Consider the following 57,215-nt stretch of genomic DNA (forward strand, 5'->3'; position numbering starts at 1 on the left):
GCCCCAAAGCCGGCCACCGCCCGCAGATCATCAGCCCTTTCCGGCACGGCGCGTGTGCCGGGCGACAAGTCAATCTCGCACCGCTCCTTCATGTTCGGTGGCCTCGCCTCCGGCGAGACCCGCATCACCGGCCTGCTGGAGGGCGAGGACGTGATGCGCACGGGCGCGGCCATGAAGGCGATGGGCGCGCATATCGAAAAGCGCGGTGCCGAATGGGTGATCCGCGGCACCGGCAACGGCGCGCTGCTGCAGCCGGAAGGCCCGCTCGATTTCGGCAATGCCGGCACCGGCTCGCGGCTCACCATGGGCCTGGTCGGCACCTATGACATGGAAACGACCTTCATCGGCGACGCCTCGCTGTCGGGCAGACCGATGGGCCGCGTGCTGGAACCCTTGCGCCAGATGGGCGTGCAGGTGCTGAAGGCGACGCCCGGCGACCGCATGCCGATCACGCTGCATGGGCCCAAGCACGCCGCGCCGATCACCTACCGGGTGCCGATGGCCTCGGCGCAGGTGAAATCGGCGGTGCTGCTGGCCGGCCTCAACACGCCGGGCATCACCACCGTCATCGAACCGGTGATGACGCGCGACCACACCGAAAAGATGCTGAAGGGATTTGGCGCCAATTTGTCGGTCGAAACCGACGAGCGCGGCGTGCGCCACATCTTCATCGAGGGCCAGGGCAAGCTCACCGGCCAGACCATCGCGGTGCCGGGCGACCCGTCCTCGGCCGGCTTCCCGCTGGTTGCGGCGCTGATCGTGCCGGGCTCGGACATTGTCATCGAGAACGTGCTGATGAACCCGACCCGCACCGGACTGCTTCTGACGCTGCAGGAAATGGGCGGCAAGATCGACATCCTCAACCCGCGCAATGCCGGCGGCGAGGATGTCGCCGACCTGCGCGTGCGCTACTCCGAACTGAAAGGCGTCGCCGTGCCGCCCGAGCGGGCGCCGTCGATGATCGACGAGTATCCGGTGCTCGCCGTCGCCGCCAGCTTCGCCGAGGGCGAAACGCTGATGCAAGGACTGGAAGAGTTGCGGGTCAAGGAATCCGACCGGCTGTCGGCCGTCGCCAGCGGGCTGAAACTCAACGGCGTCGACTGCACCGAGGGCGAAGCAACGCTCGCGGTGCGCGGCAGACCGGGCGGCAAGGGGCTGGGCGGCCATCCGAACGGCCAGGACACGACCGTGCAGACCCATCTCGACCACCGCATCGCCATGAGTTTTCTGGTCATGGGACTGGCAACGGAGAAGCCGGTGACCATCGACGACCAGGCGATGATCGCGACGAGTTTTCCGGAGTTCATGGGGCTGATGAAGGGGCTTGGGGCGGAGATCGGGTGACAGTCGTGGCTATCACAGACCGTGGAGATTGGGCGCCAGCGTACCTCCCTTCGTCATCCTGGGGTCTCCGCGACGGAGCTTCGCTCCTGCTACGCCTTGGGATGACGACGGGGCGAAGGCCGGTTCCCTGCCAATGACACACGTCTTCACCATCGCCATCGACGGACCCGCCGGCGCAGGCAAGGGCACCCTTGCCCGGCGTCTGGCCGACCATTACCGGCTGAACCTGCTCGACACCGGCCTCACCTATCGCGCCGTCGCCCATGCGCTGATCCAGCACGCGCTGCCGCTCGACAATGTCTCGGCGGCGGAAACCGCGGCCCGCCAGGTCGATCTGGCAAGGCTCGACCGGGCGGTCTTGTCGGCACATGCCATCGGCGAGGCCGCCTCGAAGGTCGCCGTTTTCCCGACGGTGCGGCGCATCCTCGTCGAAAAGCAGCGCGAGTTCGCCAAGACACCGCCGGGCGCGGTGCTCGACGGTCGCGACATCGGCACTGTCGTCTGCCCCGACGCCGACATAAAGCTCTATGTGACGGCGAGCGCCGAGGTGCGGGCAAGGCGGCGGCTGGCCGAGATCGAAAGCATCGGCGGGACCGCCAATTTTGACGAAATCCTCGCCGATATCGTGCGCCGCGACGAGCGCGACATGGGCCGCGCGGACTCGCCGTTGAAGCCCGCGGCCGACGCGCACTTGCTTGATACCAGCGAAATGGCTATAGAAGCCGCGTTTCTCGCAGCCAGAGCTGTTATCGACGACGTGCTGGCCAAGAGAGACAAGGCCTGAGTTGGGTTTTCCTGCTGTTTCCGATTGCCGGAGGCGAAGAAAATACCCATATCGGGCACGAACCAGCCTGCCAGCATTCTTCATGCGCCGGAATTGCCGCTTAAAGAGCGGCCCAGGGCTTTTGTAGCCCGGAACGCCGGCAGGCCCACGCAACGCTAACCCACGGCGCCCGTCCCGCTTGAGATGCGGGACATTCCAGGAGAAACAATGTCAGCTGCAAATCCCACTCGCGATGATTTCGCGAGCCTGCTCGAAGAATCATTTACCGCCGGCCATTCCGGCGAAGGCCAGGTCGTCAAGGGCATCATCACCGCCATTGAAAAAGACATGGCGATCATCGATGTCGGCCTCAAGGTCGAAGGCCGCGTGCCGCTGAAGGAATTCGGCGTCAAGGGCAAGGACACGACGCTGAAGGTCGGCGACACGGTCGAGGTCTATGTCGAGCGCATCGAGAACGCGCTTGGCGAAGCGATGCTTTCGCGTGAGAAGGCCCGCCGCGAAGAGAGCTGGGTCCGTCTCGAAGAGAAGTTCACCAAGGGTGAGCGCGTCGAAGGCGTCATCTTCAACCAGGTCAAGGGCGGCTTCACCGTCGACCTCGACGGCGCCGTGGCCTTCCTGCCGCGCAGCCAGGTCGATATCCGCCCGATCCGCGACGTCTCGCCGCTGATGCACAACCCGCAGCCCTTCGAGATCCTCAAGATGGATCGCCGCCGCGGCAACATCGTGGTGTCGCGCCGCACCGTGCTCGAGGAGAGCCGCGCCGAACAGCGTTCGGAAATCGTGCAGAACCTCGAAGAAGGCCAGGTGGTCGAAGGCGTCGTCAAGAACATCACCGACTACGGTGCGTTCGTCGACCTCGGCGGCATCGACGGTCTGCTGCATGTCACCGACATGGCATGGCGCCGCGTCAACCATCCGACCGAAATCCTCAACATCGGTCAGACGGTCAAGGTGCAGATCATCCGCATCAACCAGGAAACCCACCGCATCTCGCTCGGCATGAAGCAGCTCGAGAGCGATCCGTGGTCCGAGATCGGCACCAAGTTCCCGATCGGCAAGAAGATCAAGGGCACCGTCACCAACATCACCGACTACGGCGCGTTCGTCGAGCTGGAGCCGGGCATCGAAGGCCTTATCCACGTTTCGGAAATGTCGTGGACGAAGAAGAACGTGCATCCCGGCAAGATCCTGTCGACGACGCAGGAAGTCGACGTGGTGGTGCTCGAGGTCGATCCGGCCAAGCGCCGCATCTCGCTCGGCCTCAAGCAGACGCTGGAAAACCCATGGGAAGCCTTCGCGCGTACCCATCCGGTCGGCAGCCAGGTCGAGGGCGAGGTCAAGAACAAGACCGAGTTCGGCCTGTTCATCGGCCTCGAAGGCGACGTGGACGGCATGGTGCACCTCTCCGACCTCGACTGGACCCGTCCGGGCGAGCAGGTCATCGAAGAGTACAATCGCGGCGACATGGTCAAGGCGCAGGTGCTCGACGTCGACATCGAGAAGGAGCGCATCTCGCTCGGCATCAAGCAGTTGGCCAAGGATACGGTCGGCGAAGCAGCGACTTCGGGCGAACTGCGCAAGAACGCGGTGGTCACCTGCGAAGTCATCGGCGTCAAGGATGGCGGTCTGGAAGTGCGGCTGGTCGACAGCGGCATCGAGACCTTCATCAAGCGCTCCGATCTGAGCCGCGACCGCGACGAGCAGCGCCCCGAGCGCTTCACCGTCGGCCAGAAGGTCGATGCCCGCGTCATCGCCTTCGACAAGAAGACCCGCAAGCTGCAGGTCTCGATCAAGGCGCTGGAAATCGCCGAAGAGAAGGAAGCGGTCGCCCAGTACGGCTCGACCGACTCCGGCGCTTCGCTGGGCGATATCCTGGGCGCCGCGCTGAAGAAGCAGGGCAGCTAAGCATCGGCTGCCGCCGCGCACGCGCGGCCATCAACAAAAACCCCGCCGGATCGCTCCGGCGGGGTTTTTCTTTACGGTAAGATAAACTTCCTCGCGTATTTGCCTGTGGTCCGCGAGGGAGGCTTTTCATGCGCAATGGTGACGATCGCTCCGCCAAGGGATCGTCGTGGTTGATGCGTCTTTACATCAGGTCGCCGGCCTTTTTCTGCTATTGCGCAATGGCGATCTTGATGACCGTTCTGTGGTCCCTGGACTTCCGGCTCAATGGCGACGCGGACGACCTCCTGAAACTGCATGAAGTCCGTACCTTGCTTGAAACGGGCAACATCTTCGACCGGACGCTGCCCGGCATTGTCCAGCCAGAGCCCTATATCTCGCATTGGCCATGGATCGTGGACCTGCCCTATGCCGCCTTCGCGCGTCTGCTCGCGCCGTTTGCCGGCGTCGAGCCGGCGCTGATGCTGGCGAGCTTCGCGGTTCCGCTGTTGCTGCTCGCGCCGGCGCTGTATTTCTACAATCGACTGGTGATCGCCACCGGCTTTGCCTACCCGGCCGTCGCATTGCCGCTGGCCTTGATCTTTGCCGTGCGCACCTTTTTCGAATACGCCCCGGGACGGATCGACTATCACAATCTGCAAATATTGCTGCTGCTTGCGGCCCTGGTGTTGATGATGTCGCCGAACCGCTTTTCAGCCTTCGTCAACGGGCTGCTGGCGGCCCTGGCAATTGCCGTCAGCGCCGAGTTCGCGCCGTTCTATGCTCTTGTGATGGGAGTCTACGCCTTTGACTGGATCTTTGGCCGCGAAGGCGGTGAAGACAGGATCGTCGGTTTCGGGCTGGCCTTGGCCATGGGCGCGATCGGTCTGTTCGCCGCGATCGTGCCGCCTTCAGCCTATGCCGCGGTCAGATGCGACACCTATTCGGCGCCGCATGTGACGGCACTGGCGGCGGCCGGGCTTTCATTTGCCATCGTGCCTTTGCTTGTCGGCCAGCGCGGCGGATGGGCAACGCGCGCGGCAATTCTGCTGGTGTTCGCGGCCGCCAGCCTGGCGGCGCTGGTGATGTTGTTCCCGCAATGCCTGGCCGGCCCTTATGGCTCGCTCGACGCCTATGTTCGCGACAACATGCTCAACAGAATTCTCCAGGAATTGAGCCTGTTTCGGCGCCCTGATTTCGTTCTGTCGGCAAGCTTTCCGAGCATGGCGCTGCTCTTTGTCGGCGCACTTGCCCCGGCTGTCATCTGCCTCGATCCGCATGGCCGAAGCCGGCCCAACGTCATACTGGCGCTGTTCTCGCTGCTCGCGCTGGTGCTGGCGATCGACTATCTCCGCTACTTCCGCTATCTGCCGGTTTTTTCCGGCATCGGCCTGGTCTTCGTGCTGGCGAGTTTCCTGCCACGTGACGGCAGACTGGCCCGCTACCTGGAATCTCCCGCGCCGGTGGCATCGCGCAGATACGCGTTGATCATCCCCGGACTCGTCTTGTCTGGAGCAATGGTTCTATACCACCTGTCGGTGAGACCATCCCAGGCAGCGGTTCCCGCCGCAGAGTTCGCCGACAGTTGCTATTTCAGTCATTTCGACCCGCAACGGGGTTGGCCGGCAGGCGCCGTCGTTCTTGCGCCACCATTGATCGGATCGCATTTCGTCGCTCTTGCCGAAGGTCCCAAGGTCGTGACGATCCCCAACCACCCTTCGGCTAAGGGCATCGAACGGAGCTATCGTTTCCTCGACCCTTCGACCGCCGACCCGCGCGCGATCCTCGATGCCTCCAAGGCGACGCATGTTGCGATTTGCGCGTGGCGAGGCCCGCCATCCCCAGATCTCGAAACCGCCTACCCATTCGCGGCGGCGCTGATGGAGGGCCACCCGCCGGCATGGCTGAGGGAATGCCCTACGGATGCTTCATCGTCACTGCGAATCTACAGTTACCGCAATCCCGATGGATCGGCCGCCGGCTGCCCCGCTTCGACGCTCTCTGCTCAGGCCCTGCCGTAAAGCGGTACCAGCGTGCCGCTCATCGCCTGATTGGCCGGCGAGGCGAGATAGGCGATGGCTTCGGCCGCCGCCTCGAGGCTGACCCATTTGGTGACATCGGCGTCCGGCATGTCGGCGCGGTTCGCCGGCGTGTCGAGCGTCGACGGCGCCACGGCATTGACCAGGATGCCCTTGCCCTTGAGTTCCTCGGCCATTGCCACGGTCATTGCAGCCACCGCCGCCTTGCTGGCGGCGTAGGCAACCATGCCGCTACCGCGCCGTGGGTCGAGCCCGGCGCGCGCCGTGACGTTGACGATACGGCCCGCGGTGCCCGACACCAGCATCGAGCGCACCGCCGCGCGGCAGCACAGGAACGCGGTGCGCGCATTGGTGTCCATCATCTCGGCGAAGGATGCCGACTCGATCTTTTCCACCGGCGCCGCGGCAAAGCCGCCGGCCAGGTGGATCGAGCCCCACAGGCCTGGAACCTGGCTGTAGAACGCCTCGACCTTGGCGGAGTCCGAGAGATCGACATTGTGCACCAGCCTGACACGATCATGCGCGGTAAAGGGAAAATGCGCGGGCGCGGCGGCATGGGCATTGGGTACATGGCAGATCGCGCCCTCACCCAGCAATTTGCCGACAACCGCACCGCCGAGCGCGCCGGTGCCGCCGGTCACGACGATATGCCTGCCTTCAAGTGTTTCCGTCATCCTGGACCGCTCCTGTCATTTTCTTCTTATGTTTACGCCGCGCCGGCGCAGAAAATCGCGCCTTTCGAGCAATCACTCAACTGAAATCTCGTCATGGCAGTCGTCGCGTCTTTGCATGCATCCACCCGCCGGCCGGCAGGGTCCATGCAAGGCCGAGGCATGAGGTAAGTTGCGCCGCCAATGCTCAATCGACTGTGATTTCGATGACGCGCGGCAGTCCGGTTGCCCGCGCGCGTTTCAGCGCGCCCGCCAGGGCGTCGATGTCGGCAATGCGTTCGGCGCTGATGCCATAGGCTTCCGCCAGCTTGCAGAAATCCGGCGGCGCCGGCGACACACCGACGGGCTCGACACCGACGTCGAGCATCGAGGTTTCGATCTCGCGGTAGCCGCGATTGTTCCAGACGACGAAGATGACCGGCGCCCGGGCATCGAGTGCCGCGCCCAGTTCCGGCAAGGTGAACTGGAAACCACCGTCGCCGGTCAGGCAGACGACCGGCGCATCAGGCACGGCAAGGACGGCACCGATCGCCGCCGGCGGGCCATAGCCAAGTGCGCCGAAGCCGGTCGCGGCATTGAACCAGCCGCCCGGCCGGTCATGATCGTAGTAAAGGTTGGCGGCATAGATCGGTTGCGTGGAATCGCCGACGATGATCGCGCCCGGCAGTGCATCGCGGATCGTCTCGACGGCGCGCACCTGTGCCTGCAACGTCGGATTGATCTCGGCAAAGGCCGCTTCCCGCGCAGCGGCGGCGCGCGCCGGGCCGGCTTCGTTTGCACGGACATGGCTGGTTTCCAGGAGCAGCGCTTCGAGCGCCTCGGCGCAATCGGCCTGGATTGCAACCGTCACCGGGCGGCGGGCAAGCTGGTCGGCGCCGATATCGATGCGGATCAGGTTGGCGGGCAGGACAAAACCGCCGTCGCTGTAGCCGTCATAGTCGGTCGGACCGAATTCGGTGCCGGCGGCGATAACCAGGTCGGCTTCGGCCATCAGCGCCCGCACCGCCTTCAGGCTGGGACTGGCCGGCACGCAAAGCGGATGGCCGTGCAAGAGGCCGCGCGCATTGGCGGTCTGCACGGCCGGCGCTCCGAGCCGCTCGGCAAGATGCCGCAATGGCGCTTCGGCGTGCTTGGCGCCGCCGCCGGCAAGGATCAGCGGACGGCGTGCGGCGGCGATGAGTTTGGCCGCGCTGGCAATTGCCGCGCGATCCGGCACGGGCGGCGCGGCGTTGCTCAGGACGGCAGCGATGCCGTCCGCCGGCTTGACCATGACGTCGGTCGGGATCTCGATATGCACCGGGCCTGGCCGCGACGATGAAAACAGGGCGAAGGCACGGGCGAGCGCGCCGGGCAGTTCGCCGGCTTCGGTAACGCGCTCAGAAAACAGCGCCACCTTTTCCATCATGCCGCGCTGGTCGGGCAGTTCATGCAGATAGCCAAGCCCCTTGCCGAGCGTCGGCGTGGCGTTGACGCCGGAGATCACCAGCATCGGCACCGAGTCGGCGCGCGCCTGACCCATGGCCGTGATGGTGTTGGTCAGCCCAGGTCCGGTGATGACGAAGGCGACGCCCGGCCTGCCGCTGGCGCGTGCATAGCCGTCGGCCATGAAGCCGGCACCCTGTTCGTGGCGCGGCGTGACATGGCGAATCTTCGAGCGGGCAAGTCCCCGATAAAGCTCGACGGTGTGCACGCCGGGAATGCCGAAGACCGTATCGACGCCATGGGCTTCGAGCAGCGAAATGAGCGCCTCGCCGACAGTCGTCCCAATGGCCGTCATTGACGCAGCACCGGCCGTGTCAGGCAGGTCGGGCCGCCCTCGCACGCGATGCAGAGCGCATCCGCCTCGAAGGTGGAAACCGCGCAGCCGGCCGCCTGCATGGCAGCCGCAGTCCTTGGAAAGCCGGCGACAGCGATCACCTGGCGCGGCGCCGTCGGCAGCACGTTGAGGCTGAGCCCGTTGGACGCGAAGAATTCATCGGCATCGCCCTCGACCAGCTTGATGCCGCGCGCGCGCAGCAACTGGTAGAAGGCGGCCGGCAGCAAAGGGGCGTAGACCAGCGCCAGGTCGTCGGCAAGCGGACTTATCACCGACATCAGGTGCAGGCAGGCCTCCTCGCCGTGCCAGAGCGGCAGGTCGAAGCCAAAAACCGAAATGCCCTTGGGCGAGAGCAGGTTTGACAGCTGCTGGATACCGTCCTGGTTGGTGCGCACGCCACGGCCGACGGCCAGCGTGTTTGCATCCACCCAGACGCAGTCGCCGCCTTCCACCTGGCCCGGACCTTCGATGTGGCCGAGAAGGGGGATGCCCATGCGCCTGTAGGCTGTCTCATGCAGACCGGGCTCGGGCTGGCGCAGCGCCTTGCCCATCGAGAGAATGATCGCGCCATGATCGGTCATCAGCGACGGATCATGGGTGAAGACGGAATCAGCCAGCCCGTCATCGGCGTCCGTCAGCCATTCAATCTCGGCGCCGGAGGCGGCGACCATGCTGGTCAGTTGCTCGTGCTGGGCAGCGGCTTTTTGCGCATCGAAGCCGGGGCCGTAGTGCCATTCCTGCGCCTTGGCATGACGCATGGCGCTCCCGGCGGAGCGCATCAGCACGCGCTTCAGCGGCCCGGCCATCGACTGCGACCCGTATGTTTTGCCCACTCAATTCTCCCGAAGCGTCCGTTGCCGCCACTAACCACTACAGCAAGCCGTGATCAATAGTCCAAAAACCATGGTTGACGGAGGCAAGCGGAACGGTCCATCTTGAGAATGGGAACTCTGTCAGTGACGGGTAATGGGTAAAAGAATCCAGCAGCGACGAGCTCGACCGCTCCGCGGAGCGTCGAAGGGATGATGGCTCAAGGCGCCGCACCCGTACTGAAATACACGGCGCAGGACGGCGCCGCCGAAGCCATCCATGTCGAGAACCTGCACAAGAAGTTCGGTGAGCTGCATGTGCTGAAGGGCGTCTCACTGTCGGCGCGCGACGGCGAGGTCATCGCCATCATCGGCGGCAGCGGCTCGGGCAAATCGACGCTGCTGCGCTGCATCAACTGCCTGGAAAACCCGACCAGCGGCATCATCCGCGTCAATGGCGAGGAGATCAAGCTGAAGGCCGACAGCCACGGCCATACGGTTCCGGCCGACCGCAGGCAGATCGAGCGCATCCGCTCCAAGCTCGGCATGGTGTTCCAGAACTTCAACCTGTGGAGCCACATGACGCTGATCGAAAACGTCATCGAGGTTCCGGTGCATGTGCTTGGCGTCAAGCGCGAGGTGGCCATCGCCGAGGCCGAAAAGCTGCTTGCCCGCGTCGGCCTGGCCGAAAAGCGCGACGTCTATCCGGCCTATCTGTCGGGCGGCCAGCAGCAGCGCGCCGCGATCGCTCGCGCCTTGGCCATCAATCCACGCGTCATGCTGTTCGACGAGCCGACCTCGGCGCTCGACCCGGAACTGGTCGGCGAGGTGCTGAGGGTCATCGGCGACCTGGCGCGCGAAGGCCGCACCATGGTGCTGGTCACACACGAGATGAAGTTCGCCCGCGAGGTCGCGACATACGTCGTCTATCTCTACAACGGGCTGGTCGAGGAAGAAGGACCGCCGGAGCAGATCTTCGGCGCGCCCAGATCCGAGAGGCTCAAGCAGTTCATCCGCAACATCGGCTAGGAACAGGCCGCGACGGAAGAAAACCGGGAACCAACAACAAACTGGGAGTCGTTTACATGAAGACTATTCTGAAGACATTCGCCGCAGCGCTGCTGCTGGGCGTCGCGGCCATGGGCGTGGCCAAGGCCGATCCGGTCAAGATCGGCGTCGCCGCCGAACCCTATCCGCCCTTCACTTCGCCGGACGCGTCCGGCAAATGGGTCGGCTGGGAGATCGATTTCATCGACGCCGTCTGTGCCGAAGAAAAACTCGACTGCGTTATCACCCCCGTCGCCTGGGACGGCATCATTCCGGCGCTGACAACCAAGAAAATCGACGTCATCGCCAGTTCGATGTCGATCACCGAGGAGCGCAAGAAGACGATCGACTTCTCCGACAAGTACTACAACACCCCGACGGCGATCATCGGACCAAAGGACCAGAAGTTCGGCTCCGCTCCGGACGACCTCAAGGGCAAAGTCATCGGGGTCCAGGTGTCGACGGTGCATGCCGTGTACGCCAAGAAGCACTTCACCGGGGCGCAGGAAATCAAGGAATACCAGACCCAGGACGAGGCCAACCAGGATCTCGCCGCCGGCCGTCTCGACGCGGTGCAGGCTGATTCCATCGCGCTTGGCGAGTTCCTCAAGTCGGATCAGGGCAAGGCCTGCTGCGATCTGAAGGGCATGGTGGCTCCTGACGATGAAGTGCTCGGACCGGGCGTCGGCGCGGGCGTGCGCAAGGAAGACACCGACCTGAAGGAAAAGATCAACGCCGGCATCAAGGCCATTCGCGCCAACGGCAAATATGACGAGATCTCGAAGAAGTACTTCGATTTCGACATCTATGGCGGCGGCGGCGCGCAGTCGAACTGATCGGCAAGCCTGGGCTTGTGACCGCGCGGCGCGTTGAGCGCCGTGCGGTTCGCCTGAACCTCTCCACGCACGCTTTCGCTGACGAAAATGTCCAGCGGCTAACGCCAGCAATCCGGGGGCGAAGCTGATCGACGCATTTCTTTCGGCCTCGGCGGCCGGCATCATAGAACTTCTCTCGCCCTACCCACCGGGCTGGGGCGGAACTCTTTGGTCGGACTGCTCCATTCGATCGAAATCGCGGTCGGTGCCACATGCCTCGGCCTGCTGATCGGCACCGGCGGGGCCTATGGCAAGCTCTATGGCGGTCCGGTGGTGCGCGACCTGCTGGGTGTCTACACGACCATCGTGCGCGCGGTGCCCGAACTGGTGCTGATCCTGCTGCTCTATTACGCCGGCACCGACCTGATCAACCAGGCACTGACGGCAATGGGCTATCAGCGCATCGATATCAGCGGCCTTGCCGCAGGTATCGCCGTGCTCGGCTTTGTCCAGGGCGCCTATTCGACCGAGGTGATCCGCGGCGCGATCCTGGCCATTCCGCAAGGCCAGATCGAAGCCGCCCGCGCCTATGGAATGTCTCCCGGCCTTCTGCTGCGGCGCATCACCTTGCCGGCAATGCTGCCCTTCGCCATACCGGGCCTTGCCAATCTCTGGCTCATCGCCACGAAGGACACCGCGCTGCTGGCCGTCGTCGGTTTCTACGAACTGGCGCTGGCAACGCGGCAGGCCGCCGGCGTGACCAAGGCCTATTTCACCTTCTTTTTTGCCGCGGCCGTGCTCTACCTGCTGCTCTCGCTGATTTCCAATTTCCTTATCGGCCGCGTCGAGGCATGGTCTCGGCGCGGTATGCCTTCGGTGAAGGAAGCACGCTGATGGCGAACGAAGCGGCCATCATCAACGTTGTCGCGCGGGCCTCGCTGTGGCTGCAGCCGCATCGCATCGTGCTGATCCTGATCGCGCTGGGGCTGGTTCTGGCGGCTGCCTTTTTCATGCGCTGGGACTGGCTGCCTCAATACTGGGAAATGGGGCTGGCCGGCATCTGGCGGGCACTGTGGATCCTGGCCGTCACCTGCATATTGGGCTTCCTGTTCGCCGTGCCGCTCGGGCTGGCGCAGGCCGCCGGTCCGTTCTGGTTCGCCGCGCCCGCCAAGGCCTTCTGCACGGTCATCCGGGGAACTCCCCTGCTGATCCAGCTGTGGCTGCTCTATTACGGCCTGGGTTCGCTGTTTCCGCAGTACCCGTGGGTCCGCGAATCCTGGATGTGGCCGTATCTGCGGCAGGCATGGCCTTACGGCGTGCTGGCGCTGACCTTGTCCTTCGCCGGCTATGAAGGCGAGGTGATGCGCGGTGCGTTTGCCGGCGTTCCCAAGGGGCAATTGGAAGCCGCGCGCGCCTTCGGCATGAGCCGCTGGAAGATCTTCCGTCGCATCTGGCTGCCGCAGGCGTTCTACCGGGCGCTGCCGACGCTGACTGGCGAGACCGTGCTGCAGTTGAAATCGACGCCGCTGGTGGCGACGATCAGCGTCATCGACATCTTCGCCGTTTCGTCGAAGGTACGGCAGGACACCTACCTCACCTACGAACCCTTGCTGCTGCTGGCGCTGATCTACATGACGATCACCGGCATTCTGGTCTTCGCCTTCGGCAGGATCGAGGCGCGGATTCCCAACAAAATTGGGTAGAAGCGAATAGCCAATAGCGAGTAGTAGTCGGGGACAGTGAACGCGCGATAGCCGACAGCTTGCCATTCCCCTATTCGCTATTCCCTATTCGCTACTCAGTCAGGAATTCATCGTGATGCAACTCAGTCTCGACCAGGCCAAAGGACTGTGCCGGATGGCGGCGCTGGGCGCCGGTGCCAACGAAGAAGCGGCGGAATCGCTCACCGCCTCGATCATATCAGCCGAGGCGGAAGGGCTTTCGACCGTCGGGCTGTCGCATTTCATCGATTACCTCGAAGCGCTGGAAGCCGGACGCATCGACGGCAATGCCGATCCGGTGATCACCCGGCCGGCACTGGCGATCTATCTCTCCGACGCGCGCGGCGGTCTGGCGCATACCGGTTTCGACCGCACCATCGACGACCTCGCCAAGGCCGCGCGGTTGTTCGGAGTCGCCATCTTCTCGCAGAAGAACGCCTATACGTGCGGCGCGCTGGGCTATTTCACCGGAAGGCTGGCAGCACAAGGGCTGGTGTCGTTCGCTGCCACCAACGGCCCGGCGGTTCTCGCTGGCTCCGGCTCGGTCAAGCCGGTCTACTGCACCAACCCGATGTCGTTTGCCGCCCCTGCCGCCGACGGCGCGCCTCTGGTCATCGACCAGTCGTCGAGCGCCACCGCTTTCGTCAACATCCGCAAGGCGGCGGAAGACGGCAAGAAGATCCCCGAAGGCTGGGCGCTCGACGCCAGCGGCAACCCTACCACCGATCCGGCCGCCGCCATGAAAGGCGCCATGCTCGCCTTCGGCGGCCAGCGCGGCGCCAACATCGCCCTGATGGTCGAAGTGCTGGCGGCCGGCCTGTCTGGCGCCAACTGGTCGCTCGACGCGCCATGGTTCACCGGCGGAGCGGAGAGCCCCGGCACCGGACTGTTCGTGCTTGCGGTCGAGCCCAAGCTGCTCGACCCGGACTTCGAGCAGCGGATGAAGGACCAACTCGACCGGCTGCGCCGGCGCTATGGCGTGCATGTGCCCGGCCGCGCCCGCGCGGAGGCCGCCGAGAGAGCGCAAGCGCGCGGCATCACCGCGTCCAAGGCGGTGGTGCAGCGCATCTCCGAGTTCGCTGCCCGCTATTCTTCCTGAACGAAGTCAACGGATTTTTCCGCGCCTCGCTGAACCTTCTGGTGCGTTGCGACGACCAATAGCTGTCCGGGTTGGGTTTGCCCGGTCGGTGCCATCCGGTCGAATGTGTCCAGGGCTGGGGCGGGCGTGCTTGCTTCGCGCCCACTTGATACCGTCTCAGGTCAGGCAGCCTCGTTGGACCCTGGTTTCGTCGTGTGAGTCACCCGGAAAACCCCGCTTCGGCGGGGTTTTCTGCGTTTGAATTTGCCTGTGGGTGCGTCAATAAAACATGCGTCCTTTCGGCGCCGAGAAATCGCTTCCGTGGGCCGCGATCCTGCTCTTCCTCGTCATTCGCGGCGGCAACCGCCACTCGGTCGGCGCCCGCACCGCAAAGCATTCTGACACAGTCGAAACAAGGGCAGCAGCGACGACGCGTCGCCCTTTGCCTTTGGCGCAAAACCGACTATGAAACGGCTTCAGCCAAGCCATCTGGAACGTGCGCCGGAGCCAGCCATGACCGAAATCCTGCAGACCCCAAAGCTCGTCGTCGTCTTTGGCGGGTCAGGCTTTGTCGGCCGCCATGTCGTGCGCGCGCTGGCCAAGCGCGGCTATCGCATCCGGGTCGCCTGCCGGCGGCCCGATCTTGCCGGCCATTTGCAGCCGCTCGGCAATGTCGGCCAGATCCAGCCGGTGCAGGCCAATGTGCGCATGCGCTGGTCGGTCGACCGCGCCGTGCAGGGCGCCGACCATGTCGTCAATCTGGTCGCCATCCTGCATGAGACCGGCCGCCAGAAATTCGCCTCGGTGCACGAGTTCGGTTCCCGCGCCGTGGCCGAAGCGGCGCGCGCCGTCGGCGCCGGCCTGACCCATGTTTCCGCGCTTGGCGCCGATCTGGAGTCCAGGTCGGACTACGCGCGCACCAAGGCACTTGGCGAAAAGGCCGTCCTCGAGACGATCAAGGACGCCGTGATCTTCCGGCCATCGATCAATTTCGGGCCCGAGGACGAATTCTTCAACCGCTTCGCCAACATGGCGCGCTATTCGCCGGTGCTGCCGCTGATCGGCGGCGGCCAGACCAAGTTCCAACCAGTCTATGTCGGCGACGTTGCCGAAGCGGTGGCGCGTTCGGTCGACGGCAAGGTCGGCGGCGGCCAGATCTACGAACTTGGCGGGCCGAAGGTGCTGACCTTCAAGGAGTGCATGGAAGAGCTCCTCGAAGTGATCGAGCGCAAGCGCCTGCTGGTACCGGTGCCGTGGTGGATGGCCAACATCCAGGCCTCGATCCTCGGCCTGTTGCCCAACCCGCTGCTGACCAAGGACCAGGTGATGCAGCTGCGCGAGCACAACATCGTTTCCGACGCGGCGACCAAGGCCAACCGGACATTGACTGGGCTCGGCATCCAGCCGCAATCGATCGGCTCGATCCTGCCGAGCTACCTCTGGCGGTTCCGCGCCGCCGGTCAGTTCCAGCAGCGCAAGCCCGCGGCATAATTTCCAGAAGGGTCTTGCCCTTCAACGATGGCGAGGCGTGACCTGCATGGGCAGGCCGCCCTGCGGCTGCGTGGTCAATTTCTGCACCGGCCAGGGCTTGGTCTCGGCCGTCGTGTCGAAGCGGAAGCGCGACAGCATGATGGCGAGCGCGATGATCGCCTCCTGCATGGCGAAGCTGGCGCCTATGCAGACGCGCGGACCCGCGCCGAATGGCAGATACTGGAAGCGGTCGATCTTTTCACGATTTCCCGGGTGGAAGCGTTCCGGCAGGAAGGCGTCGGGCCTGTCCCAAAGCTTCCGGTGGCGGTGGACGACCCACGGCATCACCAGGACGGCCGCGTGCTTCGGGATATAAAGATCCTTCCACATCTCCGGCACGATCGGCTCGCGGTTGATCGATGGCGCCGGCGGATAGAGCCTGAGCGCCTCGTCGAAAGCGGCGCGGGTCAACGGCATGGCGTCCAGCCACTTCGTCGGATCGGGCTCGCGGGCCAGCACCTGGTCGATCTCACGCTCGATCCTGTCGCGCTCCCACGGTGATTCGGCGAGGCAATAGAGCGTCCAGCCGAGTGCGCGCGCCGTCGTCTCATGGCCGGCGCCGATGAAGGTGATGATGTTGTCCTCGACCTCGGCCCGCGTCAGTCCCTCCGGCCCCTCCGCCTTGAGCAGCAGCGTCAGGAAATCCTGCGGCACGCCATCGGCATCGCGCTTCAATCTGTCTTCGCGCATCTTGACCGTGTCCGTCACGATCTTGCGGAAATAGGCCATGGTCTTGCGGCCGCGGATGCGGGTCAGGCGTGGCAGCCAGTCGGGGGCACGCAACAGGTCGAGCGGATCGACGCGGCCCATGGTCTCGAACAGGCGGTCGATTTCTTTGGCAAAACTGCCCGGCTCGCCAGCGATCTCGCCGGAGAACAGCGTCTCGGCCAGGATGTCGTAGGTGAGCAGGGTCATGTCATGGGCGATGTCGGACGTGCCGCCATCTTCGTAGCGGGTGACGAACTCCTGCGTGCGCTTGAGCATCGGCTGGGCAAAGCTGAAAATATGGCGCGGCGTGAACACCGGCGCCATCGCCTTGCGCGACCGTTTCCAGACCTCGCCCTCGGCGGTCAGCAGGCCGTCGCGCAGGATCGGCCGCAGGATCTTCTGGCGCACCGTCGCCATCTTGTAGTTCTTGGCGTTGTCGACCAGCACGTGGCGGATGAGGCCGGGATCGTTGGCGACGATCAGATGCCCGCCGACGCCATTCGCCGAGATCCAGGGCTCGTTGTAGGTATGCTCGCCCCACAGTTCGAGCGGGTTGCGGTAGACGATGCGGATCATCTCCAGCGTCGAAGGCGGCGACGTGCGCGGCTTCGGTGCCGGGGGAACAAAGGGGGCGGGCTGGGTGTCCATCATGTGCTCCGCTGATACATCAATGTAGTGGCTGGCAATCCAGGCGTCCATGTGGCCGAACAGCAAGGCGCAATCCACGCGACCGGCACGTCGCGGCAGACAGCCTGTTCATCCGATCGTGACCGCCGCGCGCAAGGTCCCGCCTTGTCCACCAAGACGCTCTGCCGTAGTGACAGTTACCAACAGATACCGCCAAACGAAGGAGCCGTCCGTGAAGCACCAGTTGAACATCATCATCGGCAGCACGCGGCCCGGCCGCGCCGGACCGGTATTCGCGCATTGGCTGGAGACATTCGCGCGCGAGCACGGGAAATTCGAACCGGTGCTGACCGACATCGCCGCGTTCAACCTGCCGGTGCTGGACGAACCGCATCACCCGAAGCTCGGCAACTACCAGAACGATCATACCAAGGCCTGGTCGAAGGCGATCGATGCCGCCGACGCCTTTGTGTTCGTGGCGCCGGAATACAATTATTTCGTGGCGCCGGCGATCGTCAACGCGATCGACTACCTGGCGCGCGAGTGGAAATACAAACCCGCCGCCATTCTCAGCTATGGCGGCGTCTCCGGTGGCCTGCGCGCGGCGCAGGCCCTCAAGCCGCTGCTGACTTCGGTCGGCATCATGCCTATCCCCGAGGGCGTTTCGTTGCCGCTCTATCAGAAACTGCTCGAGAACGACGGCTCCTTCCGGCCGAGCGAACATGTGCAGAGCGGAGCCAAAGCCATGCTGGACGAGCTGTTGCGCTGGAGCGAGGCGTTGAAGCCGATGCGCGCCTCCTGAACGAGCCGGTTTCGGCCAAAAGCCCGGCTTGCTCATGGCATAAAGAGGTGGAATGTTCGCGCAAATGAAGGAGCCGGGGGCGGTTCGACTTGCGTTTGCTGTTTGCCTTGCTGCTGATCTTGTCGGCGACCGCCACCGCGATGGCGGAGCGGCGCGTGGCGCTGGTGATTGCTGCTGACGACTACCGCCTGGTTCGGCCGCTCGCCAATCCCGTCCATGACGGCGAGGCCATGGACGCGGCGCTGAAGAAGCTCGGTTTCGAGGTCGTTCTCGAAACCAACCGCGATCTCAGGCGCATGCGTCGGGCGCTCGATGATTTTCGCCAGGACGCCAAGGGCGCCGACGTGGCGCTGATCTACTTCTCCGGCCACGGCGTCGAAATCTCTGGCGACAATCGGCTGCTGCCGATCGATGCCGATGCCTCTTCGCTCGATGCGCTGGAAAAGAGCAGCCTGCCGCTGGAGGAGGTGCGCGACGCGGTCGCCGCCACCGCCAAGGTCGGGCTGATCGTGCTCGATGCCTGCCGCAGCGATCCGTTCTCGGGCACGGCGGGCGAAGGGCGTGGCGCGACATCGCTGGCCAAGGGTGTCGCCGACAAGGTCAAGCCGGGCCTCGGCCGCGTAGGCCGCGCCGAAAACATCCTGTTCGCCTTTTCAGCGGCACCCGGCGAGACGGCCGCCGACGGAACTGGCCAGAACTCGCCATTCACGACAGCGCTGGCCAAATATCTCGGCACCGATGGCCTCGAGATCCGTTCGGTGCTGACCTTGGTCCAGCAGGAGGTCTATGACCTCTCGCGTGGAAAGCAGCTGCCCTATGTCGAGAGCGGCCTGCCGAAACTGTTCTTTGCCGCCTCGGCCAGGGAGCAGTTGCCGGAGCGCGAACGCCTGCTGCTCGCCATGGCCGATGTCACACCGGAAATGCGCGGCGAAGTCGAACAGATCGCCAGCGATGCCGACATGCCGCTGGCGCCACTCTATGGCGCGTTGATCAGTTCAGATGCCAGCCATTTGTCGGCCGACAGCCTGAATGCCAAGCTGCGCGAGGCTGCCGACGCCTTCGTCAAGGTGCGCAGCGAAATGAAGACGCTTGCCTCCGACGATCCGCAGGTGACGGAACTGCGCCGGCAGGCCGAGGAACAGCTTTCGCTCGGCGCCTTCGATGGCGCGCGTGCGATCCTCGCCAGAGCGGCCGACATCGACAATGTTTCGCGCAATGCCTTGAAGGCCAATTTCGTCAGTCGCACGCTGTCCGAAGCCGCGACACGTTTTCTTTCCGGCGGTGCGGCGCGCGCCGACCTCGACTACGCCACCGCCATCAAGGACTATGAATCAGTGCTGGCCCTCTACGGCGAAGCCGGGCAAACCTCGCTGGCGCTGGACGACGCCGACCGTCAGATCCGCACGCTGGATGAGCTCGGCAAGCTCTATACCCTTGTCGGCAACACCGATGCGGCAGGCCGCGCCTTTGCGGCGCTGGTCTCCAATCTCGAGCTGCGTTCCGGCCGCGAAACCGATCCGAGCGTCAAGCGCGATTTCGCCGTCAGCCATATCAAGCTCGGCAACATCAGGCTTGCGCAAGGCGATCTGTCGGCCGCGCTGCTAGGCTACCAGGCGGCGAAGGCGATCTTGCGGGACCTGACCGCGGCCCGGCCGGACAAGCTGCCATGGTTCGGCGATCTGGCCATGGCAGACGACAAGATCGGCAATGTGCTGGTGACGCAAGGCGATCTGGCTGGTGCCGCGCAGGTCTACCAGGAAAGCCTGTCCATCAAGAAGCAGCTCGCCGACAACGAGCCGGACCGCGCCGAACTGCAGCGCGATCTGACCATCAGCTATGACGAGATCGGCGACCTTGCCCACGTCATGGGCCAGCTGGACAATGCGCAGGTGGCCTATGAGGAGAGCCTGAAGATCCGCTTGGCACTGGCCGGCAACAAACCGCAGGATGCCGAGCGGCAGCGCGATGTCTCGGTCAGCCATGAGACGATCGGCGATCTCAAGCGCGAGCGCGGCGATCCCGCAGGGGCGCTCACAGCTTACCATGCAAGCCAGGCGATCGTCGAACAGCTGGTGAGCCGCGACCCGGACAATACCGAGCTGAAGCGCGACTTGTCGGTCGGCAACGCCAAGATCGGAAATGCGCTGAGCGATCAGGAGGACTGGCCGGCGGCGCTCGCCGCCTATCAGGATGCCCTCTCGATAGCCCGCGTGCTGGCGGCCAGTGACCCGAACAACACCGACTGGCAACGCGACCTTTCCGTGAGCCTTGAAAAGGTCGCCGGGGTTCTGGCCACACAGGGCGACCAGAAAGGCGCGCTGAAAGCCTATATGGACAGTTTCGTCATCGCCGACCGGCTGGCCAAGCTCGATCCTGGAAATGCCGACTGGCAACGCGACCTGTCGATCACGCTGTCCGAAATCGGCATGCTCAAAGTCAAGCAGCGCGACATCAAGGGGGCGCGGCAGGCATTCCAGGACAGTCTCGACATCCGCCAGCAGCTTGCCCAGTCCGACCCGGATAATGCCACCTGGCAGCGCGACCTGGTGGTTGCCATGGTCGATTACGCTCAGGTCGCGAAGAACCCCAAGGCGGTGCTTTCCCAGGCGCTCGACATGACGCAGGAGCTCGACCGCAGCGGGCGGCTGGCGCCACGATACAAGTTCATGATCAAGTTTCTCAGGGACCGGTTGGCCAAGGTCAAATAGAGCCTGGCGGGAGCCAGTCATGGACAGCCGGCTCATTCCCCTGGAAATGGCTGCAAACCTTGGAAAAACCGCCTTTAGCGCCTATATCTAGGCAATAGCAGAGGCGCGATTCGGGGCCGATTTTTCGCGCTGTACAAGCGGCATCTAGACAACAGGTTTTCATGAGCGACCAGACCGAGAACGCCAACGGCGCCGAAGCCGAATACGGCGCCGATTCCATCAAGGTTTTGAAGGGGTTGGACGCTGTCCGCAAACGCCCCGGAATGTATATCGGCGACACCGACGACGGGTCGGGCCTGCATCACATGGTCTATGAGGTGGTCGACAACGCCATCGACGAGGCGCTGGCAGGCCACGCCGACCTCGTCACGGTGACGCTCAACCCCGACGGTTCGGTGACGGTTATCGACAATGGCCGTGGGATTCCGACCGATATCCACACCGGCGAAGGCATTTCCGCGGCCGAAGTGATCATGACGCAGCTGCATGCCGGCGGCAAGTTCGACCAGAATTCCTACAAGGTGTCGGGCGGTCTGCATGGCGTCGGCGTCTCGGTGGTCAACGCCCTTTCGGCATGGCTGAAGCTCAAGATCCGCCGCAACGGCCAAATCTTCGAGATGAGCTTCACGCATGGCAATGCGGATGCGCCGCTGAAGGCGACGGGCAGCTATGAGCAGAACAAGCAGCCAGGCACCTATGAGGGACGCAGCGGCAGCCAGATCACCTTCTTCCCGTCGGCCGAGACCTTCACCATGGTCGAATTCGACTTCGCCACACTGGAACACCGGCTGCGCGAGCTCGCCTTCCTGAATTCCGGCGTCCGCATCGTTTTGACCGATGCCCGCCATGCCGACATCGTGCGCCATGAGCTGCACTATGATGGCGGCCTCGAAGAGTTCGTCAAATATCTCGACCGGGTCAAGAAACCGCTGATCGACAAGCCGATCGCCATCAAGGCCGAGCGCGACGGCATCACCGTCGAAGTGGCGATGTGGTGGAACGACAGCTACCACGAGAACGTGCTGGCCTTCACCAACAACATCCCGCAGCGCGACGGCGGCACCCATCTGGCCGGTTTCCGCGGCGCGCTGACCCGCCAGGTCACCGGCTATGGCGAATCTTCTGGCCTGACCAAGAAGGAAAAGGTCTCGCTGATCGGCGACGACTGCCGCGAGGGCCTGACGGCTGTGCTGTCGGTCAAGGTTCCCGATCCGAAATTCTCCTCGCAGACCAAGGACAAGCTGGTCTCGTCGGAAGTGCGCCCGGTCGTCGAAGGGTTGGTCAACGAAGCGCTCGGCACCTGGCTGGAAGAACACCCGAGCGAGGGCAAGGTGGTCATCGAGAAGGTGATCCAGGCCGCGGCGGCGCGCGAGGCCGCGCGCAAGGCGCGTGACATCACCCGCAAGAGCTCGCTCGGCGTCACCTCGCTGCCCGGCAAGCTGGCCGACTGCCAGGAACGCGACCCGGCGAAATCCGAAATCTTCATCGTCGAGGGTGACTCGGCCGGCGGCTCGGCCAAGGGCGGCCGTTCGCGCCAGAACCAGGCGATCCTGCCTTTGCGCGGCAAGATCCTCAATGTCGAGCGGGCACGCTTCGACCGCATGCTCGGCTCCGACATGATCGGCACGCTGATCACCGCGCTCGGCACCTCGATCGGCAAGGACGAGTTCAACGCCGACAAGCTGCGCTATCACAAGATCATCCTGATGACCGACGCCGACGTCGACGGCGCCCATATCAGAACCTTGCTGCTCACCTTCTTCTTCCGGCAGATGCCGGAACTGATCGAGCGCGGCCATCTCTACATCGCCCAGCCGCCGCTCTACAAAGTGACGCGCGGCAAGAGCTCGCAATACATCAAGGACGAGAGCGCCTTCGAGGAATTCCTGATCGGTTCGGGGCTGGAAGAGGCGTCGCTTGCGCTCGGCTCGGGCGAAGTTCGCGCCGGGCAGGACCTGCGCAGCGCCATCGACGATGCGCTGGCCGTGCGCCAGCTCATCAACGGCCTGCACACGCGCTACAACAGAGGCGTGGTCGAGCAGGCGGCGATCGCCGGCGGCCTTAACCCGGACGTGTTTACCGACCTCGGCCGCGCCAACGCCATGGCCGACCGTGTCGCCAAGCGCCTCGACATCATCGCGGAAGACACCGAGCGCGGCTGGACCGGCCGCATGTCGACCTCGAATGAAGGTACTGGCGGCTATGTGTTCGAGCGCACGGTGCGCAGCGTCAAGGAATACGCGCATCTGGATCTCGCGCTGATCAATTCGGCCGATGCGCGCCAGCTCGACCGCTACGCACAGCGCCTCAGCGACGTCTACGGAACGCCACCGGTGCTGCGCCGCAAGGAAGTCTCCGAAACTATCTCGGGACCGCTGGCGCTGCTCAACGCGGTCTTTGCGACCGGTCGCAAGGGCCTGACCATGCAACGCTACAAGGGTCTCGGCGAGATGAACGCCGAACAGCTCTGGGAAACCACGCTCGACCCGAATGTGCGCTCGCTGCTGCAGGTCAAGGTCAACGACGCGACCGACGCGGACAGCCTGTTCTCGCGGCTGATGGGCGACGAGGTCGAGCCGAGGCGTGAATTCATCCAGGACAACGCGCTGTCGGTCGCCAATCTGGATATCTGATCTCTGGTGTTGGCGCGCCACGGCGCGCCAATTGTTCCGCCCGTGGCAAGCAAAATCATTTTATAACCCGCCGGAACAGAAGCCCCCTCGGGACATTGTGACAACATCGATCACAATTTCTCACAGGAGGCCTTCATGGGACGTGGCATTTTGCTCTGGTTGCTCGGAATTCCGATTCCAATCATTATTCTGATCATGCTGTTCGTACGGTAGGGGGCATTGATGCAGTCCACCCTATCGGCCGTCGACGTATCCTCATCCACCGAATCCTCCGCCACGGCCGTTAGCTGGGACCGATCATCGCCGGTGCCTTCGCGGCCTCGACCTTGACCTTCATCCTCATGCTGCTAGGCTCCGGGCTTGGGCTGACCATGGTTTCACCATGGTCGGGCTCGGGCGCTTCGGTCACCACCTTCGCGGTGTCCACCGCCATCTGGCTCGTCGTCGTGCAGTGGCTGTCCTCAGGTGTCGGCGGCTACCTTGCGGGACGCCTGCGCACCAAATGGGTCGGCATCCATACCGACGAGGTCTATTTCCGTGACACCGCCCACGGCTTCCTCGCCTGGGCATTGGCCACCTTGCTCGTCGTCGGCGTGCTCGGCTCGGCCCTGTCCGCAGCGCTGGGTTCAGGCGTGCAGGCTGTGTCCACCGTCGCGTCGGGTGCGGCCATGGGTGCATCGGCCGGGGCCTCCGCCAATGCCGGCAACGCATCGATCGACAATGCGACCTCCTACCTGGTGGATTCGCTGTTTCGTCCGGCCGATCCGAGCAAGCTCGCGGCCGCCGGTCCGGACGGCGATGCCGCCGCGGTAGGGCAGGCCTCGCGCATCCTGATCGCCAGTGCAGCCGCAGGCGAAATCTCGGCCGACGACAAGACCTACCTGTCGCAATTGGTCGCCGCCCGCACCGGTCTTTCCGAAGCCGATGCCAAGGCACGGGTCGATGCGCTGGTTGCCAAGGTGCAGGATGCCAAGGTCAAGGCGCAGCAGGCGGCCGATACCGCCAGGAAGGCAAGTGCGACCTTCGCGCTGCTCGGCGCATTGTCGCTTGTCATCGGCGCCTTCATCGCCTCCGCCGCTGCTGCCCTCGGCGGCAGGCAGCGCGATGACGAGGAAGCGCTTTTCATCACCAGCCGCTGAACCGGCTACGCCGTTGAAAACGCAAAAGCCCGGCCGCGAGGCCGGGCTTTTGTTTGGCTCAATCTCGATGTCGCTCAGTGATCCATGGCCTTGACGATCTCCTCGGTCATCTTCTTGGCGTCGCCGAGCAGCATCATGGTGCCGTCCTTGTAGAACAGCGTGTTGTCGATGCCGGCATAGCCGGAGCCGAGCGAGCGCTTGACGAACAGGCAGGTGCGGGCCTTGTCGACATCGAGGATAGGCATGCCGTAGATCGGCGACGACTTGTCGTCACGGGCCGAAGGGTTGGTGACATCGTTGGCGCCGATGACATAGGCGACGTCGGCCTGCGCGAACTCGGAGTTGATGTCCTCGAGCTCGAACACCTCGTCGTAGGGCACGTTGGCTTCAGCGAGCAGCACGTTCATGTGGCCGGGCATGCGGCCGGCGACCGGATGGATGGCGTATTTGACGTCGACGCCGTTGGCCTTGAGCTTGTCGGCCATCTCACGCAGCGCATGCTGCGCCTGGGCGACCGCCATGCCGTAGCCGGGCACGATGATGACCTTCTGCGCGTTCATCATCAGGTAGGCGGCATCGTCGGCCGAACCTTGCTTGACCGTGCGCTCGATGCCGTCATCGTTCGCCGCAGCCGTCTCGCCGCCGAAACCGCCGAGGATGACCGAGATGAAGCTGCGGTTCATGCCCTTGCACATGATGTAGGACAGGATCGCGCCGGACGAGCCGACCAGCGCGCCGGTGATGATCAGCGCCAGATTGCCGAGCGTGAAGCCCAGCGCCGCCGCTGCCCAGCCCGAATAGGAATTCAGCATCGAGACGACGACCGGCATGTCGGCGCCGCCGATCGGGATGATCAAGAGGATGCCGAGCACCAGTGACGCCGCGACGATCAGCCAGAACACCAGCTTCGATTCCGTGCCGACCAGCAGCACGATCAACACGATCAGCGCGATGCCGAGCGCGGCGTTGATGAAGTGGCGGCCGCCGATCATGATCGGCTTGCCCGACATGCGGCCATCGAGCTTGAGGAAGGCGATGACCGAGCCGGTGAAGGTGATGGCGCCGATGGCGACGCCCAGGCTCATCTCGATCAGCGCCTGGGCATGGATATCGCCCGCCGTGCCGATGCCAAAGCTTTCCGGTGCATAGATGGCCGCGGCCGCGACCATGACGGCGGCGAGGCCGACCAGCGAATGGAAGGCGGCGACCAGTTGCGGCATCGAGGTCATGGCAATGCGGCGCGCGGTGATGGCGCCGACGCCACCGCCAATGGCAAGACCGAGCACGATCAGGCCGAAGCGGCCGGCCGACGGGGTTGCCAGCGCCAGCGTGGTGGCGATGGCGATGGCCATGCCGATCATGCCGTAGAGGTTGCCCTGGCGGCTGGTCGTCGGGTGCGACAGGCCGCGCAGCGCCATGATGAACAGGACGCCGGAAACCAGATAGAGGAAGGACGCGAAGTTGGCGTTCATGGCGCTCTACTTGTCCTTCTTCTTGTACATGGCCAGCATGCGCTGGGTGACGAGGAAGCCGCCGAAGATGTTGACCGACACCAGCATCAGCGCGACGAAGCCGAAGCCTGCGGCGATGCCGGAGGCGGCGATGCCGACGGCAAGCAGCGCGCCGACGACGATGACGGACGAGATAGCGTTGGTGACCGCCATCAACGGCGTGTGCAGCGCCGGCGTCACCGACCAGACGACATAATAGCCGACGAAGATCGCCAGCACGAAGATGGCGAAACGGAACACGAAGGGATCGATGGCGCCGCCGGAAAGCGCGTGCGCGGCATCGCCGGCCGCCTCGGCGCCGCCGGGTGCGGTCGCCATGTTTTGTACCGCCAGCCGAACGGCGGCGGAGGCCTGGTCGAGCTGGTCGAGGGCTTTCTGCAGGGTCTGATCCATCAGGCAATGCCTTTCGACTTCGACGAGGGCGACTTGGATGCGGCCGGTTTCCTGGGCGCAGCTTTCTTCGCGGCAGCAGGTTTGCCCGAAGCGTCGGCGACCATGGTCTTGGCCGGGATCGCGGCCGGCTCGACATGAGGCTGCTGGTCGGCCTTTACGAAGGCCGGATGCACGATCTTGCCGCCGTCGGTCAGCATCGTCGCCTTGACCAGATCGTCATCGCGGTTGATGGCAAGCGTCTTCGTCGTCTTGTCGACCAGCGTCTCGACGAAAGCAAACAGGTTCCTGGCATAGAGCAGCGAAGCCGATGCGGAGATGCGGCCGGGCACATTGAGATGGCCGACGATCTTGACGTTGTTGGCCGTGGTGACGACCTGACCGGCCACGGCACCCTCGACATTGCCGCCGCGTTCGACCGCAAGGTCGACGAGCACCGAGCCCGGCTTCATCGAAGCCACCATCGCCGCCGACACCAGCTTCGGCGCCGGCCGGCCGGGGATCAGCGCCGTGGTGATGACGATGTCCTGCTTGGCGATATGCTCGGCGGTCAGCGCCGCCTGCTTGGCCTGGTATTCCTTCGACATTTCCTTGGCGTAGCCGCCCGCCGTTTCGGCCGCCTTGAACTCGTCGTCCTCGACCGCGAGGAACTTCGCGCCGAGCGAGGCAACCTGTTCCTTGGCCGCCGGGCGCACGTCGGTGGCGGTGACGACCGCGCCAAGCCGCCTTGCCGTGGCGATCGCCTGCAGGCCGGCGACGCCGACGCCCATGATGAAGACCTTCGCCGCCGGCACCGTGCCGGCCGCCGTCATCATCATCGGCAACGCCCGGTCATACTCCGAAGCGCCGTCGATCACCGCCTGATAGCCGGCAAGATTGGCTTGGCTGGACAGAACGTCCATCGATTGCGCCCGGGTGATGCGCGGCATGAACTCCATCGAGAAGGCGGTGACGCCGGCTTTGGCCAGGGCCGCGACGGCGGCATCATTGCCATAGGGATCCATGATGGCGATGACCGCCGCACCAGGCTTGTAGCTCTTCAGTTCGGCATCACCAGGCCGGCGCACTTTCAGCACCACATCGGCCTTGGCGACATCGGAGGCCTTGCCGATCGTGGCTCCGGCCTTGGAAAACTCCTCGTCGGGGATGCGCGACCTTGTGCCGGCGCCGGTCTCGACGACAACGTCGAACCCCAATCCCGCCAGCCGTTTCACCGTATCGGGCGAGGCCGCGACACGTGGCTCGTTGGCATCGAGCTCACGAGGGATGAAAACCGTCTGTCCCACCGCATGATCCTTTCGGCTGGAACCTGTTTCCGCAAGACGTCGGCCGGACTTCCGGCGACGCCCCCGGCAAAGGGTCTGAAAAGTCTATCGGAGAATAAAGCCGCCTACGGCCAGGATCAGGACGAACAGGATGGTCGCCGAGAAGAAGCCGCCTGCAAAGAAGCCAAAAGCCATCGCCAACAAAAGGGCGCCGCAAAACAGCGAGCCGTATTTGGCGAGCATGAGGAAGCCCGCATAGGTGCGGTCATGCTCGGCGTAGTCCATCTTCGCGCCCAGTTCGACAGGACCGGTCGGCGTGTGCTCAGCCATAGGAATTCCCCTTCGAAGACATCTTTGAGGCACATAGCGAAAAGCCGGGCCGAGGGCAATGGTGCTATTGCCGCATCGCCGGCGACAACTGCCTCAAGGGAAAGTTGAAGCCGGCTGCCGACGCGGCGCTGGATCTCGGCGACAAACGGCATCAGCGGCTTTGAACATGCGGTGACAATTTCGCGATTCCTTGGCGACGTAAGGAGAGGCTATTGTCGCCGACAACATCGGCCGAACGGTGAAGCGCCATGATCTCGCCGACACAGAAATTTGACTGGAACGGCACCAGCATCGCATGGGGCACGGTCGGCTCCGGTCCACCGATTGTGCTCGTCCACGGAACCCCGTTCTCCTCGCATGTCTGGCATCGGGTCGCTCCTGAACTGGCGCGCGACCATACGCTGTATTTCTACGATCTTCCCGGATATGGGCGATCCGACAAACGGGAGGGCCAGGATGTTTCGCTGGGCATCCAGAACGGGGCGCTGGCGGCAATACTGGGTTTCTGGAAGCTCGAGCGGCCTAAAGTTATCGCCCATGATTTCGGTGGCGCCACTGCCTTGCGCGCGCATTTGATCGACGGTTGCAACTATGAAAGGCTGCTGCTCATCGATCCGGTGGCGGTGCGCCCCTGGGGCTCGCCCTTTGTCCAGCATGTCCGGCAGCATGAAGCCGCCTTCGCTGGCGTGCCGGACTACATCCAGGCGGCGATCCTGAAAGCGTATGTTGCGGGCGCCGCAGCCAGGCCCCTGTCCGACAGCGAGCTCGAGCCTTACATCGCGCCGTGGACAGGGCCGATTGGCCAGCCGGCTTTCTATCGCCAGATCGCCCAGATGGATCAGCGTTTCACCGACGAAGTCGAGCCGCTCTATGCCGAATTCCGCTGTCTGGTGGCTTTGCTATGGGGAGAAGAAGATCGCTGGATTCCTTCCGAGCGAGGCAAGAAGCTGGCGGCCCTGCTGCCGGATTGCGCCCTGACCCTCATTACCGGGTCCGGCCATCTCATGCAGGAAGATGCCCCTGAAGCGATCGTGGCAGCAGCCCTGCGCTTTTTCGCGGGCTGACGGACCTTCAGCCGGCAAGATGCGGGAAAAGCCCGAGCAATCCGACGACGATCAGATAAAGCGCGACGATGTAGTTCAACAGCCGTGGCATCACCAGAATCAGCACGCCGGCGATCAGCGAGATGAGTGGGGTAAGCGCGAGCTGGGAAATGTGCATGTCGGGTTCCTTCGGACAGGTTCGTTGGCATGGTGACAAAGACGGCGTGATGCACGCCGCCGTCATCAGAACGCGGATATGGCCGGAAAGCTCCAGACGCCTGGCGAAAATCGCGTAGCCTCAAGCGGCTTCGCGAAAGTACTTTGCCGTCGGCAGAATGGTCAGCGGCGCCAGTTCGCCCGCACCAGGCGTCTCGAACAGCATGCGTTGCTCCATCGGAGTCGACCGGAAGAACGGGAACCGGGAGAAGGAGCGCTCGCGGATCGCGTTGACGTTGGCCCGGTAGAGCACGACCTTGTAGTTCAGGCCTGGATAATCGCGCAGCTCGCCGATCTGCTCGGAACAGTAGATGCGACGGTAAAAACCCGCATGTTCCGGCCGAATGGTCGACAGGCAGTAAGGTGCATCGAAATAGAAGCAAGCCATACCGGCGAGGCGCAACGTCAGATAGGGAATCTGCGGATAGATCCTTGACCAGTCGGGGTCGGCGGCAAAGCGGCTGGGGTCGGCGAAATGCGCGCCAGCGGCAAGCATTGGCCGCAAGATGTCACCGTAGACCGTGGTGGAGGGCGATTGCGGGGTCGCGCTGCAGGCATGATGGATGCGCAGCGTGCTGACCAGTTCCCCGTCAATGTAAATGCCGAACTTCGAGCAATTCTCGGTTTCGTCGAGCTCATCGTGCACAATATGTTCGGGGTTTTCCGGCACCATATCGCTCAACCGATAGGACTTGTAGCGCAACCTATAGATGTCTTCGAGATCTTCGCCCTTGTCGCAGCGGCGATACTCTGTGCGCTCCAGCATTGCCGAAATGTTCCGAGCAAAGCTCGACATGTTGTCGGACGAATTTTCTCCGTCCGTGCCCGCCGCATGGCGAAGCACCGCCAACTGCCCGTCCATCATGCGTCCCCGTAAGTTGCCGCCGCAGTTCAACCCTACGACAGGCCCCGGGGATGTAAAGATGAAAATGGGATAGACGTCGTTTACTCATCGTTAACGTTAACAATTCGTAAAATTTTACGAAAATGCATCGCTTCTCCGGCAAGGAGTCAGAGGCGTGCGATCCTCTTGGCTGTCTTGATATCCTTGGCGAAGGGCCAGACCGTGCTCGACATCGTGTCGATACCGGACGCGCTGAGCGCCGAGCCGAACAGGAAACCCTGCACAAGGTCGGGTTTGACCTGCAGCGCCAGGATCTTGAGCTGCTCGAACGTCTCGACGCCTTCGACCGTCACCGAAAGCCCCAACGGCCGTGACAGATTGACAATGCCCTTGAGCAGTTCAAGCGAGCGGGCGTTCTGGGTGACATCGATCAGGAACGAGCGGTCGATCTTGATCTTGTCAAGCGGCAGCTTGTGCAGGTAGCTCAGGCTCGAATAGCCGGTGCCGAAATCGTCGAGCGCGATGCGCACGCCAAGCTGCTTCAGTTCCTCGATGTACTGGCGCGTCAGCGACTTGTCGTCGAGCAGCGCCGTTTCGGTGACCTCGATCTCCAGCCGGCCGGCGGCGAGGCCGGAGCTGGCCAAGGCATCGCGAACCTTCTGGATGACGTCACGGTTGCGGAAATCCTTGGCGGAAAGGTTGACCGAGACGCTGGTCTGGTTCGGCCATTTGGCGCATTCGGCGCAGGCTGCCTGCAGCACGAAGGTGCTGATCTCGGAAATGATGCCCATTTCCTCTGCCAATGGAATGAAGATGCTCGGCGAAACCGGCCCAAGATCCGGATGATCCCAACGGCACAACGCCTCACAACTGGCGATGCGCATGGTGCTCATCGCCACGATCGGCTGATAGACCACCCGCAAACTCTTGGCCTCCACGGCGCTGCGCAGATCCGCCTTCATCAGCTGACGATTGCGGAAGGCGGCATCCATCGAGGCCTCGAACAGCCGCCAGCTGTTCTTGCCGAGTTCCTTGGCCTTGTAGAGCGCCAGGTCCGCCTTGACGATCATGGCGTCGACATCGGTGTCCTTGACCCGCGACAGCACCGCGCCGCCGCTGGCCTGGATACGCAGCCCGTGACCGGCGACGTCGACTTCCCCCTGCAGGCCGGCGAAAATCTCGTCGAGCTGACTGGTCAGATCGCTCTCATCCTCGACGCGGTCGAAAAAGATCATGAATTCGTCGCCGCCGAAACGGCTGACCGTGATGCCTTGCCCGGCAATGGCGGCGAGCCGCTCGGCAACGGCGTAGATCAAACCGTCGCCGATTGGATGTCCAAGCGTGTCGTTGACACTCTTGAAATCGTCAAGGTCGAGCACCGCCAGCCCGCAGAGACGGTCGCGGTCGCCGGACGCCATGGCCTCGCCGACCAGTTCGTGGAAATAGGCGCGGTTGGGCAGGCCGGTAAGGTTGTCGTAGCGCGCCATGAAGCGGATCTTTTCTTCCGCCTCGACACGGGCGGTCACGTCCTCGAACGTGATGACGCCCAGCTCCTGGCTGCCTTCGCGAGCGGAGAACTCATAGTGCTGGCCATTGGCGAGCGAAACGAGCACCTTGCGGTCACGGCCCTCGCGTAGGGCGCGTGTCAGCTGGGCCTCGATATAACGGCAGTCCTTGGGCGCCAGCATGCCGCCGGCGACGCCACGCATCAGAAGGCCATGGATCGACCGCCCGAGCAGCGCATCCGGCGATTTGAGCGACATCAGATGCGCGGCTTCGGCATTGGCCACCGCCACCCGGCCGTCCGGGCCCAGCATGACAAGGCCATGCGACATGGTGTTGAGCGCCCGGTTGAAGCGCTGGGCAATGCGGTTCGCCTTCTTTTCCTCCGACAAGGCAGCAAAAAGCACCTCGCGGACCAGGTCGGCGAAGCGCTTGATGGCAAACAGGAAAGGCGCCGAGAGCAGACCCAGGATAAAATGATAGGGATCACCGCGCAGGATGAAGCCCAGCGAGATCGGCCAGGTCATGGTCATGATGAAGATCATGACCATCCTGGGCGAGCCATAGTTGCGGCCGGCGATCGCAGTAGCGGAGGCGAGCGTCACGCAGACGGCCGCGATCTCGGCGAAACTGTCATAGGCTAGATAGATGCCGACGAAACAGAAGGTGCCCAGCATGAAACCATGCATGGAGCCATAGAAAATGTAATCGTTCTCGCGTTGACGCGCTTCTTCCCGGCTCTTCGGCACCGGCGCATTCCGATACTTTCGGATGTTGCGCAGACGCAGGAATGCAACCGTCAGAAAACCAAACGTCACGGCAAGATAGGCTGGATCCCTGGTTTTCCAGTAGACAAGCACCACCAGCAGGGTCTGGGCAAAGAATCCAATCGAAAGCGTCAAACCGTCGCGAAACAGGGTTTCCACGAACGGAATGTAGACGTCGACCGGGATCTCGTTCTTTTTTCTCAGATTCAACGCCTGAATCCCAACCCTTGGGACACAAGCAGTGCCACATCCGCCTTAAGAAACATTTAGAGAGACCGTCACGCCCTTGCCGTCAAGCCGGGTGACGCAGCGGAAAGCGAGGAAAGTGTTCTTCCGGTAAACAAGGCGTATCGATCACTCCGCGGCCTGAAGTTCGGGCCGCGCCGGCGTGTTCGACAAGCGTTCGAGCAGCCTTTGGCGCTCGCCCGCGGCCTTTTCGGCGCTGGCTTGCCGGACGTGGCCGTAGCCGCGGATAAGTGCCGGCACCGAGACCAGCGCAACCGCCGCATCGACCCTGGCCGGCGTCAGCGATCTGGCGACGAGTTCCAGATCCGCCTCATACTGCCCAAGCAGCTGCCGCTCCATGCGCCGCTCGGCGGAGTAACCGAACAGGTCGAAGGCGGTGCCGCGCAGGCCCTTCATCGCCGCCAGCACGCGAAAACCCTTCATCATCCAGGGACCGAAGCTCGATTTCCTCGGCTTGCCGTCATTGCCGCGGCGCCCCATGATCGGCGGCGCGAGATGGAATTCGAGCTTCTCGTAGCTCTGGAACTGCTTTGCCAAGCCGGCGGCGAAGGAACCGTCGGTATAGAGCCGCGCCACCTCGTACTCGTCCTTGATCGCCATCAGCTTGAACAGGTTCCTGGCCGCCGCCTCGGTCACGGCGGTCGAGCCGGGCACGGCCTTGGCCTCGGCGGCGCGCACAGTGGCCAACCTCTCGGCGTAGCGCCTGCCGTAGGCGGCGTTCTGATAGGCGGTCAGGAAAGCGACTCGGCGGGCAATGATGTCGTCCAGCGTCTCGGCGATATCGGCAATCTGCCCGGCCTTGCCCGGCTGAACGACGAGGGCGCGCACGAAATCCGGCTGGTGGGCGGCGCGACGGCCCCAGCGGAACGCCGCGATGTTCATCGCCACGGCTTCGCCATTGAGTTCGATCGCCTTCTCGACCGCCTCGGCGGACAGCGGCAAGCCGCCGTGCTGGAAGGCAAAGCCGAGCATGAACATGTTGGCGCCGAGCGAATTGCCAAACAGCGCGGTGGCGGTTCGCGTGGCGTCGAAGAAATGCGCCTTGTCGTCGCCCGCGGCAGTGCGGATCGCCTTCTTCAGGCGCTCTATCGGCAACGAGAAATCGGCCGACCGGGCGAACTCGCCGGGCATGATCTCCGCCGTGTTGGCGAGGAAGATGGTATGGCCCTCGCGCACCGCGGTCAGCACCTTCTTGGCGCCCGACACCACCAGATCGCAGCCGAGCACGAGATCGGCCTTGCCGGCCGAAACGCGGATGGCATGGATGTCGTCCGGGGTGCGCGCGATGCGGACATGGGTGAACACCGAGCCGCCCTTCTGGGCAAGGCCGGCCATGTCGATCATACCGCAGCCCTTGTCCTCGAGATGGGCCGCCATGCCGAGCACCGCACCGACGGTGACGACACCGGTGCCGCCGACGCCATCGATGATCGCCGCCCAGCCTTGCTCGCCCAGCGGGAATTCGGCCGGCGTGGGAACGCCATCGAGCGGATCGGCCTTGCCGGCCAGGCCCTCGGCCTTGCGGATCTTGGCGCCGTGCACGGTGACAAAGGACGGGCAGAAGCCGTTGACGCAGGAGAAATCCTTGTTGCAGCTCGACTGGTCGATCCTGCGCTTGCGGCCGAATTCGGTTTCGACCGGCTGGATCGAGACGCAGTTCGACTGCACGCCGCAGTCGCCACAGCCTTCACAGACCAGCTCGTTGATGAAGACGCGCTTGTCGGGATCGGGAAAGGTGCCGCGCTTGCGGCGGCGGCGCTTTTCGGCGGCACAGGTCTGGTCGTAGAGCAGGATCGAGACGCCCTTGACGTCGCGCAGCTCGCGCTGGACGAGATCAAGATCGTCGCGGTGATGGATGGTGGCGCCGGCCGGGAATTCGGCCTTGCCAGCATATTTGTCGGGTTCGTCGGTGACGATGGCGATGCGGTCGACGCCCTCGGCCCGGACCTGCCTGGCGATCATGTCGACGGTCAGGCCGCCTTCATGCGGCTGGCCGCCGGTCATGGCGACGGCATCGTTGTAGAGGATCTTGTAGGTGATGTTGGCTTCGGTCGACAGCGCGAAGCGGATCGCCAGCGTGCCAGAATGGTTGTAGGTGCCGTCGCCGAGATTCTGGAAGATGTGGCCGCGCTTGGAGAAGGGCGCCTGGCCAACCCATTGCGCGCCCTCGCCGCCCATCGCCGTGAAGCCGACGGTGTTGCGGTCCATCCACAACGCCATGAAATGGCAACCGATGCCGGCCGCGGCGATCGAGCCGTCCGGCACCTTGGTCGAGGAATTGTGCGGGCAGCCGGAACAGAAGAAGGGCGTGCGCGAACCGATGTCGGTGGCGTCGGCCAGCATTGCCTGGAACTGGCGCAGCTTGGCCACCCGCGCTGAAATCTCTTCCGACGGGCCGATGGTTCTGACGATCCTCTCGCCAAGCGCAATGGCGATCTCGTTGGGGTCGAGCGCGCCCTTGGCCGGGAACAGCCAGTCGCCGCGCTCGTCCTTCTTGCCGACAATGACCGGCTGGGTGGCGGTGCCGTAAAGGCTTTCGCGCAGTTGCACCTCGATCAGCGAGCGTTTCTCCTCGACGACGACGATGGTGTCGAGGCCGCGGGCAAAGTCGGCGATATGATGCAGGTCGAGCGGCCAGGGGCAGCCGACCTTGAACAACCGCACGCCGATGCGGTTGGCGGCCGCCTCGTCGATGCCGATGTCCTCGAGCGCTTGGCGGACATCGAGATAGCTCTTGCCCAGCGTGATGATGCCGATCTTCGGGTTGCGGCCACCCGAATAGACGATGCGGTTCAGCCCGTTGGCGTGGATGAAAGCGGAGGCGGCGGCGCGTTTGTGTTCATGCAGCCGCTCCTCCTGGCCGAGCATGTCGATCTCGTGGCGGATGTTGAGACCGCCGGGCGGCATGTCGAAATCCGGCACGACGATGTTCAGTCGCTCAAGCGAGGCATCGACCGAGGCCGTCGATTCGATGTTGTCCTTGACGCATTTGATCGCCGCCCAGGTGCCGGCGAAGCGCGACATGGCAAAGCCATAGAGCCCGTAGTCAATGATCTCCTGGACACCGGCCGGGTTGAGGATCGGCACCATCGTGTCGACAAACAGGAATTCGGTGGCGTGAGCATTGGTGGAGGATTCGGCCATGTGGTCGTCGCCCATCAGGGCGAGCACACCGCCATGTCTGGACGAGCCGGCGAGATTGGCGTGGCGGAACACGTCGCCAGAGCGGTCGACGCCCGGTCCCTTGCCGTACCAGACCGAAAAGACGCCGTCATGGGTGCCCTCGCCCAGGAGTTCCGTCTGCTGCGATCCCCAACAAGCGGTGGCTGCCAGTTCCTCGTTGAGGCCGGGCTGGAAAACGATGTCGGCCTGGGCGAGCTGCTTCTTCGCCTTCCACAGCTGCATATCGAGGCCGCCGAGCGGTGAGCCGCGATAGCCGGAGACGAAGCCGGCCGTGTTCAGGCCAGCGCGGCGGTCGCGCTCGCGCTGCATCAGAAGCATGCGGATGACCGCCTGCGCGCCGGAAAGGAAGATGCGCTCCTTTCCGAGGTCGAACTTGTCGTCGAGCGCGACGTCGTGCAGCGTCATCAGGCATTTCCTCTGCGAAGGCCGCGCGGGGGCAGGCAGCCAACGTCGGGGTCGGATGACGCATCCTTTCTCCCCTTGCAAGGCAGGTCAAACAAAATCGAAGGGTCCAGCAGAGCGCGGAGAGCAACAGCTGCACACCCGTCAGGCGGATGAGAACGGCACTGGCGGCAGCCCTCGCAGCCGGTGTGCCCCGGCCGCTCGCAAGCGGGAGATATCAGGCGGCCTTCGAACAGTCGGGCTTCGGCTCGCCCGGCAGCTTGCCGTCGACGTGGCCGATCATGTCCTTGTTGAGTTCGTAGACCGGTCCGACCACCAGCGGCCGGTCGGGCAGGACCGACTGATCGAGCGACGATGTCAGCGTCGTCTCGAAGCTTTGCAGCAGCGTGCCGTTGGCATCCTCGATGCGGATCGAAACGGCATAGGGCTTGTCCTTGACCACGCAGGTGAGTGGCGGGCTGGTGAGCGTGATGTGCGGCAGCTTCGGCCAGATCTTCTGGTTGACGATGATCGGATCGCCGCCGGCCGGATTCTGGAAATTGACCACGGCGACCTGCCCCTCGCCCATCGGGCGCAGCGGATTGAGGGTGATGACATAGGTGGCGATGCCCAGCCGGTAGTTGAACTCGAAAAGCTTGCCCGAAATGGCGAACAGCTGATCCTTGCCAGAGTCCCGGCAGGCGCCAAGGGCGACGGCGGCAAACAAGCACGCACCCAGAACGATCGAACGCGAAAACTTTCTAGACATCGGAAACCTCCCTGGCCGCTGTGCGGCGGCGATAGTGTCGACTGGCCTTCTGACGGTTGCCGCACACCGCCATGTCACACCAAAGGCGGCTGGAATTGCGGCTTCGGTCAACAAACAGCCAACTGCAGTTGGGGCAGATTCTGAGCCTCGCGACGGTGTCCTCGCGCAGCAGCGACAGGGCCGAGACGGCCAGCGCCGCCTCGAAGGCGATTGGCGTCGCCGGATCGCCGAACGGCCGTCCCGCCGCACCGATTTCGGTGCGGCTGTGCGTCAGGCCGTCGGAGCAGGCCCGCAGGAAGCCCGCCAGCTCGCCCGTGGCGATCGCGCCTTTCGACACAGCGCCGCGAAACAATTTGTCGGTGCTCTCGCGGATCGACAGCACCACCGGCGCTATCGTCTCCGGCGACGGAGCCTGCAACCGCCTGCCACCGAGCTCGGCCGCGCGGAAGCCGCTCGCGGCTTCGGCGAAGCGCGCGATCTCCACCGGATCGTCGAAACGATCGAAGGTCTTCTGGGGGTCGTCGCGCAACACGACGGTGTTGGCCGTGTCGAGCGCCAGAATGCCGCCGGTGAAGCGATGCGGGGTCCAAGATACCGTCATGCGCTAAATCTAACCGATAAATCCTGTTTGACAAGTTAGATTCAACGATGCACCCTTGCTTCGGGCGTGGCCTCGGCGGCGACCTTTCGTTGAGCATGTCGTCGTCCCCAAAACCGCCTCGCAGTTGGGCGACATGCTCTGAGGACCGTGCATGCTCTATTTCTTCCAGCAGGTTCTGAACGGGCTGCATTCGGGCGCGCTCTATGCGCTGCTCGCCTTCGGCTATGTGCTGACCAACGGCATCCTGCACCGCACCAATCTTGCCTATGGCGCGGTGTTCGCCTTTTGCGGCCACACGATGATCCTTACCGCCGCCTTCGGTTACCAGGCCCTGTGGATGACGCTGTTTACGGCGGTGGCGCTCGGCGTCGTCGCGGCTTTCCTTTACGCGGCGCTGATCAGCCATGTCCTGTCACGCAACGTGTTCGAGCCACTGGCCGACCGCTCGCCCAACGCCATCGTGGTGACGACGCTGGGCATATTGCTGGTGCTGTCGGAGGCCAGCCGCATCGCCGCCGACACGCACGATCTCTGGCTGCCGCCGATGCTGGCAGTGCCGGTGATCTTCGCCCAGGATGACCGCTTCAAGGCGACGCTGACACTGATCCAGCTGCTCGACTGCGCCGCCGTGCTGGCGGCCATCGCGCTGGCCGCATGGGCATTCGCGCGCTCGAGCTACGGCAGGTCATGGCGCGCGGTTTCCGACGACCCCAAGGCGGCGGCGATGTGTGGCATCGACGTGCGTGCCGTGTTCCGCCACGCAGTGCTGTTCGGCGGCTTCTGCGCCGCGCTCGCCGGCGTGCTTGCCGGCATCTACTATGGCAACATCAGCTTCGGCACCGGCCTGACCTATGGTCTGAAGATCCTGTTCGTGACGGCGGTCGGCGGTTATCTCTCGCCGCCGCGCGCGGCGCTCGGTGCGGCTGCCTTCGGCATGGCCGAATCGCTGTGGGCCGGCTATTTCCCGCTCGAATGGCGCGACGCGTGGATGTACGTGTTCCTCGTCGCCATGCTGGTGCTGATCGGCGCCGGCCGCGACCAGCAGAAGATCGTCTGAACCGCATCAGACTTTGGTTGCATGCCGCGAGGTAGACGGCCGGTATCCGGCCCTGCCGTTCGTTCGATGATGTTTTGCCGCCTCTATGCTTGTTGACCCGTCAGTCCACGCGCGGCATACCGTTGGACCACACGGCGTGACGGAAACAAGGGGGAAGCCGACACGCCTCCAATACCAGGGAGGAATGCATGGCAGGGCTTCTCGCTCTATCCAGGACCATTGATCGCGCGAACGAATTCATCGGCAAATGGGTATCGTGGCTGATCCTGCTGGCGATCCTGGTCAGCGCCGCCAACGCCATCATCCGCAAGGTGTTCGACATATCCTCGAACGCGTGGCTCGAGTTGCAGTGGTATCTGTTCGGAGCCGCCTTCATGCTGGCAGCCGCCTACACATTGAAGCAGAACGAACATATCCGCATCGATGTCGTCTACGGCCTGTTCTCGCGCCGCGTGCAGCATTGGATCGACCTGCTCGGCCACATACTCTTCCTGATGCCGTTCGTGACGCTGATGGTGATCTATTTTGTTCCCTATGTGTCGCTGTCGTTTCGCAGCGGCGAGATGTCCAACAACTCCGGCGGGCTAATCATCTGGCCGGCCAAGGCCATCCTGCTCGTCGGCTTTTTCCTGCTCGCGCTGCAGGGCATTTCCGAGATCATCAAGAAGATCGCCATCATGCGCGGCGACATGGATGACCCCAATCCGTTCATATCGGCACATGAGCAGGCCGAACTCGAAGCCAAGGCCTTGGCCGACGAGGTGCGCTCATGATGGAGTTCATCGCCCAGAACATGGCGCCGATCATGTTCGCCTCGCTGATCATCTTCCTGCTGATCGGCTACCCCGTCGCCTTTTCGCTGGCCGCCAACGGGCTGATGTTCTTCTTCATCGGCGTGCTCCTCTCGCCCTATTCCGGTGGATCGATCAACCTCGCCTGGCCGCTTCTGCACGCACTGCCGGATAATTTCTATGGCAGCCGGGTGATGTCGAACGACACGCTGCTGGCCATTCCGTTCTTTACCTTCATGGGCATCGTGCTGGAACGATCGGGCATGGCCGAAGACTTGCTCGACACGATCGGCCAGCTGTTCGGACCGGTCCGCGGCGGCCTTGCCTATGCGGTGATCTTCGTCGGCGCGCTGCTGGCCGCAACCACCGGCGTGGTGGCCGCTTCCGTCATCGCCATGGGCCTGATCTCGCTGCCGATCATGCTGCGCTACGGCTACGACCGCCGGGTGGCGTCCGGCGTCATCGCGGCGTCGGGTACGCTGGCACAGATCATCCCGCCATCGCTGGTGCTGATCGTGCTCGCCGACCAGCTCGGCCGTTCGGTCGGCGACATGTATGCGGGCGCGCTGATCCCGGGCCTCGTGCTCACCGGCCTCTACATGCTCTACATCCTGATCATGTCGGTCATCCGGCCACATTCGATGCCGGCGCTGCCGCTCGAAGCACGCACGCTCGGCCACGGCGTCCTGTCGCTGCTGGCGGCGCTGCTGGCGACGGTGGTGGTGTCCTACGCGGCGTACCGCTATCTCGTGCCGACGCATGGCGACAACGCCGACATCCTCGGCGCCAGCGCCGGCGTGCTCTTCATCTATGTCGTGGCAATTGCCGACAAGCGCCTGAACATCAACATGATGTCACGGCTGGCACAGCAGGTGGTCATCGTGCTGATCCCGCCGCTGGCGCTGATCTTCCTGGTGCTTGGCACCATCTTCCTCGGCATCGCCACGCCGACCGAAGGCGGCGCCATGGGCAGTGTCGGCGCATTGGCCATGGCGGCGGCAAAGGGGCGGCTGTCGCTGGACGTGATCAAGCAGGCATTGACCTCGACAACGCGGCTGTCGTCCTTCGTGCTGTTCATCCTGATCGGCGCGCGGGTGTTCTCGCTCACCTTCTACGGCGTCAACGGCCACATCTGGGTCGAGCATCTCCTAACGTCCTTGCCGGGCGGCGAGGTCGGCTTCCTGATCGGAGTCAACCTGCTGGTCTTCTTCCTCGCCTTCTTCCTCGATTTCTTCGAACTCGCCTTCATCATCGTGCCGCTGCTGGCGCCGGCCGCCGACAAGCTCGGCATCGACCTGATCTGGTTCGGCGTGCTTCTGGGCGTCAACATGCAGACCAGCTTCATGCACCCGCCCTTCGGCTTCGCGCTGTTCTACCTGCGCTCGGTGGCTGCCCGCGTGCCCTATCTCGACCGCCTCACCGGCAAGCAGATCGCGCCGGTCACCACCGGCCAGATCTATTGGGGCGCGGTTCCCTTCGTCTGCATCCAGGTCATCATGATCGGGCTGACCATCGCGTTCCCGCAGATGGTGATGCACTACAAGGGCACAACCGTCGATCCAGGCACCATCGATTACAAGGTGCCCGAGGTGCCCGGCCTGTCGCCACTCGGCACACCACCGGCCGGCGGCGGCACGGCGCCGGCCGCTCCCGCCGCCCCTGCCGCCCCCGACCTGTCGCAGCCGCCGAGCTTTGGCGATACGCCGCCAGCCCAGCCGGCGGCACCGCAGCCGGACCTGTCGCAACCACCAAGCTTCAACTGAAACCGGCATGGCGGCGACTATGAAAGCGGTGCGGCTTGAAGCGGTGGGCAGCATCGCGCTGCGCGAGGTCGACAAGCCTGACATCGGGCCGGATGAACTTCTGGTACGCGTCGAGGCCTGCGGCGTCTGCGGCACCGACCGGCATCTGTTCCACGGCGAATTTCCATGCAAGCCGCCGGTGACGCCCGGGCATGAGTTCTCCGGCATCGTCGAAGCGATCGGAACGTCCGTCTCGGGCTTTGCCGTCGGCGACCGCGTCACCGGCGACCCCAACATCGCCTGCGGGCGTTGCGCGCATTGTCATGCCGGGCGGGTCAATCTGTGCAGCAATCTGCGCGCCATCGGCATCCATCGCGATGGCGGCTTTGCCGAATATCTCGCCTTGCCGCAGAAACAGGCTTTCGTCCTGCCTGCCGGCCTGAAGCCTACCCATGGCGCCTTCTGCGAGCCGCTCGGCTGCTGCCTGCATGGTGTCGACCTTGCCGAAATCAGGCCGGGCAGCTCGGTGGTCGTGCTTGGCGGCGGCGTGATCGGCCTGCTCACCGTACAGCTGGCGCGACTGGCCGGGGCAAAGACCATCATCCTGTCGACAAGGCAAGCCTCGCGCCGCGCGCTCGCCAGGGACCTCGGTGCCACGGCGACGGTCGATCCGACAGCCGCCGATGTCGTCGATGCCATCGCCGGGCCAGCGGGGCTGGCGCCCGGTGGCGTCGACGTCGTCTTTGAATGCGCCGGCGTGCGGGAAACCGTCGAGCAGTCGATGCGGCTGGCCCGGGCCGGCGGCACGATCGTCATCGTCGGCGTGACGCCGCAAGGCATGAAAGCGGAATTCGAGCCCTTCGACCTGCTGTTCCGGGAACTCAGGGTGCTGGGCTCCTTCCTCAATCCCTACATTCATCGCCGCGCGGCCGAGCTTATCGCGTCGGGTGCGATCGAAATCGACCGGCTGATTTCCAGGCAGGTGCCGCTCGAGGACGCGCCAGCGGTGATCGCCAATCCGCCGGCTCCGGGCGAGGTCAAGGTGCTGGTGGTGCCCAGCCTGAAATGAAAGACCCCGGGCGAACCGGCCCGGGGTCTTTTTACCGAATGCAACGGACGGTCTACAGTTTGCCGTTGCGCTGCTGGACCATCATGAAGGTGTCGTAGTTGTACTCGGCCACCTGTGCCCAGAGATAATGCTCCTTGCGGAAGCCCTTGATCGATTCCCAGATCTTCTTGAACGGCGCGTTGGAGGCTTCCATTTCGGCGTAGACCTCATTGGCCTTTTCGAAGCAGGCGGCCATGATGTCCTGGCTGAACGGGCGCAGCTTGGCGCCGCCGGCCACCAGCCGCTTCACCGCTGCCGGGTTCAAATAATCGTATTTCTGCAGCATGTTGGCGTCGGCCGCCTGGGCGGCGGTGCGCAGCAGCGACTTGTAGGCCGGCGAAAGCTCTTCGTATTTCGCCTTGTTGAACATCAGGTGGACGGTCGGGCCGCCTTCCCACCAGCCGGGATAGTAGTAATAGGGCGCGACCTTGTAGAAGCCGAGCTTCTCGTCGTCATAGGGGCCGACCCATTCGGCGGCGTCGATGGTGCCTTTTTCCAGCGCCGGATAGATGTCGCCGCCGGCGATCTGCTGCGGCACGACACCGAGCTTCTGCACCACCTTGCCGGCAAAGCCGCCGATTCGCATCTTGAGGCCGGAAAGGTCGGCGACGGTGTTGATCTCCTTGCGGAACCAGCCGCCCATCTGCACGCCGGTGTTGCCGCCCGGCAGGCCGAAAAGGCCCTGCGTGGCGAGAAACTCGTTGAACAGGTCGATGCCGCCGCCATGGTAGTGCCAGGCATTCATGCCGCGCGCGTTGAGCGAGAAGGGAACCGCCGCACCGAGCGCCCATGTCGGGTCCTTGCCCCAGTAATAATATGCCACCGTGTGGCAGGCCTCGACAGTACCGGCCGTGGTGGCGTCGGCGGCCTGCAGGCCCGGCACGAGTTCACCAGCGGCGAAGACCTGGATCTGGAAGTTGCCGTCGGTGGCTTCCGACAGCATCTTGGAGAACACCTCGGCGCCGCCATAGATGGTGTCTAGCGACTTCGGAAAGGACGACGCCAGCCGCCATGTCACCTTGGGGTTGGATTGGGCAATGGCGGGTGCCGCCAGCGTCACGGCGGCGGCAGCGGCGCCGACGCCTGAGACGCCAGCCTTGCGAATGAATGAACGACGATCCATGAAGTTCCTCCCTTTTGGACCAACAGACCGACGTTCGGGAATCCTCGGCTCCCCGTATCGGTTCGCTCGAACAATACACGGGCGAAAAGTCGAGTCCAGCGCGGTGGCCGGATTTGATGGCGAAGCCACGTGGCCCTGCAACTATAGTCTAACAGACCGGTTCGTGGCCCATGCGACACGCTGAAACTTGCCATGGAAAAATATCGGCGGATGGCCTATTTTGGAGGCAGGACATTCCTTGCCCAGATGGAAAACAGAGCCAAAATGCACCAGCCGCTCGTCGCCATATCGACCGACGTCCGTCAGTTTGACAACTACACCTGGCATGCCGCCCCGCAGCAATATCTGGAGGCGGCGATAACAGGCGCCGGCGTATTCCCGGTGCTGGTGCCATCATTCGGCGACAGGCTCGACTTCGACGAACTTTTGTCGTCGGTCGACGGCGTCATGGCCACCGGCTCGAAATCCAATGTGCACCCCTCGCTCTATGGCGGCGATGCCAGCGAGGCCAACGGCCCCTATGACCCGGCGCGCGATGCCACCACGCTGCCGCTGATCCGCAAGGCGGTTGAGCGCGGCGTGCCGCTGCTCGCCATCTGCCGCGGCATCCAGGAGATGAACGTGGCGCTGGGTGGAACGCTGGCCACCGAGATCCAGGAGCGCGATGGCTCGCTCGACCATCGCGCGCCGGCAAGCGACAATCAGGACGAACGTTTCGGCATCCGCCAGAAGGTGACGATCGCACCTGGAAGCTGTCTGGCGGGTGTGTTCGGTGTCGGTGACATTTTGGTCAACTCGGTGCACCGCCAGGCCGTCGACCGGCTGGGCCCCAACCTGCAGATCGAGGCCGTCGCAACCGACGGCACGGTGGAAGCGGTGTCGGTGAAGGACGCCCGCGCCTTCGCCGTCGGCGTCCAGTGGCATCCGGAATACTGGGTCAAGTCGGATGGCAACTCGGCCAAGATCTTCCGCGCCTTCGGCGATGCGGTGCGCCTGCACGCGGCGGCGAGATCCGGCGCGCGCGCCGCGGCGGAATAATCAGTCGCCAGGCCTCAAATCACCGGTGGCCGCAAGCGACAGCAACGGCGTGGCCGGCGCATAGGATTCGTAACCGTCACCATCCGCAACCGAGAAGGTGACGATCGGATCGATGCCGTTGGCGCTGAAAGCGACCGTGCCGTCCTGTTTCTCCTGCCAGAACTTTGCCCGCTCGATGCCCGGCAAGAGCCGACGGCAGGTCGAGGCGACGGTCAGCAGGGACAGGCCATCCGAAATTGCGGCGCCGCGACTGATCGCGCAAACCGCCTCGTCGCCATTGGCGATCAGCCTGTAGTTGCTGGACGGCGTGACCTCGTCGGCGGCACTTTCACCGCTGCCGTCGTGAAACAGCTGAACGCCGCCGAACAGCGCGGTGGCGGCAATCAATGCGGAAAGCACTTTCATCATGTTCATCCAGGCACACTGACAGGATGAAGAATGATTTCAAAGGGTTAAGCTGACGTTAATAAATGTGGCAGGCCGCCACTCAGCTTCGTGGCCTGACATGCACCGTCTCGGGCACCGGCGTCAGCGGCCGGCGCTCGGTGAACCAGCAGACCAGATTGTCGACGCACAGATCGGCCATGGCACGGCGGGTGTGGTCGGAAGCTGAGCCAACATGCGGCAACAGCGAGGCGTTCGGCGCGTCGAGCAGCGCCTTGGGCACGTTCGGCTCGTCGGCAAAGACATCGAGGCCGGCGGCGGCGATGGTGCCGTTGGCAAGTGCTGCCGCAAGTGCTGCCTCATCGACCGTGCTGCCGCGGCCGATGTTGACGAAGACGCCGTTCGGGCCAAGCGCCGACAGGATTTCGGCATTGACCGCCTTCTCCGTCGAGGCGCCGCCGGGCGCTACCGAAATCAGCGTATCGACCGCTTCGGCGAGAGCCTTCAGCGTCGGGTGGTACTGGTAGGAAAGACCGTCGACCTTACGCCGGTTGTGGTAGGAGACCGGCAGTCCGAACGCTTCCAGCCGGCGGGCTATGGCTTGCCCGATGCGGCCCATGCCGAAAATACCGGCCTTGCGGCCACGCAAGGTCAGCCGGCTCAGCGGATAGTTGCCCTTGCGCAGCCAACTGCCGTCACGCAGCCAGGTCTCGGCACGCGGCAGGTCACGGACGGTGTTGATCAGCAGCCCGATCGCGGTGTCGGCGACCTCCTCGGTCAGCACGTCAGGCGTGTTGGTGACCATGATGTTTTTCGCGGCCGCATGGCCGACATCGACCGAATCGTAGCCGACCCCGAAGGAGGCGATGAGTTCGAGATTGGGCAGCGCATCCATCATCGCCGCGCTGATACCGGCGAACGAGGCAATGCCACGCACGCCACGACGCATCTCGTCGGTGACCAGCGCCGGATCGGCGCGCTCGATCCTGATGCATTTGAACGTTCGGTCGATGCGCTCGACCGCGTGGTCGCTGAAGTCGCGCGGCACCAGTATGGTGATCGCTTGCAGCTGTTCGGCCTTGGTCATGCGCGCTCCACCGGCTTGCCGGTCGACTGGCGCACATGCAGTTCGGGCTTGATCAATTCCTGCGAGGGCCGCACCGTCTGCCCGTTGAGCTTGTCGAGCAGCGCGCTGGCGGCGCGGCGACCAACCTCGCGCTGGCCGTTCCAGACGGTGGTCAGCGCCGGCGTCGCGATGGCCGCCTCTTCGAGATCGTCATAGCCGGTGACGGAGATATCGATGCCCGGCACCAGCCCGGCGCGCGCGATGCCGTTCATCAGGCCAATGGCGACGAGGTCGTTCCAGCAGCAGGCCGCCGTCGGCTTGTCCTTCAGCGCCAGGAACTGCCCGGCTGCCTCGAAGCCCGCCTGCTTGGTGCGCGGGCCAGCAATGCGCCAGGACGGCCTGACTTCAAGCCCGGCCGCCTCCATGGCGTTGAGGTAGCCCTGGTAGCGGTCGCGGCCGGTCGACGTCTGGTCGGTGCCGCCGATCATGGCGATGCGCTTGTGGCCGAGCGAGATCAGGTGATTGGTGGCGAGCGCGGTGCCATAGGCATCATCGCCGCGAAAGACCGGCACGTCGGCGCCCTCGACGGTGCGCGCGATCAGCACCGCCGGCAGGCCGTTCTCCTCGGCCATCAGAATGTCGGAAGCCGGCGTGCCGATGGCCGGCGACATGATGACGCCGTCGGCGCCAAGCTGCAGCAGCGTATCGATGAAGGTGCGCTGCTTCTCGAGCTGATCGTAGTGATTGGACAGGATGAAGGTCTGCCGGCTGCGGTCGAGCTCGCTCTCGATCGAGCGCAGGATCTCGGCGAAAAACGGGTTCATGATGTCGTGGACGACGACACCGACGATGCCCGAACGCGATGTGCGCAGACTGGCGGCGCGACGGTTGTAGATATAGCCGATGGCGCGGGCATGTTCCTTGATGCGGTCGCGGGTGCTGCCCGCGACCAGCGGACTGTCGCGCAGCGCCAGCGAAACCGTGGCCGTGGACACGCCAAGCGCATCCGCGATCGTCGAGAGCTTGATCTTCTGTGCCAGCGCCTGGTGCTCCCCAATCGATTTAAACTGTTTAAAGGCGGCCTTATGCCATCGATCGGGAGCAAATCAAAGTTTTTTTGCCAGCGCTTCCGCCTCGACATCCGAGGCAGCGCGGCTGCGCAGCCGAAGTCGATGCTCACGATGGACGATGTAAAGGCCGCTGGCGACGATGATGACGGCGCCGACCAGTGTCCAGCGGTCGGGAAACTGCTTGAAGACGATCCAGCCCGAAATGATCATCCACACCATCTGCGAATAAGGATAGGGCGCCAATGCCGTGGTCGTCGCCAGCCGATAGGCCTGGACCAGCAGCCAGTGGCCGACGGCTCCGAATACGCCGAGCATGAGCAGCACGAACCAATGCCAGCCATCATCCGGCAGGGCGAATGAAAATGGCAGGAGGGGCAAAAGCAGCAGCGCCGGGGCGAGCGCCGAGAACAGGATGAGGCTTTCCGAGGTCTCGGTTGCCGACATGCGGCGCGTCATGATGACGTAGAAGCAGTTCGACAGCATCGAACCGAGCGCGAAGAGGTGCCCGACACCGAAAACACCTACGCCTGGCCGGGTGATGATGAGAACCCCGGCGAAGGCAGCCAGGATCGCCAGCCAACGCCGCCAGCCGGCCCATTCGCCCAGCAGTGGACCGGCAAGTGCCGTGATCACCATCGGCCCGAAGAAATAGATCGACGTCGTCTCCGCCAGTTGCAGGGACCGCAGAGCCAGGACGTTGAAGATGGTCGAGCCGAACAGGAACAGGCCGCGCAGGACATGTGCCGGCAGGCTGCCCGGGCGAAACCGCGCCGGCTCGCGCCAGCCGCGCAGGAGCGCGCCAACCAGCACCACATGCACGGCAAAGCGCACCCAGGCGACGATGAGCACCGACACGCCGGCAAGGACGAGATATTTGCTGCTGGTGTCGAGGAAGGTGAAGCAGACATAGGTGGAAAGCATGCACAGGATCGCCACCGGCGGCGTCGCGCTTTCGACATATCTTTGGGGAGCACTCACTTGCAGGCCGGGGAAAAGCTGGGCTGGAGCCCACCTTTGCGGGAATTGTCGCTTGCCGGCAAGCCAATTGTCGCCCGCTGCCACGCTAAAGCCGGCTGGTACAACAATAGAGGCCGGCAGGCTTAGTCCAAGCTTTCCACGCTAGGCATGCATGCGGGCGCCCTTGGTGATCTTGTCGACCACCTTCTTCTCTGTGCGGAGCGCAATGCCGACCACCTTGGCGTCTTCAGGCGCGAATTCGGCAAAGACGGCGCGGTTGGCCGCGTCAAAGCCGGTCGAGAACATCTCCTCGACATAGAGCGATGTCGTCACACCGCGCTCCAGCGTGCGCCGGTGGATCGTGCCCAGCGTCGCCTGGTCGGCCGACAGCACGATGACCGGCTGGATCGACAGCGGATTGTAGTGGTTGCCGGCGCGGTCGCGATAGGGCTCGCCGATGATGTCCGGAAACTGGGCGATGATGCCGCTGGTCAGGAAAGCGGTGACGTTGAGTTTCTGCCAGACCGGCAGATCCTCCCTGAGCACGATTGCAAACTTGGTATCGAACATGTGACATTGACCATTCGAGGTTGCGCCCCGATTTCGAGGCTGAAGGAGACGATGTCGCACGATGTAGGCAGCCAGGCCTTCGAGGGTCTTGGACGTTTGTGCGTTGATGCGGCGGAAAACTGCATCATCTCCGCCCCCGATCCTGCCGGCATGGAGAGGATCGAGGCACGGTTCCATGGCAGCGCCTTCGAGCTGCATCGCCACGACACCTATGCGATCGGGGTGACGTTGCATGGCGTGCAGACATTTCGCTATCTCGGCGCAATACGCCACAGCCTGCCTGGCCAGATCATCGTGCTGCATCCTGACGAGCTACACGATGGCGGCGCCGGCACCGAGGACGGCCTGCGCTACAGGATGCTCTACCTGGAGCCGTCGCTGATGCTCGACTGCCTTGGTGGTGCATCACTGCCGTTCGTCCGGGACGGCGTGGTGACGGACGGCGCCTTCTGCACAACACTGCTTTCGGCGCTGGGGCCGCTGGAACAGGAACTCGATGAGTTGTTCGTTGCCGACTTCCTCGCCCAACTGATGCAAAGCCTGACCCGGCACGCCGGCCAGCCGGCCAAGCCGATCGCGAGGACGGCGTGGCGGGCGGCGACGCTTGCGCGTGACTATCTCGCGGAAAACTTCGCCCGTCCCGTGCATTCCGGCGAATTGGAGGCGATCACCGGGCTCGACCGCTATGCCTTGTCACGGCATTTCCGCGCCGCCTTCTCGACCAGCCCGCATCGCTTCCTGGTGATGCGCCGGCTTCAGCGCGCGCGGCGGATGATCGCCACCGGCGAACCATTGGCGCAGATCGCCATCGAGGCCGGCTTCAGCGACCAGAGCCACTTTATCAGGCAATTCAAGAAGGCGTTCGGCATGACGCCGGGACGCTGGTCGTCGCTGATCCATGGATCCGCCGCGGTGGCGGCCTGATCGTTGCGCCGGGATATCAGCCGATCATTCGTCCGACTCGGCGTCGTCGTCGATCAACACCAGTTCCTCGTTCGAGAGATTGGCCTCGATGCGGGCAAGCAGCTTGAACAGTGCCTTCTGGTCCTTTTTGTCGAGGCCCTTCAGCGCCTGCTTTTCGGTCTTCTTCACCGATTTCTCGATGGCGTGGATAATGTCGCGGCCGGTGTCGGTGAGGAAGATATGCGCCTGGCGAGCATCGGCCGACGAGGCGCGCTTTTCCAGGAAACCCTGGGCCTGCAGCCGGTTGATGGTCTTGGTGATGGTCGGCGGGCGCACGCCGAGACGGCCAGCGAGATTGCCCGGCGTCTGGCCGTCTTCACGGTCGAGCGCCAGCATGATCTGATCCTGGCCGGCATAAAAACCGTGCGCCAGAAGCCGCGCCGCCAGCGCGGTTCTTGCCAGCCTTGCCGCCGAATGCAGCCGGCTCATTGTCGCAGTCTTGTCCGCCTTGGCCATGGTCATCCCTCTTCGGCCGTACCGGTGCGGGCAGCATAGAAGCTGCCGGCCAGTTGGCAATCGACGATAAAAAGAATCCGGCGTCCCAAACAGCTTTGCCGGCAAGCATTGCGGTGTCCGCCGTGGCTAATGCCAGATGATTATTTCAGTTAGATGACAAACGAGTTTCGTGGCCGGAGTTTTCGACGCAGGCGAAGTTCCGAGCGGACCGCTCATCCGGGCTTCACCACAATGATCATCAGCGCCTGATAGGCATCCGCCACTTCGCGCAGCGCCGCCAGCGACCGCGGTCCGGCCTGCCTGGCGATGCCGTCGCTGGCGTTCGAAGTGTCACGCTTACCGCGCCGGTCATTGTAGGGCGCGACGGTGGTGAATATCTGCTCGCTGAGACTGTCGGGGAAAAACAACTGGCCGGTCATCACCGAACTGTCATCCGGGAAGACCTTGAAGTGGATATGGGTGGTGCGGCCGCGATACCAGCCAGGATAAATGGTGGCGAAGGAAACGATGCCGCTGGCGTCGGTCCTTTGCCAGCCACGCAGGAAGGCCTGACCCGACGTGTCGACATCCCTGCCGTCACCTTGTCCCGGGTAGCCCGAATAGGCGCCTTGCGCGTCGCAATGCCAGATGTCGACACGGGCGCCGGCAAGCGGGCGGCAGGCCGCGTCGACAACCTGCAGCCTGACGGTGAGGGCAATGCCCTTCTTGCCCTCGGTAACATCGGCACGTTCGAGCTTCGGATCGAAATAGAACGGTCCCTCGGTCACCTTAGGCGTAATGGTGCAGACGCCGGCGCCGGTTTCGAACAAGGTCAATCCGGCATAGGGCGAGGACTCCGAAGACTGGGCGGCCATTGCCGCGGCCGGCAGGAAGGCACCACCGCCGGCGGTCACCGCGATCAGGCCTAGCGCCTTGCGCCGGCTCAGCAGGAAAGGCTTACCGGACATATCGTGCCTCTCGAATTGGCTGCGCATTGCCTCCCGTGTCCTGATCCAGCTTGTGACTGCGGCTGTCGCCAATGAAAATCAGGCAATGGCGGCAAGCCTGTTTGGCCCATCGGTTTGCCTCGTGCAAAAGAGCGGCACACATCCTATATGGAGCCGACAATCCCTTTTCGACGGCCGGATTTTTCGAGGCCCAAATTCTTCGAGGCAGCCATGAGCGACGCACAGACGCAGATTCCCGTAACCGTTCTCACCGGCTATCTCGGCGCCGGCAAGACGACCCTGCTCAACCGCATCCTGTCGGAAAACCACGGCAAGCGCTACGCCGTCATCGTCAATGAATTCGGCGAAATCGGCATCGACAATGACCTGATCGTGGAATCCGACGAGGAAATCTACGAGATGAACAATGGCTGCGTCTGCTGCACGGTGCGCGGCGACCTGATCCGTGTCGTCGAGGGCCTGATGCGCCGGCCGGGTCGCTTCGACGCCATCGTGGTGGAAACGACCGGTCTCGCCGATCCGGTGCCGGTGGCGCAGACCTTCTTCATGGACGACGACGTGCGCTCCAAGACCAGGCTCGACGCGGTGGTGGCGCTGGTCGACGCCAAGCATCTGCCGCTGCGGCTCAAGGATTCCAAGGAGGCCGAGGACCAGATCGCCTTCGCCGACGTCGTCGTGCTCAACAAGACCGACCTCGTCACCCCCGAAGAGCTCGCCAAGGTCGAAGCGACGATCCGCGCCATCAACCCGGCGGCGAAGATCCACCGCACCACCCGCGCCGGCGTCGCCCTGTCGGAAGTGCTAGACCGCGGCGCCTTCGACCTGTCCAGGGCGCTGGAAAACGATCCGCATTTCCTCGAAGCGCATGACGACCACGATCATCACGATCATGATCATGATCATGATCACGACCACCATCACCATGATCATGACGGGCATGACCATCACGATCACGCGCATCCTTCCGACATCCATGACGTGACGGTGCAGTCGGTGTCGCTGCGCGGCGGCGAGATGGACCCGAAGAAGTTCTTCCCGTGGATCGAGAAGATCACCCAGATGGAAGGCCCGAACATCCTGCGGCTGAAGGGTATCATCGCGCTCAAGGGCGACGATGAGCGCTATGTCATCCAGGGCGTGCACATGATCATCGAGGGCGACCACCAGCGTGCCTGGAAAGACGGCGAGAAACATGAGAGCCGGCTGGTGTTCATCGGCCGCGAACTCGACGCCGAACGGCTGAAGAAGAGTTTCGACGCCTGCCTGGCGGCCTGACAGCAACAAATGCCGCGTTTGCTCGATCTCGCCGATGATTTTCTGATCATCGGAGACGTTATCCGGCTTTGCGACAATTACGATCTCGGGCCGGGCTCCGGCCCAGTCGATCTGCTGATCTTCGATCCCCGCGAAGACGATACCGGGCTCGGTCTGATGGTGGCATCCGGTTACAAGGCAGGTCTGGTCTTCGCGGTGCTGCCCGAGGAAAGCCGGTTCGAGAAAAAACCTGGACTTTCGAAAGCCTGGCTGATCGAAAACTGGGACAAATGGTTCGTCTTCACCTATCAAGGCGGCCCGGTTCCGATCGAGGGAACCGTCATCCTGCGCTGGAACGAACGAATGACTGTTGAAACCCGCCATGCCGACCGTCGCCCCGCTTGATCTCGAAGGCCATTGCGTCGCCGCCGTCTTCCTCGGCGACGTGCCGCATTTCGCGCTGGCCGACGGCGCCGTCCATCGGCTCGACCATGGCCACAAGACAGTTCAGGCCAATGACGGGCTGCTCGCCGCCTTCCATGATGCGGCCAATGACCGGCTGATCACCGGCGGCGAGGACGGCAAGGTGTTTGCCGTTACCGCAGGCGGCAATGCCGCCGAGTTGGTAAGCGCCGGCAAGAAATGGGTCACCAGCGTCGCCGCCGGGCCGCAGGGCGCCATCGCCTATGCGACGGGCAAGACGGCCTTCGTCCGCTTCGCCGACGGCAAGACCCGGGAATTCGTCCATCCGCGCTCGGTCGAGGGGCTGGCTTTCTCGCCCAAGGGCATGCGCTTCGGCGTTGCCCGCTACAATGGCGCGACGCTGCATTTCCCCGCCGCCGAGGGCAAGCCGGTCGAACTCGAATGGGCGGGCGCCCACACCGGCATCACGTTCTCGCCCGACGGCGCCTTCCTCGTCACCACGATGCAGGAAAACGCCTTGCATGGCTGGAAGCTAGCCGACGGCAAGCACATGCGCATGACCGGCTATCCCGGCAAGGTCAAGAGCCTGTCGTGGAGCGTGAAAGGCAAGTGGCTGGCGAGTTCCGGTGCACCGGCGGCGATCGTCTGGCCGTTTTCAGGCAAGGACGGGCCGATGGGCAAGGCGCCACTGGAACTTGGCACGCGCGGCAATGCCATGGTGACGGCGGTCGCCTGCCACCCGAGCCAGGATGTCGTTGCCGTCGGCTATGACGACGGCATGGTGATGGCGGTGCGTTTTGCCGACGCCAAGGAAGTGCTGTTGCGGCGACCGGGCAAGGGCGCCATCACCTCGATGATGTGGGACAAGGAAGAACGCCGCGTCGCCTTCGGCAGTGCCGCCGGCGACTGCGGCGTCATCGACATTTCGGCCTGAAGCGCCGCGCCATCGGGGTCAAACGCGACACCATGCTTGCGCGCTGCCCTTCTTGAGCGCATCCTTTTTCCGTTGGACAAGCTTCCGGTGGGAGGAGACCTTGCCAAGCACGGTTACGCTTCATGCCTGGGCGACGCCGGCATTTGTCGGCGGCTCGCCGGTCGACCATACCTGGGTCACCACCTACGACAACCAGCAGCACCACTACGCCAATGCGGCCGCTGTCGCCGCCGCCGGCAAGGACTACTGGTTCTGTTGGGGCAGCTATCATCCAACCGGTGGAACGCCCGGCAATCCGACGGGAACTCTCGGTAAGCAGTCCGGGCATCTGGCGCTGGCACGATGCCTGGTCCAGTCGAATGCGGATTCGGCGACAGTTCCCGCCGCCCAGGGAACCATACTCATCTACGGCATCGATGGCGTCTGCCACCAGCTTGCCAATCAGGTGCTCTACGCGACCACCGGGACGCGGCTGACGGTGAAGAAAGCGCGTGGTTATGGGGCGAGCAGCTTCCTATATGGAACCTATGGCCTGCGGCACGCGGCATGGGCCAGCAAGATCCAGCATTGCCTGGGAACGAGTGCGCTGGTGGCCGGTGGGGCAGGCGGAGTGACCAAGATGCAAGGATTGCCCGACGATTTCGAGGAGCACGCACGATCGGTGCTCGGCGACGAGGAACCAGAACTGCTGGCCAAGCTTCTGTCGCTGAAGGGCGAGGTGCAGAATTTCACAGCGCAGCGAATTCCGGGCTTTGCGCCGCCAAGCGCGGAAACGATCAATGCGCGCAACCAGCATTTGATCGATCAGGCAGCCTTGCTGCTTGGCCCCAAGCACTTCGAACGCGTGTTCGGCTTTCCGCCCGGCGAAAAGATCAATCTCGTCGATCCGTCGGTGACCTCCCGGAAATAATGCGGCGCTGCCGCATCCGATCGATCTACTCGGCGCCGCAGGATACTGTCCCGCCCAGATTTGCGGGTTTGCCGTCGCCGTCCTTGTCAGCCGTGCTGTCGTAGACGGCAAGCTTGTACTGTCCGTCATAGACGCCTTCGTCGCTGGCCTTGGTCAGGATCGTGAGTTCGACGGAACTGTAGGTGTTTGCGACCTGATGCTCGCGGTAGATGTTCAGCCGCAGTTCCTTGTCGTCGAGCCAGTACTGGGTAAGGTTGGAATTCTCGAACACCGTCCTGCGCAATTCACCGCCGGCGGGCCTTGCCTTGATTTCGAGGTCGCCGCGAAAATTGAAGGTCGGACCGCCCATGCCGGTGGTGACGCCGGCATCGACCTGGAATTTCACCGCAGCATCGTCGACGGAACACCAGATGCCGCCGGTGGCCAAGGCCGTGCCGGCCGACAGGAACAGCCCCAAACCGCAGATGATCGACCGCATTTTCCCCCACGCCGCCCATTGCCCGTCCGCATTGACGCCGACTTCGCCAACCGGGTCAAGCGCCGCCGCTGGCGGCTGAGCCAATGCAGGGCGCACGCGCGGCCAATTGCGGTCGCGGACACGGATTGGCTAAGAGTGACGGACGAGAGGGGTTTCCATGCACAGCAGCGACACTTCAAGCACGTCCATCGGCGGCATCGGCCGCGACCGCATTGCCGAGTTGCGCGAGACCGAAGGGGAGGCCTTCCGCAAGGCGCGGCCGCGATCGCAAGCGAAGGTGGGCAACGGCCTGCCGGGTTTCTTCGGCGGCGTACCGATGCACTGGATGAACGACTGGCCGACGCCGTTTCCCATCCTGGTCGACAGCGCCAAAGGCGCAACCATCACCGACATCGACGGTATCAGGCTTGATGATTTCTGCCTTGGCGACACCGGCTCGATGTTCGGCCACTCGCCGCCACCGGTGGCGCGCGCCATCCGCCACCAGGCCGGACGCGGCCTGACCTATATGCTGCCTTCGGAAGACGCGCTCGCCATTGGGCCGCTGCTGCAGCAGCATTTCGGCCTGCCGTTCTGGCAGATCGCGACGACGGCGACCGATGCCAACCGCTTTGCGCTGCGCGTTGCCCGCGCCGTCACCGGCCGCGAAAAGATCCTCGTCTTCAACGGCTGCTATCACGGCTCGGTCGACGAGACGATGGTGCGGCTGATCGATGGCAAGCCGGTCAACCGGCCGGGACTGGCGGGCGAGTTCCGCGACCTGACCCGCACGGCGAAGGTGATCGAGTTCAACGATGTTGCCGCGCTGGAAACCGCCCTGAGGGACAAGGACGTGGCTTGCGTCATCGCCGAGCCCGTGTTGACCAATTCCTGCATGGTGCTGGCCGATCCGGGCTTCCATGATGCGCTGCGAAGACTGACGCGCGCGGCCGGCACGCTGCTCTTGATCGATGAGACGCATACGATCTCGACCGGCCCCGGCGGCTATACCAGAAAATATGGGCTGGAGCCGGACCTGTTCGTGCTGGGCAAGCCGATCGCCGGCGGTGTGCCGGCGAGCGTCTGGGGCATGAGCGATGACGTCGCCTCGCGTTATGCCGCCTACAACAGGAGCAAGGAACCCGGCTATTCCGGCATGGGCACGACCCTGTCAGCCAACCCGCTGCAGTTCGCGGCGATGCGCGCCACGCTCGAAGAGGTGATGACCGTTGAGAATTATAACCGCATGGATCATCTGGCGCGGCGGCTCGATGCCGGGCTGACCGGGGTGATCGACCGCTACCGCCTGCCCTGGCATGTTGCCCGCGTCGGCGCCCGCGTCGAGTTCATCTGCGCGCCTGGGCCCATGCGGAATGGTGCCGAGGCGGAGGTGGCGCATGCGCCGGAACTGGAGGCGGCCATCCATGTCGCGCTGGTCAATCGCGGCGTGCTGATCGCCCCCTTCCACAACATGATGCTGATCTCGCCGGCGACCACCGGCGCCCAGGTCAACCGGCTGATCACCGCCTTCGGCGCGGTTGCGGCAAAGCTTGCGGCGTGAGACAAACGGCCATGGACAATCCCAATGCCATCGTGAGCTCACCTTCGGGGTCCTCGCCCACCGAGGCGCAAGCCTTTCTCGACACTCATCCCGAGATCGAAGCCTTCGATATCGTGCTGACCGATGCCAATGGCGTCGGCCGCGGCAAGATCGTGCGCCGGCACGAGTTGAAAAGCATCTTCGAGGGCGGCCGCCACATGCCGATCTCCATCCTCGGCCTCGACATCACCGGCGAGGATGTACACGAGACCGGGCTGATCTGGACGACCGGCGACGGCGATCTCAGGGCATGGCCGATCCCCGGCACGCTGGTCCCGCTCTACGGCACAAACCCGCCGCGCGGCCAGTTGCTGATGGCGATGTACATGCTCGACGGCCGGCCGATGTCGTCGGATCCGCGGCTGGCGCTGGCCCGGCAGGTCGACATATTGGCATCCAGGGGCCTCTATCCGGCCGGCGCCTTCGAGCTGGAATTCTTCCTGTTGGCGAATGAGCGCGATGCCGATGGCAAGGTGCAGCCGGCGCGCGCCGTGCTCGACGGCCGCGTCTCGGGCAAGACCGAGGTCTATTCCGTCGATCATCTGCACGGCATGGAACCGCTGTTTTCCGACATCTATGCCGCGGCCAAGGCACAAGGCATCCCCGCCGAGACCGTCATTTCCGAATATGCGCCCGGCCAGTACGAATTGACGCTGCACTACCGCAAGGATGTGATGCGGGCGGCCGACGATCTCGTCATGCTGAAGCGGCTGGTGCGGGCGCAGGCGCGCCGCCATGGCGTCACCGCCTGTTTCATGGCCAAGCCGATCGAGAAATATGCCGGCTCGGGCATGCATTTCCACGTCTCGTTGCAGGACAGAGCCGGCCGAAACGTGTTTGCCGAATCCGGCGGCGAGAGCTGGTCGCTGCCGCTGCTGCAGGGGCTCGGCGGCCTGATCCAGACGATGGCGGAATCGATGCTGGTGTTTGCCCCGCACGCCAATTCCTGGCGGCGTTTCGTCTCGCAATCCTATGCGCCGGTGGCGCCGACCTGGGGCGTCAACAACCGCTCGGTGGCGCTGCGCGTGCCCGCAGGCGATGCCAAGAACCGGCGCATCGAACACCGGCCGTCGGGCGTCGACGCCAACCCGTATCTGATCGCGGCGACCGTGCTCGCCGGCATCATCAAAGGTCTCGACGAAGGTCTCGATCCCGGCCCGGAAA

General features: G+C 63.9%; 48 protein-coding genes and 3 pseudogenes (2 of these 51 cut by a window edge). 28 read left to right on the forward strand and 23 right to left on the reverse strand.

The window, feature by feature from the left end:
* The 4 genes from aroA to AC56QP_RS15840 all read left to right on the forward strand — a co-directional run.
* Positions 1-1,344, forward strand: the 3' portion of a protein-coding gene (gene aroA / locus AC56QP_RS15825; protein ID WP_489859060.1) for a 3-phosphoshikimate 1-carboxyvinyltransferase. The gene continues 15 nt to the left of window position 1, outside the view; the window shows 1,344 of its 1,359 coding nt (coding positions 16-1,359); its start codon lies beyond the left edge, outside the window; it ends in the stop codon at positions 1,342-1,344.
* 133 nt (positions 1,345-1,477) lie between these two features.
* Positions 1,478-2,128 carry a (d)CMP kinase gene (gene cmk, locus AC56QP_RS15830; RefSeq protein ID WP_489859059.1) on the forward strand — a complete coding sequence of 217 codons (651 nt, stop codon included), beginning with the start codon at positions 1,478-1,480 and terminating at the stop codon, positions 2,126-2,128.
* Between the two features lie 207 nt (positions 2,129-2,335).
* Positions 2,336-4,033 (forward strand): 30S ribosomal protein S1, encoded by a 1,698-nt coding sequence (gene rpsA, locus AC56QP_RS15835; RefSeq protein ID WP_091580884.1) that lies wholly within the window; start codon positions 2,336-2,338, stop codon positions 4,031-4,033.
* Positions 4,034-4,161: 128 nt separating this feature from the next.
* The gene (locus AC56QP_RS15840) at positions 4,162-6,030 is read left to right on the forward strand and encodes a hypothetical protein (RefSeq protein WP_489859058.1); all 1,869 of its coding nucleotides are present in this window, start codon (positions 4,162-4,164) and stop codon (positions 6,028-6,030) included.
* On the opposite strand, the gene AC56QP_RS15845 is transcribed toward AC56QP_RS15840, so the two are convergent.
* From AC56QP_RS15845 to AC56QP_RS15855, 3 genes are all read right to left on the reverse strand, one after another.
* Positions 6,015-6,722, reverse strand: a complete 708-nt coding sequence (locus AC56QP_RS15845) for an SDR family NAD(P)-dependent oxidoreductase (protein WP_489859057.1) — start codon at positions 6,720-6,722, stop codon at positions 6,015-6,017. The genes AC56QP_RS15840 and AC56QP_RS15845 overlap by 16 nt on opposite strands.
* Positions 6,723-6,906: 184 nt before the next feature.
* Positions 6,907-8,496, reverse strand: a complete 1,590-nt coding sequence (locus AC56QP_RS15850; protein WP_489859056.1) for a 5-guanidino-2-oxopentanoate decarboxylase — start codon at positions 8,494-8,496, stop codon at positions 6,907-6,909.
* Positions 8,493-9,341: a dimethylarginine dimethylaminohydrolase family protein gene (locus tag AC56QP_RS15855; RefSeq protein WP_489863590.1), complete on the reverse strand. Its 849-nt coding sequence runs from the start codon at positions 9,339-9,341 to the stop codon at positions 8,493-8,495. The genes AC56QP_RS15850 and AC56QP_RS15855 overlap by 4 nt, the downstream gene beginning before the upstream one ends.
* A 219-nt stretch (positions 9,342-9,560) precedes the next feature.
* Between AC56QP_RS15855 and AC56QP_RS15860 the strand changes: the two genes are divergently transcribed.
* The 7 genes and pseudogenes from AC56QP_RS15860 (at position 9,561) to AC56QP_RS15890 (ending at position 15,496) form a co-directional block, all read left to right on the forward strand.
* Positions 9,561-10,373: an ABC transporter ATP-binding protein gene (locus tag AC56QP_RS15860; RefSeq protein ID WP_489863589.1), complete on the forward strand. Its 813-nt coding sequence runs from the start codon at positions 9,561-9,563 to the stop codon at positions 10,371-10,373.
* A 56-nt stretch (positions 10,374-10,429) separates the two neighbouring features.
* A complete protein-coding gene (locus AC56QP_RS15865; RefSeq protein ID WP_489859055.1) occupies positions 10,430-11,227 on the forward strand; it encodes a transporter substrate-binding domain-containing protein in 798 nt (265 codons plus the stop codon).
* Between the two features lie 127 nt (positions 11,228-11,354).
* Positions 11,355-12,100, forward strand: a pseudogene (locus AC56QP_RS15870) (ABC transporter permease).
* The gene (locus AC56QP_RS15875; RefSeq protein WP_489859054.1) at positions 12,100-12,909 is read left to right on the forward strand and encodes an ABC transporter permease; all 810 of its coding nucleotides are present in this window, start codon (positions 12,100-12,102) and stop codon (positions 12,907-12,909) included. The pseudogene AC56QP_RS15870 and the gene AC56QP_RS15875 overlap by 1 nt, the downstream one beginning before the upstream one ends.
* A gap of 115 nt (positions 12,910-13,024) precedes the next feature.
* Positions 13,025-14,026, forward strand: a complete 1,002-nt coding sequence (locus tag AC56QP_RS15880; protein ID WP_489863587.1) for an Ldh family oxidoreductase — start codon at positions 13,025-13,027, stop codon at positions 14,024-14,026.
* Positions 14,027-14,306: 280 nt separating this feature from the next.
* Positions 14,307-14,399, forward strand: a pseudogene (locus AC56QP_RS15885) (DoxX family protein); the annotation flags it as partial.
* A gap of 119 nt (positions 14,400-14,518) precedes the next feature.
* Positions 14,519-15,496 (forward strand): complex I NDUFA9 subunit family protein, encoded by a 978-nt coding sequence (locus tag AC56QP_RS15890; RefSeq protein WP_489859053.1) that lies wholly within the window; start codon positions 14,519-14,521, stop codon positions 15,494-15,496.
* Between the two features lie 21 nt (positions 15,497-15,517).
* Here AC56QP_RS15890 and AC56QP_RS15895 read toward each other — a convergent pair whose 3' ends face one another.
* On the reverse strand, positions 15,518-16,891 hold the full coding sequence (locus AC56QP_RS15895; RefSeq protein ID WP_489859052.1) for a cytochrome P450: 1,374 nt from the start codon (positions 16,889-16,891) through the stop codon (positions 15,518-15,520).
* Between the two features lie 211 nt (positions 16,892-17,102).
* On the opposite strand from AC56QP_RS15895, the gene AC56QP_RS15900 reads away from it, so the two are divergent.
* The 4 genes and pseudogenes from AC56QP_RS15900 to AC56QP_RS15915 all read left to right on the forward strand — a co-directional run bounded on the left by AC56QP_RS15900 (position 17,103) and on the right by AC56QP_RS15915 (position 24,152).
* Positions 17,103-17,672, forward strand: a complete 570-nt coding sequence (locus AC56QP_RS15900) for an NADPH-dependent FMN reductase (protein WP_489859051.1) — start codon at positions 17,103-17,105, stop codon at positions 17,670-17,672.
* Positions 17,673-17,761: 89 nt separating this feature from the next.
* On the forward strand, positions 17,762-20,380 hold the full coding sequence (locus AC56QP_RS15905; protein WP_489859050.1) for a caspase family protein: 2,619 nt from the start codon (positions 17,762-17,764) through the stop codon (positions 20,378-20,380).
* Positions 20,381-20,541: 161 nt separating this feature from the next.
* The gene (gyrB, locus tag AC56QP_RS15910; protein ID WP_489859049.1) at positions 20,542-23,013 is read left to right on the forward strand and encodes a DNA topoisomerase (ATP-hydrolyzing) subunit B; all 2,472 of its coding nucleotides are present in this window, start codon (positions 20,542-20,544) and stop codon (positions 23,011-23,013) included.
* Positions 23,014-23,235: 222 nt separating this feature from the next.
* A pseudogene (locus AC56QP_RS15915) lies at positions 23,236-24,152 on the forward strand (hypothetical protein).
* Positions 24,153-24,226: 74 nt separating this feature from the next.
* Here AC56QP_RS15915 and AC56QP_RS15920 read toward each other — a convergent pair.
* The 4 genes from AC56QP_RS15920 to AC56QP_RS15935 form a co-directional block, all read right to left on the reverse strand.
* Positions 24,227-25,624: an NAD(P)(+) transhydrogenase (Re/Si-specific) subunit beta gene (locus tag AC56QP_RS15920; RefSeq protein WP_489859047.1), complete on the reverse strand. Its 1,398-nt coding sequence runs from the start codon at positions 25,622-25,624 to the stop codon at positions 24,227-24,229.
* A 6-nt stretch (positions 25,625-25,630) separates the two neighbouring features.
* Positions 25,631-26,056, reverse strand: a complete 426-nt coding sequence (locus AC56QP_RS15925; protein WP_091581083.1) for a proton-translocating transhydrogenase family protein — start codon at positions 26,054-26,056, stop codon at positions 25,631-25,633.
* On the reverse strand, positions 26,056-27,339 hold the full coding sequence (locus AC56QP_RS15930) for a Re/Si-specific NAD(P)(+) transhydrogenase subunit alpha (protein WP_489859046.1): 1,284 nt from the start codon (positions 27,337-27,339) through the stop codon (positions 26,056-26,058). The genes AC56QP_RS15925 and AC56QP_RS15930 overlap by 1 nt, the downstream gene beginning before the upstream one ends.
* 84 nt (positions 27,340-27,423) lie before the next feature.
* The gene (locus AC56QP_RS15935) at positions 27,424-27,648 is read right to left on the reverse strand and encodes an aa3-type cytochrome c oxidase subunit IV (RefSeq protein ID WP_091580925.1); all 225 of its coding nucleotides are present in this window, start codon (positions 27,646-27,648) and stop codon (positions 27,424-27,426) included.
* Positions 27,649-27,896: 248 nt separating this feature from the next.
* Between AC56QP_RS15935 and AC56QP_RS15940 the strand changes: the two genes are divergently transcribed.
* The gene (locus AC56QP_RS15940) at positions 27,897-28,712 is read left to right on the forward strand and encodes an alpha/beta fold hydrolase (RefSeq protein ID WP_489859045.1); all 816 of its coding nucleotides are present in this window, start codon (positions 27,897-27,899) and stop codon (positions 28,710-28,712) included.
* Positions 28,713-28,719: 7 nt separating this feature from the next.
* Here the strand turns inward: AC56QP_RS15940 and AC56QP_RS15945 are convergent, their stop codons facing one another.
* The 6 genes from AC56QP_RS15945 to AC56QP_RS15970 all read right to left on the reverse strand — a co-directional run bounded on the left by AC56QP_RS15945 (position 28,720) and on the right by AC56QP_RS15970 (position 37,201).
* Positions 28,720-28,869, reverse strand: a complete 150-nt coding sequence (locus AC56QP_RS15945; RefSeq protein WP_080680904.1) for a DUF3096 domain-containing protein — start codon at positions 28,867-28,869, stop codon at positions 28,720-28,722.
* Between the two features lie 120 nt (positions 28,870-28,989).
* Positions 28,990-29,769, reverse strand: coding sequence for an N-acyl amino acid synthase FeeM domain-containing protein (locus AC56QP_RS15950; protein ID WP_489863586.1), 780 nt, complete (start codon positions 29,767-29,769; stop codon positions 28,990-28,992).
* Between the two features lie 149 nt (positions 29,770-29,918).
* Complete coding sequence (locus tag AC56QP_RS15955) at positions 29,919-32,231, reverse strand: putative bifunctional diguanylate cyclase/phosphodiesterase (RefSeq protein ID WP_489859044.1); 2,313 nt, start codon at positions 32,229-32,231, stop codon at positions 29,919-29,921.
* Positions 32,232-32,375: 144 nt separating this feature from the next.
* Positions 32,376-35,855 (reverse strand): indolepyruvate ferredoxin oxidoreductase family protein, encoded by a 3,480-nt coding sequence (locus tag AC56QP_RS15960; protein WP_489859043.1) that lies wholly within the window; start codon positions 35,853-35,855, stop codon positions 32,376-32,378.
* Positions 35,856-36,069: 214 nt separating this feature from the next.
* A complete protein-coding gene (locus AC56QP_RS15965) occupies positions 36,070-36,600 on the reverse strand; it encodes a hypothetical protein (protein ID WP_489859042.1) in 531 nt (176 codons plus the stop codon).
* A complete protein-coding gene (locus AC56QP_RS15970; RefSeq protein WP_489859041.1) occupies positions 36,593-37,201 on the reverse strand; it encodes a CGNR zinc finger domain-containing protein in 609 nt (202 codons plus the stop codon). The genes AC56QP_RS15965 and AC56QP_RS15970 overlap by 8 nt, the downstream gene beginning before the upstream one ends.
* A gap of 151 nt (positions 37,202-37,352) precedes the next feature.
* Here AC56QP_RS15970 and AC56QP_RS15975 point away from each other — a divergent pair, with 151 nt between their 5' ends.
* From AC56QP_RS15975 to AC56QP_RS15990, 4 genes are all read left to right on the forward strand, one after another.
* Complete coding sequence (locus AC56QP_RS15975) at positions 37,353-38,258, forward strand: branched-chain amino acid ABC transporter permease (protein WP_489859040.1); 906 nt, start codon at positions 37,353-37,355, stop codon at positions 38,256-38,258.
* 188 nt (positions 38,259-38,446) lie between these two features.
* Complete coding sequence (locus AC56QP_RS15980) at positions 38,447-39,031, forward strand: TRAP transporter small permease subunit (protein WP_256749208.1); 585 nt, start codon at positions 38,447-38,449, stop codon at positions 39,029-39,031.
* Positions 39,031-40,812, forward strand: a complete 1,782-nt coding sequence (locus tag AC56QP_RS15985; protein ID WP_489863585.1) for a TRAP transporter large permease — start codon at positions 39,031-39,033, stop codon at positions 40,810-40,812. Before AC56QP_RS15980 ends, AC56QP_RS15985 begins: the two co-directional genes overlap by 1 nt.
* A gap of 19 nt (positions 40,813-40,831) precedes the next feature.
* Positions 40,832-41,860, forward strand: a complete 1,029-nt coding sequence (locus AC56QP_RS15990; RefSeq protein WP_489863584.1) for a zinc-dependent alcohol dehydrogenase family protein — start codon at positions 40,832-40,834, stop codon at positions 41,858-41,860.
* A gap of 52 nt (positions 41,861-41,912) precedes the next feature.
* On the opposite strand, the gene AC56QP_RS15995 is transcribed toward AC56QP_RS15990, so the two are convergent.
* The gene (locus AC56QP_RS15995; RefSeq protein ID WP_489859039.1) at positions 41,913-43,022 is read right to left on the reverse strand and encodes a TRAP transporter substrate-binding protein; all 1,110 of its coding nucleotides are present in this window, start codon (positions 43,020-43,022) and stop codon (positions 41,913-41,915) included.
* A 264-nt stretch (positions 43,023-43,286) separates the two neighbouring features.
* Between AC56QP_RS15995 and AC56QP_RS16000 the strand changes: the two genes are divergently transcribed.
* Positions 43,287-44,060 (forward strand): gamma-glutamyl-gamma-aminobutyrate hydrolase family protein, encoded by a 774-nt coding sequence (locus tag AC56QP_RS16000; RefSeq protein ID WP_489859038.1) that lies wholly within the window; start codon positions 43,287-43,289, stop codon positions 44,058-44,060.
* On the opposite strand, the gene AC56QP_RS16005 is transcribed toward AC56QP_RS16000, so the two are convergent.
* From AC56QP_RS16005 to AC56QP_RS16025, 5 genes are all read right to left on the reverse strand, one after another.
* The gene (locus AC56QP_RS16005) at positions 44,061-44,465 is read right to left on the reverse strand and encodes a hypothetical protein (RefSeq protein WP_489859037.1); all 405 of its coding nucleotides are present in this window, start codon (positions 44,463-44,465) and stop codon (positions 44,061-44,063) included.
* Between the two features lie 82 nt (positions 44,466-44,547).
* Positions 44,548-45,531, reverse strand: coding sequence for a 2-hydroxyacid dehydrogenase (locus tag AC56QP_RS16010; RefSeq protein WP_489859036.1), 984 nt, complete (start codon positions 45,529-45,531; stop codon positions 44,548-44,550).
* The gene (locus AC56QP_RS16015) at positions 45,528-46,550 is read right to left on the reverse strand and encodes a LacI family DNA-binding transcriptional regulator (RefSeq protein WP_091580953.1); all 1,023 of its coding nucleotides are present in this window, start codon (positions 46,548-46,550) and stop codon (positions 45,528-45,530) included. The genes AC56QP_RS16010 and AC56QP_RS16015 overlap by 4 nt, the downstream gene beginning before the upstream one ends.
* A 66-nt stretch (positions 46,551-46,616) precedes the next feature.
* Positions 46,617-47,501: a DMT family transporter gene (locus tag AC56QP_RS16020; RefSeq protein ID WP_489863583.1), complete on the reverse strand. Its 885-nt coding sequence runs from the start codon at positions 47,499-47,501 to the stop codon at positions 46,617-46,619.
* A gap of 198 nt (positions 47,502-47,699) precedes the next feature.
* A complete protein-coding gene (locus AC56QP_RS16025) occupies positions 47,700-48,107 on the reverse strand; it encodes a DUF2000 family protein (RefSeq protein ID WP_489859035.1) in 408 nt (135 codons plus the stop codon).
* Positions 48,108-48,158: 51 nt separating this feature from the next.
* On the opposite strand from AC56QP_RS16025, the gene AC56QP_RS16030 reads away from it, so the two are divergent.
* Positions 48,159-49,031: an AraC family transcriptional regulator gene (locus AC56QP_RS16030; protein ID WP_489859034.1), complete on the forward strand. Its 873-nt coding sequence runs from the start codon at positions 48,159-48,161 to the stop codon at positions 49,029-49,031.
* Between the two features lie 24 nt (positions 49,032-49,055).
* Here the strand turns inward: AC56QP_RS16030 and AC56QP_RS16035 are convergent, their stop codons facing one another.
* Positions 49,056-49,526: a MarR family winged helix-turn-helix transcriptional regulator gene (locus tag AC56QP_RS16035; RefSeq protein WP_032921461.1), complete on the reverse strand. Its 471-nt coding sequence runs from the start codon at positions 49,524-49,526 to the stop codon at positions 49,056-49,058.
* Between the two features lie 212 nt (positions 49,527-49,738).
* Positions 49,739-50,473: an intradiol ring-cleavage dioxygenase gene (locus tag AC56QP_RS16040; protein WP_489859033.1), complete on the reverse strand. Its 735-nt coding sequence runs from the start codon at positions 50,471-50,473 to the stop codon at positions 49,739-49,741.
* Between the two features lie 210 nt (positions 50,474-50,683).
* Here AC56QP_RS16040 and AC56QP_RS16045 point away from each other — a divergent pair, with 210 nt between their 5' ends.
* The 4 genes from AC56QP_RS16045 (at position 50,684) to AC56QP_RS16060 (ending at position 53,994) form a co-directional block, all read left to right on the forward strand.
* Entirely contained in the window at positions 50,684-51,748 is a 1,065-nt protein-coding gene (locus tag AC56QP_RS16045; protein WP_489859032.1) for a CobW family GTP-binding protein, read from the forward strand.
* A gap of 9 nt (positions 51,749-51,757) precedes the next feature.
* A complete protein-coding gene (imm45, locus tag AC56QP_RS16050) occupies positions 51,758-52,132 on the forward strand; it encodes an Imm45 family immunity protein (protein WP_489859031.1) in 375 nt (124 codons plus the stop codon).
* Positions 52,110-53,084, forward strand: a complete 975-nt coding sequence (locus AC56QP_RS16055) for a WD40 repeat domain-containing protein (protein ID WP_489859030.1) — start codon at positions 52,110-52,112, stop codon at positions 53,082-53,084. The genes imm45 and AC56QP_RS16055 overlap by 23 nt, the downstream gene beginning before the upstream one ends.
* A gap of 100 nt (positions 53,085-53,184) precedes the next feature.
* The gene (locus AC56QP_RS16060) at positions 53,185-53,994 is read left to right on the forward strand and encodes a hypothetical protein (protein WP_489859029.1); all 810 of its coding nucleotides are present in this window, start codon (positions 53,185-53,187) and stop codon (positions 53,992-53,994) included.
* A gap of 25 nt (positions 53,995-54,019) precedes the next feature.
* On the opposite strand, the gene AC56QP_RS16065 is transcribed toward AC56QP_RS16060, so the two are convergent.
* Positions 54,020-54,472, reverse strand: coding sequence for a hypothetical protein (locus tag AC56QP_RS16065; RefSeq protein WP_489863582.1), 453 nt, complete (start codon positions 54,470-54,472; stop codon positions 54,020-54,022).
* Positions 54,473-54,629: 157 nt separating this feature from the next.
* Here AC56QP_RS16065 and AC56QP_RS16070 point away from each other — a divergent pair, with 157 nt between their 5' ends.
* Positions 54,630-56,012: an aspartate aminotransferase family protein gene (locus AC56QP_RS16070; protein ID WP_489859028.1), complete on the forward strand. Its 1,383-nt coding sequence runs from the start codon at positions 54,630-54,632 to the stop codon at positions 56,010-56,012.
* Between the two features lie 11 nt (positions 56,013-56,023).
* On the forward strand, positions 56,024-57,215 hold the 5' portion of the coding sequence (locus AC56QP_RS16075; RefSeq protein ID WP_489859027.1) for a glutamine synthetase family protein. Its footprint extends 215 nt past the window's final position; the window shows 1,192 of its 1,407 coding nt (coding positions 1-1,192); it begins with the start codon at positions 56,024-56,026; its stop codon lies beyond the right edge, outside the window.

It is taken from the genome of Mesorhizobium sp. RCAM 05104, assembly GCF_059683645.1.

Excerpts from the sequence above, each read along its gene's own strand:
- AC56QP_RS15975 (WP_489859040.1), top strand. The coding sequence starts at position 37,353 with ATGCTCTATTTCTTCCAGCAGGTTCTGAACGGGCTGCATTCGGGCGCG.
- AC56QP_RS16000 (WP_489859038.1), top strand. The coding sequence starts at position 43,287 with ATGCACCAGCCGCTCGTCGCCATATCGACCGACGTCCGTCAGTTTGAC.
- AC56QP_RS16040 (WP_489859033.1), bottom strand. The coding sequence starts at position 50,473 with ATGTCCGGTAAGCCTTTCCTGCTGAGCCGGCGCAAGGCGCTAGGCCTG.
- AC56QP_RS16010 (WP_489859036.1), bottom strand. The coding sequence starts at position 45,531 with ATGACCAAGGCCGAACAGCTGCAAGCGATCACCATACTGGTGCCGCGC.
- AC56QP_RS15960 (WP_489859043.1), bottom strand. The coding sequence starts at position 35,855 with ATGACGCTGCACGACGTCGCGCTCGACGACAAGTTCGACCTCGGAAAG.
- AC56QP_RS15970 (WP_489859041.1), bottom strand. The coding sequence starts at position 37,201 with ATGACGGTATCTTGGACCCCGCATCGCTTCACCGGCGGCATTCTGGCG.
- AC56QP_RS16025 (WP_489859035.1), bottom strand. The coding sequence starts at position 48,107 with ATGTTCGATACCAAGTTTGCAATCGTGCTCAGGGAGGATCTGCCGGTC.
- AC56QP_RS15855 (WP_489863590.1), bottom strand. The coding sequence starts at position 9,341 with ATGGCCGGGCCGCTGAAGCGCGTGCTGATGCGCTCCGCCGGGAGCGCC.
- AC56QP_RS16035 (WP_032921461.1), bottom strand. The coding sequence starts at position 49,526 with ATGGCCAAGGCGGACAAGACTGCGACAATGAGCCGGCTGCATTCGGCG.
- gyrB (WP_489859049.1), top strand. The coding sequence starts at position 20,542 with ATGAGCGACCAGACCGAGAACGCCAACGGCGCCGAAGCCGAATACGGC.
- AC56QP_RS15925 (WP_091581083.1), bottom strand. The coding sequence starts at position 26,056 with ATGGATCAGACCCTGCAGAAAGCCCTCGACCAGCTCGACCAGGCCTCC.
- AC56QP_RS16020 (WP_489863583.1), bottom strand. The coding sequence starts at position 47,501 with ATGCTTTCCACCTATGTCTGCTTCACCTTCCTCGACACCAGCAGCAAA.
- AC56QP_RS16045 (WP_489859032.1), top strand. The coding sequence starts at position 50,684 with ATGAGCGACGCACAGACGCAGATTCCCGTAACCGTTCTCACCGGCTAT.
- AC56QP_RS15850 (WP_489859056.1), bottom strand. The coding sequence starts at position 8,496 with ATGACGGCCATTGGGACGACTGTCGGCGAGGCGCTCATTTCGCTGCTC.
- AC56QP_RS15845 (WP_489859057.1), bottom strand. The coding sequence starts at position 6,722 with ATGACGGAAACACTTGAAGGCAGGCATATCGTCGTGACCGGCGGCACC.
- AC56QP_RS15965 (WP_489859042.1), bottom strand. The coding sequence starts at position 36,600 with ATGTCTAGAAAGTTTTCGCGTTCGATCGTTCTGGGTGCGTGCTTGTTT.
- AC56QP_RS15890 (WP_489859053.1), top strand. The coding sequence starts at position 14,519 with ATGACCGAAATCCTGCAGACCCCAAAGCTCGTCGTCGTCTTTGGCGGG.
- AC56QP_RS15985 (WP_489863585.1), top strand. The coding sequence starts at position 39,031 with ATGGAGTTCATCGCCCAGAACATGGCGCCGATCATGTTCGCCTCGCTG.
- AC56QP_RS15840 (WP_489859058.1), top strand. The coding sequence starts at position 4,162 with ATGCGCAATGGTGACGATCGCTCCGCCAAGGGATCGTCGTGGTTGATG.
- rpsA (WP_091580884.1), top strand. The coding sequence starts at position 2,336 with ATGTCAGCTGCAAATCCCACTCGCGATGATTTCGCGAGCCTGCTCGAA.
- AC56QP_RS15980 (WP_256749208.1), top strand. The coding sequence starts at position 38,447 with ATGGCAGGGCTTCTCGCTCTATCCAGGACCATTGATCGCGCGAACGAA.
- AC56QP_RS15875 (WP_489859054.1), top strand. The coding sequence starts at position 12,100 with ATGGCGAACGAAGCGGCCATCATCAACGTTGTCGCGCGGGCCTCGCTG.
- AC56QP_RS15880 (WP_489863587.1), top strand. The coding sequence starts at position 13,025 with ATGCAACTCAGTCTCGACCAGGCCAAAGGACTGTGCCGGATGGCGGCG.
- AC56QP_RS15945 (WP_080680904.1), bottom strand. The coding sequence starts at position 28,869 with ATGCACATTTCCCAGCTCGCGCTTACCCCACTCATCTCGCTGATCGCC.
- AC56QP_RS15865 (WP_489859055.1), top strand. The coding sequence starts at position 10,430 with ATGAAGACTATTCTGAAGACATTCGCCGCAGCGCTGCTGCTGGGCGTC.
- AC56QP_RS15920 (WP_489859047.1), bottom strand. The coding sequence starts at position 25,624 with ATGAACGCCAACTTCGCGTCCTTCCTCTATCTGGTTTCCGGCGTCCTG.
- AC56QP_RS15995 (WP_489859039.1), bottom strand. The coding sequence starts at position 43,022 with ATGGATCGTCGTTCATTCATTCGCAAGGCTGGCGTCTCAGGCGTCGGC.
- AC56QP_RS16070 (WP_489859028.1), top strand. The coding sequence starts at position 54,630 with ATGCACAGCAGCGACACTTCAAGCACGTCCATCGGCGGCATCGGCCGC.
- imm45 (WP_489859031.1), top strand. The coding sequence starts at position 51,758 with ATGCCGCGTTTGCTCGATCTCGCCGATGATTTTCTGATCATCGGAGAC.
- AC56QP_RS15895 (WP_489859052.1), bottom strand. The coding sequence starts at position 16,891 with ATGGACACCCAGCCCGCCCCCTTTGTTCCCCCGGCACCGAAGCCGCGC.
- AC56QP_RS15860 (WP_489863589.1), top strand. The coding sequence starts at position 9,561 with ATGGCTCAAGGCGCCGCACCCGTACTGAAATACACGGCGCAGGACGGC.
- AC56QP_RS15950 (WP_489863586.1), bottom strand. The coding sequence starts at position 29,769 with ATGGACGGGCAGTTGGCGGTGCTTCGCCATGCGGCGGGCACGGACGGA.
- AC56QP_RS15935 (WP_091580925.1), bottom strand. The coding sequence starts at position 27,648 with ATGGCTGAGCACACGCCGACCGGTCCTGTCGAACTGGGCGCGAAGATG.
- AC56QP_RS16005 (WP_489859037.1), bottom strand. The coding sequence starts at position 44,465 with ATGAAAGTGCTTTCCGCATTGATTGCCGCCACCGCGCTGTTCGGCGGC.
- AC56QP_RS15940 (WP_489859045.1), top strand. The coding sequence starts at position 27,897 with ATGATCTCGCCGACACAGAAATTTGACTGGAACGGCACCAGCATCGCA.
- AC56QP_RS15990 (WP_489863584.1), top strand. The coding sequence starts at position 40,832 with ATGAAAGCGGTGCGGCTTGAAGCGGTGGGCAGCATCGCGCTGCGCGAG.
- cmk (WP_489859059.1), top strand. The coding sequence starts at position 1,478 with ATGACACACGTCTTCACCATCGCCATCGACGGACCCGCCGGCGCAGGC.
- AC56QP_RS16030 (WP_489859034.1), top strand. The coding sequence starts at position 48,159 with ATGTCGCACGATGTAGGCAGCCAGGCCTTCGAGGGTCTTGGACGTTTG.
- AC56QP_RS16065 (WP_489863582.1), bottom strand. The coding sequence starts at position 54,472 with ATGCGGTCGATCATCTGCGGTTTGGGGCTGTTCCTGTCGGCCGGCACG.
- AC56QP_RS16055 (WP_489859030.1), top strand. The coding sequence starts at position 52,110 with ATGCCGACCGTCGCCCCGCTTGATCTCGAAGGCCATTGCGTCGCCGCC.